Origin of the sequence: Campylobacter sp. MIT 12-8780, assembly GCF_006864535.1 — a bacterium.
Taxonomy (GTDB): Bacteria; Campylobacterota; Campylobacteria; order Campylobacterales; family Campylobacteraceae; genus Campylobacter_D.
Window position 1 is genome coordinate 1 of record NZ_QHLL01000009.1, and the last position, 56,863, is coordinate 56,863.

General features: G+C 35.5%; 55 protein-coding genes (1 of these 55 cut by a window edge). 15 read left to right on the forward strand and 40 right to left on the reverse strand.

The genetic code is table 11. The annotated features are described in order from the left end of the window. Positions 1–129: 129 nt before the first annotated feature. From DMB95_RS07425 to ccoG, 4 genes are all read right to left on the reverse strand, one after another. Positions 130–654, reverse strand: a complete 525-nt coding sequence (locus tag DMB95_RS07425) for a MotE family protein (protein ID WP_142931544.1) — start codon at positions 652–654, stop codon at positions 130–132. Then, on the reverse strand, positions 647–1,072 hold the full coding sequence (locus tag DMB95_RS07430; RefSeq protein WP_142931545.1) for a flagellar export protein FliJ: 426 nt from the start codon (positions 1,070–1,072) through the stop codon (positions 647–649). Before DMB95_RS07430 ends, DMB95_RS07425 begins: the two co-directional genes overlap by 8 nt. Further along, positions 1,069–2,319: an adenylosuccinate synthase gene (locus tag DMB95_RS07435; RefSeq protein WP_137633533.1), complete on the reverse strand. Its 1,251-nt coding sequence runs from the start codon at positions 2,317–2,319 to the stop codon at positions 1,069–1,071. The genes DMB95_RS07430 and DMB95_RS07435 overlap by 4 nt, the downstream gene beginning before the upstream one ends. A gap of 105 nt (positions 2,320–2,424) precedes the next feature. Then, complete coding sequence (gene ccoG, locus DMB95_RS07440) at positions 2,425–3,786, reverse strand: cytochrome c oxidase accessory protein CcoG (RefSeq protein ID WP_142931546.1); 1,362 nt, start codon at positions 3,784–3,786, stop codon at positions 2,425–2,427. 148 nt (positions 3,787–3,934) lie between these two features. On the opposite strand from ccoG, the gene rpsU reads away from it, so the two are divergent. Further along, on the forward strand, positions 3,935–4,147 hold the full coding sequence (gene rpsU, locus DMB95_RS07445) for a 30S ribosomal protein S21 (protein WP_034903277.1): 213 nt from the start codon (positions 3,935–3,937) through the stop codon (positions 4,145–4,147). Between the two features lie 179 nt (positions 4,148–4,326). Here rpsU and DMB95_RS07450 read toward each other — a convergent pair whose 3' ends face one another. The 3 genes from DMB95_RS07450 to DMB95_RS07460 all read right to left on the reverse strand — a co-directional run bounded on the left by DMB95_RS07450 (position 4,327) and on the right by DMB95_RS07460 (position 7,819). Further along, a complete protein-coding gene (locus tag DMB95_RS07450) occupies positions 4,327–5,301 on the reverse strand; it encodes an iron-sulfur cluster assembly scaffold protein (protein ID WP_142931547.1) in 975 nt (324 codons plus the stop codon). A 1-nt stretch (position 5,302) separates the two neighbouring features. Next, positions 5,303–6,493 carry a NifS family cysteine desulfurase gene (locus DMB95_RS07455; protein ID WP_142931548.1) on the reverse strand — a complete coding sequence of 397 codons (1,191 nt, stop codon included), beginning with the start codon at positions 6,491–6,493 and terminating at the stop codon, positions 5,303–5,305. 171 nt (positions 6,494–6,664) lie between these two features. Continuing rightward, positions 6,665–7,819 carry a hypothetical protein gene (locus tag DMB95_RS07460; RefSeq protein WP_142931549.1) on the reverse strand — a complete coding sequence of 385 codons (1,155 nt, stop codon included), beginning with the start codon at positions 7,817–7,819 and terminating at the stop codon, positions 6,665–6,667. A 301-nt stretch (positions 7,820–8,120) separates the two neighbouring features. On the opposite strand from DMB95_RS07460, the gene DMB95_RS07465 reads away from it, so the two are divergent. Both DMB95_RS07465 and DMB95_RS07470 read left to right on the forward strand, forming a co-directional pair. Continuing rightward, positions 8,121–9,416 carry an O-acetylhomoserine aminocarboxypropyltransferase/cysteine synthase family protein gene (locus DMB95_RS07465; RefSeq protein WP_142931550.1) on the forward strand — a complete coding sequence of 432 codons (1,296 nt, stop codon included), beginning with the start codon at positions 8,121–8,123 and terminating at the stop codon, positions 9,414–9,416. A 1-nt stretch (position 9,417) separates the two neighbouring features. Further along, positions 9,418–10,314: a homoserine O-succinyltransferase gene (locus DMB95_RS07470; RefSeq protein WP_142931551.1), complete on the forward strand. Its 897-nt coding sequence runs from the start codon at positions 9,418–9,420 to the stop codon at positions 10,312–10,314. Positions 10,315–10,451: 137 nt separating this feature from the next. On the opposite strand, the gene DMB95_RS07475 is transcribed toward DMB95_RS07470, so the two are convergent. The 7 genes from DMB95_RS07475 to greA are packed head-to-tail and all read right to left on the reverse strand — an operon-like array spanning position 10,452 to position 17,145. Further along, positions 10,452–11,432 (reverse strand): transaldolase, encoded by a 981-nt coding sequence (locus DMB95_RS07475; RefSeq protein ID WP_142931552.1) that lies wholly within the window; start codon positions 11,430–11,432, stop codon positions 10,452–10,454. Positions 11,433–11,443: 11 nt separating this feature from the next. Next, positions 11,444–12,070 (reverse strand): phosphoserine phosphatase SerB, encoded by a 627-nt coding sequence (gene serB, locus DMB95_RS07480; protein WP_142931553.1) that lies wholly within the window; start codon positions 12,068–12,070, stop codon positions 11,444–11,446. Beyond that, positions 12,070–12,588, reverse strand: coding sequence for a chemotaxis protein CheW (locus DMB95_RS07485; protein ID WP_034903305.1), 519 nt, complete (start codon positions 12,586–12,588; stop codon positions 12,070–12,072). Before DMB95_RS07485 ends, serB begins: the two co-directional genes overlap by 1 nt. A 3-nt stretch (positions 12,589–12,591) precedes the next feature. Further along, entirely contained in the window at positions 12,592–14,880 is a 2,289-nt protein-coding gene (locus DMB95_RS07490; protein ID WP_142931554.1) for a hybrid sensor histidine kinase/response regulator, read from the reverse strand. Between the two features lie 3 nt (positions 14,881–14,883). Continuing rightward, positions 14,884–15,840 carry a chemotaxis protein gene (locus DMB95_RS07495; protein ID WP_142931555.1) on the reverse strand — a complete coding sequence of 319 codons (957 nt, stop codon included), beginning with the start codon at positions 15,838–15,840 and terminating at the stop codon, positions 14,884–14,886. 2 nt (positions 15,841–15,842) lie between these two features. Continuing rightward, positions 15,843–16,655 carry a metallophosphoesterase gene (locus tag DMB95_RS07500; protein ID WP_335890352.1) on the reverse strand — a complete coding sequence of 271 codons (813 nt, stop codon included), beginning with the start codon at positions 16,653–16,655 and terminating at the stop codon, positions 15,843–15,845. Between the two features lie 4 nt (positions 16,656–16,659). Further along, positions 16,660–17,145 (reverse strand): transcription elongation factor GreA, encoded by a 486-nt coding sequence (gene greA / locus DMB95_RS07505; protein ID WP_142931556.1) that lies wholly within the window; start codon positions 17,143–17,145, stop codon positions 16,660–16,662. Between the two features lie 334 nt (positions 17,146–17,479). On the opposite strand from greA, the gene DMB95_RS07510 reads away from it, so the two are divergent. After that, on the forward strand, positions 17,480–18,514 hold the full coding sequence (locus DMB95_RS07510) for a hypothetical protein (RefSeq protein ID WP_142931557.1): 1,035 nt from the start codon (positions 17,480–17,482) through the stop codon (positions 18,512–18,514). Between the two features lie 147 nt (positions 18,515–18,661). Here DMB95_RS07510 and lpxB read toward each other — a convergent pair whose 3' ends face one another. Both lpxB and DMB95_RS07520 read right to left on the reverse strand, forming a co-directional pair. Beyond that, positions 18,662–19,771 (reverse strand): lipid-A-disaccharide synthase, encoded by a 1,110-nt coding sequence (gene lpxB / locus DMB95_RS07515; protein WP_142931558.1) that lies wholly within the window; start codon positions 19,769–19,771, stop codon positions 18,662–18,664. A gap of 90 nt (positions 19,772–19,861) precedes the next feature. Continuing rightward, positions 19,862–20,662, reverse strand: coding sequence for a 3'-5' exonuclease (locus DMB95_RS07520; protein WP_142931559.1), 801 nt, complete (start codon positions 20,660–20,662; stop codon positions 19,862–19,864). A 64-nt stretch (positions 20,663–20,726) separates the two neighbouring features. On the opposite strand from DMB95_RS07520, the gene waaC reads away from it, so the two are divergent. Together waaC and DMB95_RS07530 are read left to right on the forward strand one after the other, a co-directional pair. After that, positions 20,727–21,743: a lipopolysaccharide heptosyltransferase I gene (gene waaC, locus DMB95_RS07525; RefSeq protein WP_142931560.1), complete on the forward strand. Its 1,017-nt coding sequence runs from the start codon at positions 20,727–20,729 to the stop codon at positions 21,741–21,743. Next, on the forward strand, positions 21,740–22,621 hold the full coding sequence (locus tag DMB95_RS07530) for a lipid A biosynthesis lauroyl acyltransferase (protein WP_142931561.1): 882 nt from the start codon (positions 21,740–21,742) through the stop codon (positions 22,619–22,621). The genes waaC and DMB95_RS07530 overlap by 4 nt, the downstream gene beginning before the upstream one ends. Here the strand turns inward: DMB95_RS07530 and mscL are convergent. From mscL to DMB95_RS07615, 17 genes are all read right to left on the reverse strand, one after another. Further along, positions 22,618–23,073, reverse strand: a complete 456-nt coding sequence (gene mscL, locus DMB95_RS07535) for a large conductance mechanosensitive channel protein MscL (RefSeq protein ID WP_142931562.1) — start codon at positions 23,071–23,073, stop codon at positions 22,618–22,620. The two genes, DMB95_RS07530 and mscL, sit on opposite strands and share 4 nt — an antisense overlap. Positions 23,074–23,096: 23 nt before the next feature. Further along, positions 23,097–24,131 (reverse strand): aspartate-semialdehyde dehydrogenase, encoded by a 1,035-nt coding sequence (locus DMB95_RS07540; RefSeq protein ID WP_142931563.1) that lies wholly within the window; start codon positions 24,129–24,131, stop codon positions 23,097–23,099. Continuing rightward, a complete protein-coding gene (locus DMB95_RS07545) occupies positions 24,132–25,424 on the reverse strand; it encodes a sigma-54-dependent transcriptional regulator (protein WP_137633504.1) in 1,293 nt (430 codons plus the stop codon). It abuts the gene before it with no gap. 15 nt (positions 25,425–25,439) lie between these two features. Beyond that, positions 25,440–25,883, reverse strand: coding sequence for a hypothetical protein (locus DMB95_RS07550; protein WP_142931564.1), 444 nt, complete (start codon positions 25,881–25,883; stop codon positions 25,440–25,442). A gap of 16 nt (positions 25,884–25,899) precedes the next feature. Next, positions 25,900–29,145, reverse strand: coding sequence for a cytochrome c biogenesis protein (gene ccsA, locus DMB95_RS07555; RefSeq protein WP_142931565.1), 3,246 nt, complete (start codon positions 29,143–29,145; stop codon positions 25,900–25,902). A 35-nt stretch (positions 29,146–29,180) separates the two neighbouring features. Further along, positions 29,181–29,876 carry an ABC transporter ATP-binding protein gene (locus DMB95_RS07560; RefSeq protein WP_137633501.1) on the reverse strand — a complete coding sequence of 232 codons (696 nt, stop codon included), beginning with the start codon at positions 29,874–29,876 and terminating at the stop codon, positions 29,181–29,183. 1 nt (position 29,877) lies between these two features. Beyond that, positions 29,878–30,651, reverse strand: coding sequence for an ABC transporter ATP-binding protein (locus DMB95_RS07565; protein WP_142931566.1), 774 nt, complete (start codon positions 30,649–30,651; stop codon positions 29,878–29,880). Continuing rightward, positions 30,648–31,679 carry a branched-chain amino acid ABC transporter permease gene (locus tag DMB95_RS07570; protein ID WP_142931567.1) on the reverse strand — a complete coding sequence of 344 codons (1,032 nt, stop codon included), beginning with the start codon at positions 31,677–31,679 and terminating at the stop codon, positions 30,648–30,650. Before DMB95_RS07570 ends, DMB95_RS07565 begins: the two co-directional genes overlap by 4 nt. A 3-nt stretch (positions 31,680–31,682) precedes the next feature. Continuing rightward, positions 31,683–32,579 carry a branched-chain amino acid ABC transporter permease gene (locus DMB95_RS07575; RefSeq protein ID WP_137633498.1) on the reverse strand — a complete coding sequence of 299 codons (897 nt, stop codon included), beginning with the start codon at positions 32,577–32,579 and terminating at the stop codon, positions 31,683–31,685. Positions 32,580–32,656: 77 nt separating this feature from the next. Beyond that, entirely contained in the window at positions 32,657–33,766 is a 1,110-nt protein-coding gene (locus DMB95_RS07580; protein WP_137633497.1) for an ABC transporter substrate-binding protein, read from the reverse strand. Positions 33,767–33,781: 15 nt separating this feature from the next. After that, a complete protein-coding gene (locus tag DMB95_RS07585) occupies positions 33,782–34,897 on the reverse strand; it encodes an ABC transporter substrate-binding protein (RefSeq protein WP_142931568.1) in 1,116 nt (371 codons plus the stop codon). Positions 34,898–35,273: 376 nt separating this feature from the next. After that, positions 35,274–35,546, reverse strand: coding sequence for a 30S ribosomal protein S15 (gene rpsO / locus DMB95_RS07590; RefSeq protein ID WP_142931569.1), 273 nt, complete (start codon positions 35,544–35,546; stop codon positions 35,274–35,276). Positions 35,547–35,674: 128 nt separating this feature from the next. Then, on the reverse strand, positions 35,675–36,109 hold the full coding sequence (locus tag DMB95_RS09670) for a hypothetical protein (RefSeq protein WP_221886040.1): 435 nt from the start codon (positions 36,107–36,109) through the stop codon (positions 35,675–35,677). Positions 36,110–36,125: 16 nt separating this feature from the next. After that, positions 36,126–37,724: a tetratricopeptide repeat protein gene (locus DMB95_RS07600; protein WP_142931570.1), complete on the reverse strand. Its 1,599-nt coding sequence runs from the start codon at positions 37,722–37,724 to the stop codon at positions 36,126–36,128. A gap of 19 nt (positions 37,725–37,743) precedes the next feature. Next, positions 37,744–38,280: a tetratricopeptide repeat protein gene (locus DMB95_RS07605; RefSeq protein ID WP_142931571.1), complete on the reverse strand. Its 537-nt coding sequence runs from the start codon at positions 38,278–38,280 to the stop codon at positions 37,744–37,746. 16 nt (positions 38,281–38,296) lie between these two features. Then, positions 38,297–38,824, reverse strand: a complete 528-nt coding sequence (locus DMB95_RS07610) for a tetratricopeptide repeat protein (protein WP_221886041.1) — start codon at positions 38,822–38,824, stop codon at positions 38,297–38,299. Next, positions 38,824–39,417 carry a sel1 repeat family protein gene (locus DMB95_RS07615; RefSeq protein ID WP_142931572.1) on the reverse strand — a complete coding sequence of 198 codons (594 nt, stop codon included), beginning with the start codon at positions 39,415–39,417 and terminating at the stop codon, positions 38,824–38,826. The genes DMB95_RS07610 and DMB95_RS07615 overlap by 1 nt, the downstream gene beginning before the upstream one ends. A gap of 246 nt (positions 39,418–39,663) precedes the next feature. On the opposite strand from DMB95_RS07615, the gene DMB95_RS07620 reads away from it, so the two are divergent. From DMB95_RS07620 to DMB95_RS07635, 4 genes are read left to right on the forward strand one after another with little or no spacing between them, the layout of a single operon-like run. Next, positions 39,664–40,065 carry an Rrf2 family transcriptional regulator gene (locus DMB95_RS07620; protein WP_137633492.1) on the forward strand — a complete coding sequence of 134 codons (402 nt, stop codon included), beginning with the start codon at positions 39,664–39,666 and terminating at the stop codon, positions 40,063–40,065. After that, positions 40,066–42,216: a flagellar biosynthesis protein FlhA gene (flhA, locus tag DMB95_RS07625; RefSeq protein ID WP_142931573.1), complete on the forward strand. Its 2,151-nt coding sequence runs from the start codon at positions 40,066–40,068 to the stop codon at positions 42,214–42,216. It begins immediately after the preceding gene. 8 nt (positions 42,217–42,224) lie between these two features. After that, on the forward strand, positions 42,225–43,256 hold the full coding sequence (locus DMB95_RS07630; protein WP_142931574.1) for a DHH family phosphoesterase: 1,032 nt from the start codon (positions 42,225–42,227) through the stop codon (positions 43,254–43,256). Between the two features lie 9 nt (positions 43,257–43,265). Continuing rightward, positions 43,266–43,487, forward strand: coding sequence for a hypothetical protein (locus tag DMB95_RS07635; RefSeq protein WP_142931575.1), 222 nt, complete (start codon positions 43,266–43,268; stop codon positions 43,485–43,487). Here the strand turns inward: DMB95_RS07635 and DMB95_RS09770 are convergent. Then, positions 43,484–43,615, reverse strand: coding sequence for a hypothetical protein (locus tag DMB95_RS09770; protein ID WP_260604838.1), 132 nt, complete (start codon positions 43,613–43,615; stop codon positions 43,484–43,486). The genes DMB95_RS07635 and DMB95_RS09770 overlap by 4 nt on opposite strands. A 265-nt stretch (positions 43,616–43,880) precedes the next feature. Here DMB95_RS09770 and grpE point away from each other — a divergent pair, with 265 nt between their 5' ends. Genes grpE through DMB95_RS07650 form a run of 3 tightly spaced genes read left to right on the forward strand, consistent with a single transcriptional unit; the run spans position 43,881 to position 46,898 of the window. Then, positions 43,881–44,405 (forward strand): nucleotide exchange factor GrpE, encoded by a 525-nt coding sequence (gene grpE, locus DMB95_RS07640; protein ID WP_142931576.1) that lies wholly within the window; start codon positions 43,881–43,883, stop codon positions 44,403–44,405. A 57-nt stretch (positions 44,406–44,462) separates the two neighbouring features. After that, positions 44,463–46,331: a molecular chaperone DnaK gene (gene dnaK / locus DMB95_RS07645; RefSeq protein WP_137633487.1), complete on the forward strand. Its 1,869-nt coding sequence runs from the start codon at positions 44,463–44,465 to the stop codon at positions 46,329–46,331. 51 nt (positions 46,332–46,382) lie between these two features. Next, positions 46,383–46,898 (forward strand): DNA-deoxyinosine glycosylase, encoded by a 516-nt coding sequence (locus DMB95_RS07650; protein WP_142931577.1) that lies wholly within the window; start codon positions 46,383–46,385, stop codon positions 46,896–46,898. Here the strand turns inward: DMB95_RS07650 and DMB95_RS07655 are convergent. Together DMB95_RS07655 and dsbD are read right to left on the reverse strand one after the other, a co-directional pair. Continuing rightward, positions 46,895–48,277: a sodium-dependent transporter gene (locus DMB95_RS07655; protein WP_137633485.1), complete on the reverse strand. Its 1,383-nt coding sequence runs from the start codon at positions 48,275–48,277 to the stop codon at positions 46,895–46,897. The two genes, DMB95_RS07650 and DMB95_RS07655, sit on opposite strands and share 4 nt — an antisense overlap. Before the next feature lie 130 nt (positions 48,278–48,407). After that, positions 48,408–50,087 carry a protein-disulfide reductase DsbD gene (gene dsbD, locus DMB95_RS07660; RefSeq protein ID WP_142931578.1) on the reverse strand — a complete coding sequence of 560 codons (1,680 nt, stop codon included), beginning with the start codon at positions 50,085–50,087 and terminating at the stop codon, positions 48,408–48,410. Between the two features lie 166 nt (positions 50,088–50,253). On the opposite strand from dsbD, the gene ppk2 reads away from it, so the two are divergent. Both ppk2 and DMB95_RS07670 read left to right on the forward strand, forming a co-directional pair. Continuing rightward, on the forward strand, positions 50,254–51,111 hold the full coding sequence (ppk2, locus tag DMB95_RS07665; RefSeq protein WP_142931602.1) for a polyphosphate kinase 2: 858 nt from the start codon (positions 50,254–50,256) through the stop codon (positions 51,109–51,111). 9 nt (positions 51,112–51,120) lie between these two features. Continuing rightward, entirely contained in the window at positions 51,121–52,311 is a 1,191-nt protein-coding gene (locus DMB95_RS07670; protein WP_142931579.1) for a M20 metallopeptidase family protein, read from the forward strand. Positions 52,312–52,430: 119 nt separating this feature from the next. On the opposite strand, the gene DMB95_RS07675 is transcribed toward DMB95_RS07670, so the two are convergent. The 4 genes from DMB95_RS07675 to DMB95_RS07690 form a co-directional block, all read right to left on the reverse strand. Then, positions 52,431–54,716, reverse strand: a complete 2,286-nt coding sequence (locus DMB95_RS07675; RefSeq protein WP_142931580.1) for an autotransporter outer membrane beta-barrel domain-containing protein — start codon at positions 54,714–54,716, stop codon at positions 52,431–52,433. 241 nt (positions 54,717–54,957) lie between these two features. Continuing rightward, positions 54,958–55,575: a recombination mediator RecR gene (recR, locus tag DMB95_RS07680; RefSeq protein ID WP_137633619.1), complete on the reverse strand. Its 618-nt coding sequence runs from the start codon at positions 55,573–55,575 to the stop codon at positions 54,958–54,960. Continuing rightward, positions 55,517–56,761: an ArsS family sensor histidine kinase gene (locus DMB95_RS07685; RefSeq protein ID WP_142931581.1), complete on the reverse strand. Its 1,245-nt coding sequence runs from the start codon at positions 56,759–56,761 to the stop codon at positions 55,517–55,519. The genes recR and DMB95_RS07685 overlap by 59 nt, the downstream gene beginning before the upstream one ends. Then, a protein-coding gene (locus tag DMB95_RS07690; RefSeq protein WP_137633617.1) for a response regulator transcription factor crosses the window boundary here: on the reverse strand, positions 56,758–56,863 show its end. Its footprint extends 566 nt past the window's final position; only the last 106 of its 672 coding nucleotides appear in the window; its start codon lies beyond the right edge, outside the window; it ends in the stop codon at positions 56,758–56,760. The genes DMB95_RS07685 and DMB95_RS07690 overlap by 4 nt, the downstream gene beginning before the upstream one ends.

Sequence of the window (56,863 nt, forward strand, 5' to 3'; positions counted from 1 at the left end):
TATATTGTTTGTTATTTTCAATTTATTGTTTTTAAAAATGAAAAAGCATTATATCAAAAAAAAAAAAAACGAAAGGGGGAGTTGGGGAGTTTTTGTGAATTAAAAGCAAGTTAAAATTTACAACATAACTCATTCACTACTTGCGTTTAAATCCCCTTGTTTTTTAAGAAGCAGGGTTAATTCGCTTGCTTTGGCTGCTTGCATTTTTGAAAGCACGCCTGAAATTTTTCTTGAGTCTAAAGAAAGCATGATCTTACTTGCCTCCTCAGCGTCCATAGCACTAAGCACATCAGCAATTGCTGTATCTTTCATCTGCGAGTAAATTTCTTTTACTCTATCACTTGTTTTTGAATTAATCGCTTTTAAATTAGCTTCACTTCTTCTTAAAAGTTCTTCATTTTCAGCTTTTGTTTGTTCTATTTTGGCTAAAGTTGCGTTTAATTCGGCTTCTTTCTTGGCTAAGGCTTCAAACCTTTCTTTTTGCAAGGCTTCAAAAGAAGCTCTATAAGCTTCTAAAGCCTGTTTTGCTTCATCAAATTCACGAGTTTGCACTTCAAGTTGCTGTCTTCTTGTCTCTAAATACTGCTCTTCATTTGTCAAGGCATAGATAAAACTACAACTTAAAACTATAAAAAAAATACTTTTTTTACTCATCTTTTGCTCCATAAAAATGTCTGCTTATAGCGATTTCATCGAGGAATTTTTCCTCTTCTTTTTTAAGACGTTTTTGCATAGCTTTGAATTCTTCACTTTGTAAGTATTTGATCTTTTCATAATCCAAAGAAGCCCTTTTATAAAGGGTTTGATAATGCAAAACTTCTTTTTGACTTAGCTCAAGTTTTTCTTTGGCTCTTTCTTTAACATTTCTTGCGATTTCAAGCATTTCAAGACTTTGTTTAAGCATTTGTGTGTTGCCATTTTGTGGCAGGACAAAGTTTGCACATTCTAAGCTTGCATTTTGAAAGGCAAGTTCATTTTGCGCTTGTCTTTGCTTTGCTTGACTTAAATTCTGCTCAGCCTTATCAAGCCCTTGTTTTTTAACCTTTAAAACCGAGCTATATTTGCTTTTCATAAGATTATAGTGTCATCTCTTTCTGGGCTTGTTGAGATATAGCCGATCTTTACTCCGCAAAGTTCTTCTAAACGTTTAAGATAAAGCTTTGCATTTTGTGGCAAAAGATCAAAGTCTTTGATACCAAAAACCTTATCCCAGCCCTCAAGCTCCTCATAAATAGGCTCAGCATTTTCCAAATCATTTGGCATATAATCAATCTCTTCGCCCTTATAACGATAAGCTTTGCAAATTTTTACCTTTTCAAAGCCATCAAGCACATCAAGTTTCATCAAAGCAAGGCTATCAAGCCCATTTAAACGAGCTGCATAACGCACAGCCACAGCATCAAACCAGCCACAACGTCTTTTTCTACCAGTGCTTGTGCCAAATTCTTTGCCAATCTGAGCTATTTTTTCGCCATCTTCGCCCTTATCCTCGCTTGGAAAAGCTCCATTTCCCACTCTTGTAGCATAAGCTTTAACTATGCCTAAAATTTTTCCTACTTCTTTGGGATTAAGTCCAAGTCCTGTTAAAGCGCCTGCTGAAATGGTGTTTGAGCTTGTTACAAAAGGGTAAGTTCCATGATCAATATCAAGCATAGAGCCTTGCGCACCTTCTAAAAGCACTCTTTTATCTTCATCAAGAGCCTTCCAGAGCATTCTTGTTGTATCTGTGATGAAAGGACTTAAAATTTCGCTATAGCGTTTTAAATCTGCTAAAAGCTGCTCTTTTTGTGGGATTTGAATTTCAAGCAAAGAAAAAAGCATTTTGTTGTTTTCAAAGTCTTCAAACAAAGCTTCGCAAAGCCTTTGCGGTTCTAAAAGCTCACTTACTCTGTGTCCTACACGACTAATCTTATCAGCATAGCTTGGTCCTATGCCTTTTCCTGTAGTGCCTATAGCATTTGCACCTTTAAGCTTTTCTTTGGCTATATCCATTAAAGTATGATGAGCTAGATTTAAATGCGCTCTATCGCTGATGAAAAGTCTGCCTTTGAGATTGTCAAACTGAGCCATTTCGCTGATGAGTACTTCTGGAGAAACTACAACCCCATTGCCGATGATATTGATACATTGAGGGTGTAAAATGCCTGAAGGTATGAGATGAAGGGCGTAGCGTTGGTTATTTACCCAGATTGTGTGTCCAGCGTTGTGTCCGCCAGCACTTCTACACACAAAGTCGTAATTTTCACAAAGCTTATCAACGATCTTACCCTTGCCTTCATCGCCCCATTGTATGCCTACAACAATATCTGCTTTACTCATCAAAACTCCATATTCAAGAAAAATTTAAGCTTTCATTGTAACAAAAAAAGCTTAGTTAAAGATTAACTTAAACGCTACGCACTTGTTTTACTTACGCTTTTAACTTTAATCTTTTTGTATATCTTTTGGATACACAAAAATGCTTTCCCTCTCAACCTTGATCTTTTCGCTTTCATCAAGAGCAAAGGCTGTGATTTTAAGTGGTAAAATCGTATCTTGATCTTTGTTTTTGCTAAGATTTTTTTCAGTTTTTAAAACAACGATTTGTTTGCTTTTTGCTCCAGCTTTAAGGGTAAAAGGCTTACTTGGACGCACTATGCTTAAAGCATTTTCATCTCCTTGAATTTCTACTTTAAAATAATACTCATGGGCTTTATTATCAGTGTTATCAAACAAAAATACATAGGCATTGCTTACTTCAGTTTTTCCGTCTTTTTGTTCTATGTGGTAAAGTTCGCTGCTGCGGTTGATATTTAAGAGCATATGTTCTTTTTTGCTTCCCATAAAAATCAAAATTATCACAGCTACGGCTAAAACAATGCAATAGGCTATAGTCCTAAAGCGAAAATACCGCACTTTTTGCCTTTTTTCTACAGCTTCAAAACTCGTCCAGTTGATGAGACTTTCTCGCTTGAACTTATCTTGTATCTTAGAGCAAGCATCAGCACATTCTAAGCAGTTAATACATTCAAGCTGCATACCGCGTCTTATATCAATATGCGTTGGACACACAGCCACACAGGCTTCACAGCCTATACACTCACCTTGCGGAGGTTTTTTATAAAGTTTTGTCGCTCCATCAAAAACCTTGCCACCTCTGTGTTCATCATAAATAACTTGAATGGTATTAGTATCAAACATAACAGATTGTATTCTTGCATAAGGGCATACATAAATACAAAAATTTTCAGCCAAAAAACATACATCAAGAGTGAGAAAAAACGAGGCAACAAACAAAATTCCCATTAAAAGCAAATGCTCGCCCGGATTTTGAATATAAGCAAAAAAGTCCTCAGGTGGCACAAAATACCACAAAAAATTACTCACAGCCACTAAAGAAAGAGCGTAAAAAATCAAAACAGCAAGTATTTTTTTAAGGATTTTTCCTTCATAATTTTTTTGTTTATTGGCTATGGAAGTGCGAATTTTTAAAAGTTTTGTTTGGATTAAATCCCTAAAAATAACGCGAAATATAGTCTGCGGACAAGACCACGCACACCAAATTCGCCCTCCTAAAGTCGTGATGAAAAAGATACCCAAAAATAAACAGATGAGTAAAAATGGCATTAAATAAAGCTCTTGAGTGCTAAAAGAGATGAAAAAAAGATCAAGCTTTTTATGATCAAAGCTGAGTAAAAAAAAGTGGTTGTTGTTTATACGGATAAAGGGTAAGATCAACGCGATACAGGTAATGATAATAAAGCTAGTATATCGTTTGCGTGCATAATGTGTGATGAAATTTTTCATATTTTTTCCTTGTTCTTTATCAATTAGCTTTGATTATAATACAAGAATGCTAAAACAAATTTTAAATTTTTATACTCTTTTTGAAAAAATGGGTGAAAACTATGTTATAATTTGCCTTTCATTTTAAAGTAGAAAGGCGGTGATGTAAATGCCAGGAGTTAAGGTTCATGCTAATGAAAGCTTTGATGAAGCGTATAGAAAATTTAAAAAACAAGTTGATAGAAATCTTGTCGTAACAGAAGTAAGAGCAAGAAGATTTTTTGAGCCTATGACTGAAATTCGCAAAAAACAAAAAATTTCAGCTCGCAAGAAAATGCTTAAAAGACTTTATATGCTTAGAAGATACGAGTCTAAACTTTAATTATTTATGAGATTTGCAAAAGCTTTAAAATCGTGCTTTTGCAAATTTATTTTTCTTTTTAAAAATTCTTATTTTTTATCAGGATTTAAGAACAATACCAAAAAATTCACAAAAAATCAAAAGAAAATAACTAAAAAAGCTCAAAAGCCTCTCATTGTGAAGCTTTTGAGACAATCTTATCATACCGGCATAACGCGGATATTTGGGCTAAGTTCTTCTTGTAAGATATTTTCTATAGCATATAAAGTTGCGCCACTTCCGCTTGCACAGCCGTTGCACGCTCCTAAATAACGTATATAAATATCCACATTTCCTTCATTTGACTTTTGTATATCAATGACTTCTAAATCCCCTCCATCGCTGTGAAGCATAGCTCTAATTTCAGTATCTAAAACGCTTTCAACAGCTTTAAGTTGCTTTACCATAGTCATCTCATCAAAGCTCATATCATCATGTGTTGCAGCCATTTTAAGTCTTTCTCTTTCCATTTCAGCCCTTGTTTCAGCTAAAATATCTACAAGATAATAATCTTTTTTCTCATGCCCACCCGGTTTAACACAGGATTTGCAAAATGCACCTGCTTTGGTGTATTGTGTGATTTCTTCAACTGTGTGTAAGTCATTTAGGCGAATAACTTCTTTAATCGTGCCAAGCGAAACTCTAGCACACTCACACACTATGATTTGATCTTCAAAGCTTTCTGCATCTACACCCATATATTGAGCTGCAGCTTGTTTGATCACATCATAAGCCATTACCGAGCAGTGCATTTTTTGAGGTGGCACAGCTGGGGTGTTTTCATTGTCTCTCATTGCAAATTCAACATCTAAGTTGGTGATTTTTACTGCGTCTTTGACTTGCTTTCCTATGCAAAGATCAACCATAGTATCAGAGCTTGCTATAGCTGTGCCACAGCCAAAGCTTTTAAATTTAGCATCTTTGATAGTATCTGTTTTTTCATCAACAAGCCAGTAAAGTCTTACCGCGTCCCCACAGCTTTCAGCTCCAAAATCAGCTACGATGAGTCTAGCATTAGCTTTTGCAGCGTCTTCTTCTGTAAATTCACCCATGTGGCGAGGATTATTCATTCTGTCTTGGACTTTTTGTGAATACTCGTCCCAAATAGATCCACCGATTAAATTATTTTTTCCCATGTTAATTCCTTTCTTTGTAAGCTTTTGGTATATATGCATAAGTGCTTGAAATTGCCCTTAAACGCTCGGTTGCAAGCTTAATTTGCTCGCTTGCATAATCAATTTCTTCTTCAGTATTAAACCTTGATAAAGAAAGCCTTAGCGCAGTGTGGGCTAGATCATTTTCTGCGCCTATTGCTTCCATGATAGGATTACTTTCTAAGTCCTCGCTCGCACAGGCTGATCCGGTGCTTGCTGCAATGCCATTTTTATTTAAATCCCAAAGCATAGCCTCGCCTTCAACACCTTTAATGCTTGCTAAAATCGTATTTGGCACGCGATTTGTTCTGCTACCAACCACGCTTGTATCAGGTAGAGCTAAGATAGCATCTTCAAGCTTATCTCTTAAGCGTTTGATATGAGAATCCTCATAATCAAGCATTAAATTTGCTATCCTTAAAGCCTCGCCCATAGCCACTATACCAGCCACATTAAGCGTGCCACTTCTGCGTCCGCCCATGTGTTCTCCGCCGTGTAAAAGCGGGCTGAGCTTAATGCCTTTTTTGATATATAAACCACCCACGCCTTTTGGTCCGTGAAATTTATGTGCTGAAAAGCTTGCTAGATCAACCCCAGCAGCATTAAAATCAACTTTGATCTTACCCACAGCTTGAGTGGCATCAGTGTGAAATAAAGCCCCATATTCATGACTTAGCTCGGCAAGCTCTTTGATAGGAAAGATCATGCCTGTTTCGTTGTTTGCCCACATAACATTAACAAGGGCTGTTTTTTCACTGATGACGCTTTTAAGATCATCTACGCTACAAAGTCCCTCGCTATTTACGGGCAGATCAATAACTTTTACCCCAAGACTTTTTAGAAAAAAAGCCGCCATACTTACGGCTGGGTGTTCAACGCCAGAGATGATAACTTCATCGCGTTCCTTGCCTAAGATATAATCAAAATAAATGCTTTTAAGCACCCAATTAATGCTCTCAGTAGCACAGGAAGTAATGATTATATCATCAATATCCCTTGCACCAAGTCCAGCATAAAGCTTATCCATAGCTTCTCTTAAAGGTGCATGTGTGGCTGAACCCCATTGATGAAGCGAATTTGGATTGCCATAATGCTCGGTTAAAAACGGCTGCATAAGCTCATAAGCACTTGGATCAAGTTTTGTTGTTGCGTTATTATCTAAATATACTTTCATTGTGTTTTATCCTTTGATCTGCGAAAAATAAAGCTTTTAAAAACAAACTAATTAAATTGATAGTTATTTTTAATAAGATTTATTTTATCTTGTTAATTTATCTGCAAATAATAACACAAAAAAATAAAAATAAGTTTAAAATTATCCATTAAATTTTAAAATTGTGCGAAATCACGACATAACGCTCATATACGAGCGAACGATTTTGTTAAGATTTGCTTGTTTTTGTCTTTGAGTGTAGAAATTTTCAAGCGAGTTTTGTCTTGTTTGATTGATTTGGTTGAGTTGTTCTTGATCGCTTTGTGTGCTTGCTTCTTGCTTGATTTGTTTAAATTCAGCATTTAAAGCTTGCGTATAAAGTGAATAAATCGAGCTTGAGCGTGTAAATTCTTCGATATTTAAGTCTTTTTGATAGTTAAGATATTGTTGATAGAGTAGGTTTAATTTATCGCTTTGTGTGTTTTGTTTGCTTACTCCATTGACATACAAATACAAATCAAAGCTCATTCTTTCCTTGCTTTGCTCTTGAATATAGTTCTCAAAAGAACCTTCGCCTTGAAGCATTTTGTAAAAATTTTGGTGTGAGTTTAGATTTAAATTCACCGGCTCGATGAAAAAATTTATTTCTTCGTTGGCACTTTTTATATCTTTGTGTATAAAATTCATCAAAAGTCCGCTTTTTGAAACTTCACTTTCTTTGTTTAAATAAGGCTTAATAAGCTCGTTTTGGCTTGTATTATTTATAGCTGAGTCAAAGTGAAAATTGATAATTTTGTTTTCAAGGTTTAAAGGTATAAGGTTTTGATTGTGCGTTAGGGCTGAATTTAGCTCGTTTTCTCCTTTATAAAGACGTGTAATTTCACTTGAAAAATCTCCACTTTTTGTAGAAAAGCCTTGATAAAGTCCAGCAACCTCGCCTCGATTTAAATAAATATTATCATTTTTTGCAAATTCAGGTTCAACAGCTTTTAAAGCTAAGTAATAAGTATTTAAAAGTTGGGGCAAGTCGATTTTGCTAAAGCTTAAATTTTCATCTTGCTTCATAAGCTCTTTGGCTATACTTTGCACGCTTTTTATGTTAATTTCATAACTTAAAGGTAAATTTGCAGCATGGTTTAAATCCTTTTGAAAAATGCCTTTTTCATCAGTTCTAAAGCCAAATTCACTTGCAAAACTTTGAGTTTCAAACTCAACTTTTAAATCAGGATTTTTCACCTCTTGGGTGTGAATTTCTTGAGTATTTTGGATATTTTTTTTCTCATTATTTACATTTAATGCTTGGGTTAAAAGAGTATTAGAACTCGAAAAACTTGTATTAATGTCCATAAAACCTTCTTTTCATCATATTGCGTTTATATAAAAGCAAAAAGTATTCCAATTTTATTTTTTTAAAAAAACTTGACTTTTACAATGAAAAAAGCTACAATGAAAATTTCAAAAAAAACTTAAAAGGAGAAGCCAAATGAATATGTCTGTTTTCATTCAAGCACTTGTCCTTTTTTCTTCTATGGCAAATATGCGTGCTTTTGCGCGCTAAAAACTCTTATTTTATTTATCTTTAACACTTAATTTAAGTTAAAAGCCTTTGTGCTTTTATGATTTAAACCCAATAAAAAAGGAAAACAAAATGCCAAATTTAAAACATGATGATTATGCAAGTGCGACTTTAGCTCTACACGCAGGCTATGAATATGAAGGCAAAAGAACCACAAGCGTGCCACTTTATCAAAGCTCAGCTTATAGTTTTGAAAGCCTAGAACAAGCTGCAAATCGCTTTAGCCTTAAAGAGATAGGCTTTACTTACTCAAGAATGGCAAATCCAACCATAGATGTGCTTGCTAAAAGGCTTGCTGCTATTGAGGGTGGAGCTATGAGTGCTGTGGTGGCTAGTGGGAGTGCGGCGATTTTTTATGCAGTGCTCAATCTTGCTGAGTATGGAGATAATATACTGTATGCAGATAAAATTTATGGAGGAACACAGACTTTGTTTGTGCATACACTTAAAAGGCTTGGTATATCGTGTAAAAGTTTTGATCTTGATGATTTAAGCACGCTTGAAGGGGCGATCGATGAAAGAACTAAGCTTATTTTCTTTGAAAGTCTTTCAAATCCTCAAATTGCAATTGCTGATACAGAAAAAATCACACAAATTGCTAAAAAGCATAATATTATCAGTATTTGTGATAACACTGTTGGGACACCTTTTCTTCACAAGCCCTTTGAATTTGGCGTTGATGTGAGTGTGTATAGTCTGACTAAATATACTAATGGGCAAGGAAGCACTTTAGGCGGGGCAATCATTGAAAGAAAGGGCTTAAATGAAGTGCTTATAAATAATCCTCGCTATACTCAGTTTAACACCCCAGATGAAGCCTATCATGGCTTAATTTATGCGGATTTAAATTTACCGCTTTTTTGTTCTCGTGTATTGCTTGAATGGCTTAGAAATACAGGAGCAAGTTTAAGCCCTTTTAATGCTTGGCAGCTTTTACAAGGACTTGAAACCCTTGATCTTCGCATACAAAAACACAGCCAAAATGCCCTTAAAATAGCCCAGTTTTTAGAGGCTCATCCTTTGGTTGAGGAGGTGAATTACCCAGCTTTAAAAACAAGCCCTTATCATCAACTTTTGCAAAAATATTTTAAAAATAATCAAGCAAGTGGGCTTTTAAGCTTTGAAGCAAAGAGTTTTGAGGCAGCTCAAAGAATTTGTAATGAGCTTAAACTTTTTTCTTTGGTTGTAAATATCGGAGATAGCAAGAGTTTGATTATACATCCTTTTTCAACGACACATTCTCAGCTTAGCAAAGAGGAGTTAAAAGCAGCTGGCATTACGCCAAGCACACTTCGTTTAAGCATAGGACTTGAGGACGCAGATGATCTTATCGCTGATTTAAAGCAAGCCATAGAAAAGGAGGGTTAATATGCCTTTGATTATCCCTAAAGAAATTCCAGCCTTTAATCTTTTGAAAGATTTTACCTTTATTATCGATGAAACAAGGGCAATCACTCAAGATATACGCCCTTTAAAAGTGCTGATTTTTAACCTTATGCCAACAAAGATAGAAACAGAAAATCAGCTCTTATCCTTGCTTGGAAACTCGCCTTTGCAAGTTGAGATTACCTTGCTAAAGACAAAAAGTTATGAGAGCAAAAATACAGATAAAAACCATCTTGATCGCTTTTATGTGAGCCTTGATGAGATTAGGGGGCAGAAATTTGACGGCGCTATCGTTACAGGAGCGCCCATTGAGCATTTGGATTTTGAAGAGGTAGTGTATTGGCAAGAGTTTGCTGCAGTTTTAAGCTATCTTAGAACACACACCACAAGCACATTATATCTGTGCTGGGGTGCAATGGCAGCTTTATATCATTTTCATCAAATTCAAAAGATTTCTTTGAAAAAGAAGCTTTTTGGTGTGTTTGAGCACGAATTTGTGAGTGAGGACTTGCTTTTAAGTGGGCTTGATGAACGCGTGAAAATGCCTCATTCTAGGCATTCTGGTATCAATGAGGCACAAATTAGGGCAAATGAAAGCTTGAAAATTTTGCTTGAGGGCAAACAAAGTGGCATAAGTATGATAAGGGATTTTAAAGATGTGTTTATACTCGCACACCCAGAGTATGCCAAATTTACACTTGATGCTGAATATAAAAGGGATTTAGACAAAGGCGAGAGTATAGAAAAGCCTTTAAACTACTACGATGAAAATGGCAAAGTAAGCTTTTGTTGGCGATCAAATGCGAGTGTGATTTTTCATAATTGGCTTAATTTTGTCTATCAAGTTACACCTTATCAATTATCTTTTGCCTCGGTTTAAGGAGCAAGAGCGGTTAGCTTTAGCAAATTTTAGGGGTTGAAAGAAGAAAATGAGCTTTGTTTGAATACGAAATTAATACGATTGTTTTAAATTCAAACAAGCTTTGTTGCAAATAAAACTTGTTTGAATGGTGTATTTTAGCTTTGAATAGCTTGTAAAATTTCCTCATAAGCTATGCAAAATTGTTTTAAGCCATCATCAAGTAAGTTTTTGCTGGCTTTTTCAAGCTTGTCTTCAGAGATATTTTTATACAATTTTTTTTCAAGCTCACTCTTGCTTTCACACTCAAGCAAAGGCGAGTTTTTATAAGCTTTGATTGCATCAAGTGGAGCTGTGTTTATGCTGTGTTTGAATTTTAAAGCCTTGATATAATAATCCTTGTCTAAATCATCGCCTTTTACGCCTGTGCTTGCAAAAAGGGTGCGTATATTTGGCTCATTTTGCTCTTTTATGTGGGTGTAAGCAAGGCTGGCGTTGAGTATGCCGATTTGATTTTTATCAAGCACTTTGTTGTTTAAAAGCCGATCAAAACGACTTACAAAGACACTGATAACAGCTTGTGGGCTTTGAAGCTGTCCTTTAAGGGCTACATTTTTCTTGCGAAAGGCTTTTAAGCCTTCATTAAGAGCTTCAAAGCATTCTTTTGCTTGATCAAGCGAAAAGATCAAAGTTGCATTAACGCTGATACCCTCGCTCATCAAAACGCTCATCACCTCATAACTTTGCTTAGTAGCTGGCACTTTCATCATGACATTTTGTTTGCCTATGGCTGAGTAAAGCCTTTTTGCCTCTCCTATGCTTAAAGCTGTATTGCTTTGTAAATGTGGATCGATCTCAAGGCTGATAAAACCATCATCTTTTTTTAAAAAGTTTAAAGCAAGCTTATCAGCAGCCTTTGCTATGTCAGCTATGGCTAGGTTTTCATAAATTTCTTTTGCGTTTTTGCCTTTGAGTGTGGTGATTTTTGCTTTATAGCTTGGGTGATTGAGTATAGCGCTTTTAAAAATAGCTGGATTTGAAGTCGCTCCGTTGATTTTGCCACTTTGTAAAAGCTCTACAAATTCAGTATCTAAAAAGCTATCTTCAACAAAATCGCACCATAATGAGAAATTTTTCATTTTTTTCCTTTTTAATTTATATATTGAATGATTTCTTTTAAGTCTTTTTTTTCAACACAAATGTCAGCATGAGCTTTTAAGGCTTCTTTGGCACAAAAAGCGATTTTAAGTCCGCTTTCTTTAAACATAGAAATATCATTTGCCCCGTCCCCTACGCATAGCACTTCATCTTGTTTTATATTTAAAAGCTTTTTAAGTCTTTGAAGCATAAGTCCCTTTGAGTTTGAAAACATCATCTCTCCGCCCACAAGTCCGCTTAAAAGTTCGTTTTTATGGTGCAAGAAATTTGCAAAGGCTATGTCAAATTTGAGTGTTTTTTGAGCTTCATTTAAAGCCTCGTGAAAGCCACCACTAAATACAGCGATTTTGATATTTTTGCCTTTTAGATGAGAGATAAGCTCTAAGCTACCTTTTATCAAAGGTAAATTTGCACAAGTTTTAAGCACAAGCTCATAAGGCATACCCTTAAGCAAAGCTACCCTTGCTTGCAAGCTTTCAAAAAAATCAAGCTCGCCATTCATAGCCTTATGAGTGATCAAAGCGACTTGATCTCCTACTTTATAAGCCTTTGCAAGTTCATCTATAGTCTCGCCGTCCATTAAAGTGGAGTCAAAGTCAAAGACGCAAAGTTTTAACATTAAAATTCGCGTTTGAGTAGAGATTCGACTTTAAGTATAGTAAAGATATTATCATCTCTTTTGCCTATACCATAGATCATACCCTTTTCTTTTAGTAAAGTTTCAGGTGGCGGATCAATGCGGTTGCGATGAATTTTAATAGCCTCTGTAAGTCTATCAATGACAAAGCCAGCACTTCCACCTATACCACTGCTTGCTTCCTCGCCCTTAAGCACGATATAACGTGTTTGTGGTGTCATTTTTGAAACACCTAGATTAAAGCGCTGAGCTAGATCAATAAGAGGCATTACATTGCCCCGCATATTAAATACGCCTAAAACATATTCAGGCACATTAGGCACACGGGTGTATTCTATGGGCTTAATGATCTCTTGGATATTAAGGATAGGTATAGCATACTCCTCATCGCCTACAACAAGCCCTACAAGTTGTATAATTTCATCTTCTTTGTTATTCTCATAGGGCTGAGAAATTTGCACTTGCTGTTTTTGGAAAACTTGATTTAATTTATCACTCATTTTCTATCCTAGTTTTAAATTTTTCTTCACAACATTTTCAAGATATTCTGGAGAATATGGCTTGGTAATGTATTCTGTCATACCTACTTCAACACCTCTTAAACGATCCGTTTTGCTTGTTCTTGAGGTAACAGCAATGAGTGGAAGTTGGCGGTATTTAGAGTATTTTCTAATCTCGCCAGCTAAGGTGTAGCCGTCCATTCTTGGCATTTCTATATCAATAAGCATAGCGTCTATTTCTCTATCGTTTGACTTGACAACTTCAAGAGCTTCAACCCCATTTGTCGCTTCGATAATGCTTACACCAAGTGGTTCAAGAGCTTTTTGCATAAGGGTTCTATCCATTTTGCTATCATCAACGATTAAGACATTATAATCACTTGGCTGTTCTTTAGGCTTTTTGACATTTGACTCAATTTGAGCTTTTATATCGACTTTGATTTCTTTGGCTAAATTCATCATCACGCCAACATCGATGATCAAGGTTACGCGTCCATCGCCTCTTATGGTTGCTCCTGCTATACCTTGTATATTTTGTAAATAATCACCCATAGACTTAATAACAATTTCTTCTTGTCCTACAAGCGTATCTACAATGATACCAAGTTTGCTTTCAGCTACGCCGATAACTACCACATAAGTTTGACTTTCACTTTCTAAGATCTGCTTAACTCCAAACACATCACTTAGACGAACGAGTGAAAGCACTTCATCTCTTAAGCGAAGCACATTTTTGCCTTCTATAGTGTAAATGCTATCTATTGGCACGCGCACGGTTTCAAGCACGCTTGCAAGTGGTATAGCGTAGTATTCTTCTTGTGTGCCTACAAGTAGAGATTGGATAATGGCTAGAGTGAGTGGAATTTTAAGCTTAAACACAGAGCCTTTTCCAAATTCGCTATCGATTTCAATCACGCCATTGAGTTTTTCGATATTAGTTTTCACCACATCCATACCTACGCCGCGTCCTGAGACATTTGTAACCTTAGCTGCTGTTGAAAAGCCCGGTTTAAAAATCAACGCAAAAGCCTCTTTATCTGTCATTTGGCTTGCTTCTTTTTCAGTGATGAGATTTTTCTCAAGGGCTTTTTGCTTAAGCATATTGGCATCAAGCCCCTTTCCATCATCAGTGATTTCTATAACGATGTGATTACCTTCATTGTAAGCTTTAAGTTGCACTATGCCTTTTTCAGGTTTGCCAGCCGCAGCTCTTACTGAAGGCTCTTCTACGCCGTGATCGCAAGAATTGCGTATCATATGCATGATAGGATCGCCGATTTCTTCAACTATTGACTTATCAAGCTCGGTTTCTTCACCTGAAATTTCAAGCTCTATTTGCTTGCCAAGCTCACGGCTTAAGTCTCTTACAACGCGTGGGAATTTATTAAATACCTTTGCGATAGGTTGCATTCTTGTTTTCATCACAGCAAGTTGCACATCTGTTGTGATAACGCTAAGTTGAGAAACAACTTGGTTGAGTTCTTCTAGGAATTTTTCGCCCTCATAACGTTCTTCAACATCATCATAAATTTTAAGCAAGCGATTTTTACCCAAAACAAGTTCGCCTACTAAGTTCATCAAATGATCAAGTCTTTTCACTTCAACGCGTATAGTTTGATCCATAGCCGCACCACTTGATCCGCCTTGAGCTGGCACCTTCTTTGCAGCTGGTGCGTTTGCAGCAGGAGCTGGTTTTGCAGGAGCTGGATTGTTTTTTTGTTTTTCTTGACGACGCGCTTGATCTTCAGCTTTTCTTGCTTTAAGTAAGCGTTCGATTTCAGCTTCTACTTCAGCATCACTTAATTCATTGACATTGACTTCTTTTTCTGGCTCAGGTGCTGGTTCTTCTTTTTTTACTTCGCTTGCACTTTCTTGTTGTGTGGCTTCTGCTGATGTGCCATTACCCTCAGATATGGCTGTGAGTTTAGCACAAATTGGTGCTATATCCATACCTATAGCAGTATCATTGCCATTATCTCGTATGCAGTTAAGCAAGGTTTTCATTTTATCAATTGACTCAAGCACCACATCCATGATATCTGGAGTAATTTTAAGATCGCCGTGTCTTGCTTTGTTAAGCACATCTTCCATGTGGTGTGTAAGCTTGGTTAAAACATCAAAATTTAAAAAGCTTGATGAGCCCTTAACTGTGTGCGCAACACGAAATATGCTATTAAGAAGTTCTAAATCACCCGGATTAGCCTCAAGTTCGACTAAATCATGATCGATTTGATCGACAAGCTCAAAAGCTTCGACTAAAAAGTCTTCAAGTATTTCTTGCATATCGTCCATAATTTACTCCTGATATTGTGCTTCGTGTTCTTTGATAACACGGGTGATTTCTGAGAAGAAGTTGTTGGCGTTAAATTTAACCAAATACCCATCTCCTCCTGATTCTTGTATGCCTTTTTCGCTCATAAATTCATTAGAAAGTGATGAATTAAAGACTATAGGTATAGTTTTAAAACGTTCATCTTCTTTAATGAGTGCAGCAAAGTGAAAGCCGTCCATTTGTGGCATTTCCACATCTGAAACGATGATTTTGAGTTGAGTTTTAATGTCATTTCCATACACTTGATAGAGTTCATTAAGCTTTTGCAAGCCCTCAACTCCATCTTTTGCTTCAACGACTTGAAATCCCATTTTTTGAAGCATATCTTTTACTCTTTTTCGTGCAGTTAAACTATCATCTAAAGTAAGAGCTATACCACTGAATTTTTCTATACTTGAATAATCCACTTCAGTTTTTGGCGTATAAATTCCAAGATCCTCAACCACGCTTTCTAAGTCCAAGATGAGTAAAACTTCATCATTTTCTATACGCGTTACGCCAGTTATCTTACCTTTATCAAGTGCACCTGAACCCGTTGAAAAAGTGGCTGGTTCTATATCTTTCCAGTTAATTCGGCGAATTCTTTTGGCTTCATGCACGATAAAGCCGATAAGTGTATTGCTAAACTCAGTGATAATAACTCTTGGTTTTAGCATAGAGTCTTTTGGCTCGGTGATTTGCATCCATTTTGCAAGATTGACTACCGGAATGACTACACCACGAAGATCAAAAATCCCCTCTATGTAATCAGGCACGCCCGGAAGCTCGGTAAGGGTTGGGATTTTGATGATTTCTCTTACTTTAGAGACATTTACACCATAAATTCCCTCATACACCTTATCTTGACCTTGCTTGAAAATACGAAAATCAACAAGCTCCATTTCGTTTGAACCCGTTTTTACGATATTTTCGTCAAACATTCTTATCCCTTTAATTTCTTTTCTTGAAATTTGACTTTCAAGGAGCATTCTACTACAAAAAAACTTCTCTCATATGCAAAACTCGCTAAATTTATATATTTTATTGTTTTTTCATTTAAGGTAAAGTTTTGATGATAATGCCCTTCTATAATCAAACTCCCATCTTTTGGATAGTTTAAAACTCTTTTTTGAGCTAAATTTTTAAAGTCTTTGATAGCAAAAAAAAGATTTTTTTTATTTTGATTGCTAAGAATTTTTTTATAGATCGCATTGCAAAAGAGTATATTTAAAGCATTTAAAAAGTAAAGTAAAATTTTATTTCTTAGGCTTTTTAGAGCAAAACTAAGCAAGGGCGGTAAAAAAATATCTCCATGGGCAAGATAAACACACTTAACATTATCAAATTCTATAGTTTTAAGGTTTTCAAGTCTTTTGTTAGCTTCTAAAATAGCTTTATTTTCATTAGCTTCAGTTTTTAAGAAAACAGCCTTTAAGGGCTGATCTTGAAGTGTAAAAACCCTTACTTTTTTAAAGAGTTTTTTAAGATTAAAATCATGATTACCCTCTATATAAATGATTTGCATTGTTTCACAAAGTTCTTCAAGTAAGGCTATATAAGGCTTTGCAAAGTTATGCGTGGCTTTTATCTCGCCGATTAAAAGATCAAAAATATCACCCATTAAGATCAGCTGGGGGCTTTGAATTTCACCCTGTTTTAAGGCTTGTAAAAAGTCCCAAAAGCCTTTTCTTTGCTCGTTTTCATGAGCATCAGCTAAAAATATAGCGTGATTTTCAATTGTGATACATTCTTGCATAAGTTTAAAGCTTTAAAGCCTCATAAGCAATGCTTATTATCTCAAATTCGCTCTCGCCCTTTGGGAGCTTTACACGAAAATCATCGCCTTCTTTTTTGCCTAGCATTGCCCTTGCAAGTGGCGAATTTATAGAGATATAGCCCTTGTCAAGATCAGCTTCTGCTATACCTACTATGGTGTATTTGCTCTCTTTTTCTGTGTCCATATCCATGATAACAACACTTGAGCCAAATTTTACGCTTTCATGTTCATAAGAGCTTGGATCGATGATTTGTGCGCGTGAGAGCAAGTCGCTAAGCTCAGCTATCCTACCTTCTATAAAGGCTTGTTTTTCACGAGCAGCGTGATACTCGGCGTTTTCTTTTAAATCTCCATGCGATCGGGCTGTATCGATTTCTATTACAACAGCTGGGCGTTGCTTATTTTTTAAGTCCTCAAGTTCAAGAGCAAGTTTTTCATAGCCTAATTTGCTCATCGGTTCTTTTTGCATACTTATCCTTTTATAAATCTTTCGTGCAAGCGAATTTTAGCTAAATTTCAAAACACAAAGCAAAATTTAGCAATTTTTTTTAAAAAAAGTTATATATCATAAATTATAAGCAATGCATGGGGGGGGGGGGGTAAGATTATTTTGCAATAAGAGACTTTGAGGCAGTATCTAAAGCAAAATTAACTTGTGTAAATTCGTATCAATACAAACAAAAAAAGCTTGCAAGGCTCTTTAAAAAAAGTTATGAAGAATTCTTTTTTATTTGTTTTTGCTTATTTACCTTATATAAACCTTAATAAATCATAGTGTTTCTAAGAATAAAGAAGGAGCTAAGATGAATGATATACCAGAAACTATAGATCAAACTAAGGCTTTTGAAAGTCTTGATAGTCTTATAAATGGCTTAGATTGCACTAAAAGCACTTCAGCTGCTCTTATAACTGAGGGTAATTTTGTCTATGTTAATGATAAAGATATTGTTGAAACGACTGCTTATAATGATGAAACTCGTATAGTTTTTGAAGAAACTATCTTAAGAGGTGGGATTTTAAGAGGGGATAAATATATCAGCGATGATATGAAATTTAGCTTTCATTTTGATGAAAATTTGCGTCTTATCGTGACTTCTGTATGTAAAAATACTAGCATTACTATCAATAATTTCTTTCAAGAGCATGAAAATTTTGGCATAAGACTTCGTAAAAAAGCTGGTAAAGAGCTTGGCTTTATCTACTGCAATAGCTTTGATGTACATGCTTATATAAAGGCTTTTAAAGAGATAGCTCCTTTTATCTCAAAAAGAGTGTTTAAAGACAAAGATACGCTTTCTAAGCTTTTTGTGAATAATTATAAAAGTATGAGAGATGGAGTTTTGGGACCTTTTTATACGCCTGAAGATTTTGTAGAAGCTATAGATAAAATAAGCTTTAATCCTCAAAGCCTATATTTGCTTAATGTAGCCATGATAGAAATTATGAGTCAATTTACCAAGCACAATGGCTTGCTAAAAGAACTTTATGTCATTTCAACCACGCCTTTACTTGATAAATTCCGCTGGCAAAGCATGGTGGAAATGATGAAAAATTTAAATAGAAATATAGTCAAAAACACTCCAGAAAAAAAGGAAAATCAAGTTAAAGTGCATGGCTTTGCTTTGGGAACTGATCTTGATTTTTTAAAATTTATGTGCGAGGATAGTGGTGGGATATATACAAGGGTTGATTCTATACTTGAGTTTAAAAGAAGCATTTTAACAAGGCTAAGTGATGGGGTTTTACCTGATCCAAAAGAGCTTGGTAAAGACGCACAGATTCAAATCATTACGCCAAATAAAATTTATGATCCAGATGATGCGGATAATAAAAACTAAGAATTTCTTAGCACTAATGTATAAATTATAAAAGAATTTGATGGATCGCTTCAGTTTTATAGCTTTGTAATGACAAGGTAGAATTTTTATAATGATAAATTTTCATAGCCAGCTTAGTAAAGTAATCCACAAAATCAATTATATATCTTAAGCTTCATTAAGAATTTTTGCTACATTCAAAGCCGAGCCAAATTGCAAATACGCTCTTACAAAGGCTACTTTGTTAAAAAAATTCCCATAATCAAAGCTTTCATAAGCTTTTAAAAGATTAGACACATTCACTTCATCTTGTAAAAACTCAGGATTTAAGGCACTTTGGCTAGCAAAATCACAGATTAAGTTTGCAAGCCCTATGTATTTGAGCTTCACAAAAAGTTTAGCGATGAAAAAATCAATCCCCTTTGCCTTGTAAGCTAGCACAAAAGGCGTTCCAACAAGAGCAGCTTCCAAAGTAGCTGTGCCAGAGCAAATAAAGGCAAAATCAGCCTTTTTAAGTAAAAAAGGAGTATTACTTTGCACTTCAAAGCCACTTATATCGCCGTAAAGTTCAGGGATTTTATCAAGATTAAAGCTAGGCACGCACAGCACTTTTTTAGCCTCAAATTTACTTGCAAGCTCCTTAAAAATAGGCATTAAACGCTTGATCTCACTCTTTCTTGAACCGGGCAAAAAGGCGATAAGCTTTTCATTTTCTTTTTTGCTAAGTATATCATTTTGCTCCTCTAAACTCTTATACTCCTTGATCTCATCAAGCAAAGGATGCCCCACAAATACACTTTTACTAAAAAACCGATCATCAAAAGGCAAGATTGAAGCTAAAATATCAAAATTTGCCTCTATAATAGGAATTCGCCCCTTCTTCCAAGCCCAAACTTGAGGCAGTATATAATAAATCCGCCTAGTCTTTGAACCAGCCTTTTTTAAAGCCTTAGCAAGAGCGATATTAAAAGCTGGAGAGTCTATGCAAAGCACGCCATTAAGCTTACGCAATTTTTCAAGCTCAAAACTCAAATCCACAAGCTCTTTAATAGCCCTTTTAGCCTTAAAAATAAGAGGCAAAACCTCAACAAAACCCATAGCAGAAAACTCATGCGAGCTATAAAGAGGCTTAGATTTAAGCCCAAACTCCTCACACAAAGCCTCATCAAAGATACCTACAAGCTCAAAATCCCCAAATTCTTGTTTGAAACTTTTTAAAACTTCTTTCAAATGCAAATTAGCCGAAGGCTCAAGCGCTGAGACGAGGAAGGTTTTCATAAATTAACTCCAAAATATATAACTTAAATATAAGCAAGTTCTTAATTATAGCTGAATTTTTTCAATCACACTTTAAATTTATTTTATCTCCTAAGCAAGCTCACGCATCCGCTCCACTTCCTCATCGCAAGATTTAGCAAAAATTTCTACATAGTTTCTATGGGCTTTTTCATTTTGTAAGCATTCTTTCATGGTTAAAAGATAGCTTTTATAGTCTTCATCGCTTAAATTTCCTTTTATAAGTTCGTATTTTAGGAAGAGCATGTAAGTGTTTAAAGTGTCGCTTTCGCAGTATTCGTGGATTTGTTCGAGTTTGTTTTCGTGGTAAAGCTCATAGACTTGATCCCCGCTTACATCGTATTTGCCGGGTAAATTTGCCATTACGCATAATGTGTCAAGCTTTAAGCCTCTTGCGTTAAAGCCGCCTAAGCTTTCAAAAAGATCACAATGCTTGCTTTCGCTGTATCTACTTTTATAATTATCCCATTTGTTGCTAAGTGTGTCAAGGTAGGTGCTGGCTTTGATATTGTATTTTAGAGCACGTAAGACGAGCAAGGGCATGTCAAAGTTCTTGCCATTAAAGCTGACTAAGCGAGGCTCGCATTTGTCGATAAAGCTAAAAAAATTAGCTATCATTTCTTTTTCATTTTCACCTTCGATTTTATTGACTTTTATAAAGCTGCCAAACTCATTAGCAATCACGGCACAAATGCTGACTATCTTATGAAAGGGTAGGGTTAAAAACTCACTTCCACTTGTTTCAAGACTCTTTGCAAGTCCTTGTTTGCACACACTTAAATCATCGCCCTCAAAGCCATAAATTTTACGCAAAAGTTCAGTATCAGGCACACTTTCACAATCAAACACGCAGATATAATTTTGATTTTTCATCGTTTTAAACCCTTTGTAAAAAAAAATTTGTTACAATCTTAGCTAAAAATTCTAAAGAAAAGAAATGAAAATAGCCATAGTTAAACTTTCAGCACTTGGAGATATTATCCATTCAAGCATAGTTTTACAATTTATCAGAAAAATTCGCCCCGATATAGAGCTTGATTGGTTTGTTGATGCGAGGTTTTTTCATATCTTGCAAGATCATCCCTTAATCGATAAAGTCTATGCCCTGCCTTTAAAAGATAGGAAAATTCTTAAGATTCTTAAAATGCTTTTTCGTTTAAGAAAGAAAAAATATGATCTAGTCATCGACTTACAAGGGCTTTTAAAATCAGCCATTTTATCACGCATACTTTCGCCAAATGTCTTTGGTTATGATAAAGACAGCATTAAAGAAAGCATAGCAGCAAATTTTTACAATCAAAAATTTTTCATCTCTTATAATGAAAACATCATCATTCGCAATCTCGCTCTTGTTTCTTTTGTCTTTAATGAAAGCTTTGAGCTTGATGATATCTTGCATAAGAAAGATTGCTTTAGCCCAAAATTAGAGCTAAAAGAAAAGCTTAAAGAGGAGTTTAAGCTTGATGAAAATGAAAAAAATATACTCATTCATGTAGGCTCAAGCATAGAAAATAAAATTTATCCAAAAGAACGTTTTGCTTTGCTTTGCAATATGCTTACTCTACGTTTTGAAAAGGCAAAGATTTTTTTGTGCTGGGGAAATGCCAAAGAAAGAGAATTTGCCCAAGATATCATCGCTCACACAAACTCAGCTCAAGTTAGGCTTTTAAGAAAGCTTCATTTGCAAGAGCTTATCGCTATGACAAAGCTAAGTGATCTCATCATCGGTAATGATAGCGGTCCTACACACCTAGCTTTTGCGATGAATAAGCCTTCTATCACCATCTTTGGAGCAACCCCAAGTCAAAGAAATGCGTATCAAACACCGATAAATAAAGTCATTGATAGTGGTAAAAAAATCACAGATGCAAGGCACATAGATAAGAGTGATTTTTGTATCAAATATATCGATGAAGAAAAGATTTTTGAACTTGCAGTCGAGCTTTTGCAATGAAGATTGATTATGTGTATTTAGCAGCTTTTTATCTTTTGCGTTTTTTGGTGTTTGTGCTACCAAATTTTGCTTTAAATGCCCTTGCAAATGGGGTAGCTAAGATCGTTTTTAAGCTCAATCACAAGCATAGAAAAATTATTGATACAAACTTAAAATTTTGTTTTCCAGAGCTTAATCAAGCTCAAAGAGCTGAGTTAGCTTTGAAAATTTACATAAATTTTGCTCATTTTGGTATAGATTTTTTTAGAAATCAAAATATTAGCCCAAAAGATTTAGAAAAAAAAGTGAGTTTTGAGAATGAAGAAGAGTTTTTGAAATTTGTAAAAAGTGATAGAGCTATCGTTTTTGTAACGGCTCATTTTGGGAATTGGGAGCTTTTGCCTCTAGCTTTTGCGAATAAATACAAAGCCATTTCTATAGTGGGAAGAAGGCTTGATAGCGAGCTTATGGATAAATTTTTAGTAAAAAATAGAACTCAACTTGATGTTGAGCTTATCGATAAAAAAGGCGGACTAAGAAAAATGCTTTTGGCTCTTAGAAATAAAAGGGCTTTAGGAGTTCTAACCGATCAAGATGCAAGTGATAATGAAAGCATGGTGCTTGAGTTTTTTGGAAAAAAAGTCAATTGGCTTGTGGGAGCAAGCGTGATCGCTAAAAAAAGTGAAGCCTTGCTTATACCAGCTTTTATTTACAAAGCTTCAAATGACTCTTATATCATCAAAGCATTTAAATCAATGGACGCTAAAGAGCATTCAAGTGAGGAGCTTACGCGCTATCAAGCGAAGTGTTGTGAAGAGATGATTAGGTTTAAACCAGATGAGTATTTTTTCTTTCACAAACGCTTCAAACGCTTTTATAGCACAGCTTATGAGTCTTAATCAAGAGTTGAGGTGCAGTGCGGACATCGTGTTGCTTCTAAATTTATACTTGAGCAACAATATGGGCATTTTTTGTCTGTAGTGGCTTGTTTTTCTTCTTCTAAATGAGCTAAATGTTTGAGCTTTGAGATGATTTTAAGCAGTAAAAAAATGCTAAAAGCGATGATGATAAAGCTGATGAGCGTATTGATAAAAAAGCCGATATTAATCGTTACAGCTCCAGCTGCTTTAGCCGCTTCAAGCGAGGCATAAGGGGCTTTTGTCGCTCCTTCTTTGAGTATAAAGAAAAGGTTTGAAAAATCTACTCCATTAAGCAAAAGCCCAAGTGGTGGCATAATGATATCTTTTACTAAAGAATCAACAATCTTTCCAAATGCTGCTCCTATAATGATACCAATCGCCATATCAAGAGCATTTCCTCTAGCGATAAAGTTTTTAAATTCTTGAAACATTTTTTCTCCTTATCTTTGTGAAATTAAGATTTGTTATGAAGCTCAAGCCATTTTAAAGCTATACGCACGGCATTTGTAGCTGCTCCAACGCGGATTTGATCGGCTACACACCAAAGGTGCAAGACATTTTCACGACTTAAATCCTTACGAATGCGTCCCACATAGGTTTCATTTGTATCGCTGGTGAAAAGCGGCATAGGGTATTTTTTCTTTTTGATATCATCGATAAGCTTGATACTTGGGGCTTTTTCAAGGATTTTTATCGCCTTTTTGACATCTACAGCCTTTTTAAAGTGCAGTGTTAAAGCCTCACTATGACTTCTAAGCACTGGCACACGCACGCAAGTAGCTGAAAGTTCAAATTTTTTGTGTAAAATCTTTTGGCTTTCATTAATCATCTTAAGTTCTTCTTTGGTATAGCTATTTTCTTCGTTAAACACATCAATTTGTGGGATTAAATTTAAAGCCAAAGTATAAGGAAAAGTTTCAGCCTTAAACTCATCAAGCTTAAACTCAAAAAAGCTTTGCATACCACGCACAAGCTCTTCCATGCCTTCTTTGCCAGCCCCACTTGCAGCTTGATAAGTCGCCACATCAACTCTTTGCAAGTCAAAAGCCTCATCTAAGGGCTTAAGCACATGCATCATTTGTATGGTTGAGCAGTTTGGATTAGCGATAATTCCGGTTTTTTTATATAGCTTTATATCTTCAGGATTTACTTCAGGCACCACCAAAGGCACATCTTCATTCATTCTAAAATGACTTGTATTATCAATGACTACAGCACCAGCTTTTACAGCAAATTGAGCGTATTTTTCACTCACACTTCCTCCAGCACTAAAAAAGGCTATATCTACAGGATTTTGCTCAAAAACTTTTTCATTAAGCTCTAAGACTTTATAACTTTTGCCTTGAAATTCAACTTCACTGCCAGCACTTTTTGCACTAGCTAAAGGTAAAATGCTCTCAACTGGAAAATCAAGCTCATCAAGCACATTTAAAAGCTCTTCGCCAACTGCTCCAGTAGCTCCTACTATAGCTATTTTTGCTTTCATCATCTATCCTTTTAAGTCGTATTTTTTCATCTTTTCTTTGAGGCTTTTTTCACTCATATCAAGGCTTAAGGCAGCCTTACTTATATCAAAATTTTCAGCCAGTAAAACTTCTTTGATGAGTTCTTTTTCTAAATTCTTAAGCTCTTTTTTGCTTCTGCTTTCTAAAAACAAATCCTCAGCTGAAATTTGTTCATTCTCGCTTAAAATGCACGCTCTTTGCACTATGGAGATAAGTTCTCTTATATTGCCCGGAAAATCATATTCTAGCAAGGCATTTTGAGCTTCTTGGCTTAAGCTTTTGCTTTCAAGCTCATATTCGCTGCAAGTATCTTGTATGACTTGTTTGGCTATGCCTAGAATTTCATCTTTTCGCTCTCTTAAAGGCGGTATGTAGATTGGGATAGTGTTTAAGCGGTAGTATAAATCAGCTCTAAATTCGTTATTTTTGATTTTTTCTTCTATGTTTGCATTTGTGGCTGATACTATCCTAACATTGATTTTAAGGCTTTTGGTGCTTCCTAGTCTGGTGATTTCTTTTTCTTGCAAGGCTCTTAAAAGCTTAGCTTGAATTTCAAAAGGCATTTCGCCTATCTCATCTAAAAAAAGCGTGCCTTCATTAGCAAGCTCAAAAAGTCCTATTTTAGTGGCGTTTGCGTCTGTAAAAGCACCTTTTTCAAAGCCAAAAAGCTCACTTTCGATGAGATTACTTGGAATGGCTGCCATGTTAATAGCCACAAAAGGCTTTGAGGCTCGTTTTGAGTTTTGATGAATGAAATTTGCAAACAATTCTTTGCCAACTCCACTTTCACCAGCAAGTAAGACGCTAGCATCTGTTTTAGCAGCTTTCAAGCTTAAATTTAAAGTTTTTTCAAGGGCTTGGGAGCTTGCAAAAAAGCCTTGTTTTTCTTCTTTGTCTTTGCTTTTTTTCTCGTTTGTTTTGGTTTTTTCACGCACGATTTTTGCTCTTTTAATGGCTGTGATGAGAGTGCTTACATCAAAAGGCTTGGTTAAAAAGTCTTTCACACCAAGCCTGACAGCTTCTATAGCCTTGCTTAAGGTTGCATTGCCTGTGATGATGATAAAATCATATTTATTCTCACAAGCCTTGATAAACTCAAGTCCATCAATGCCGGGCATGTTAATATCAGTGATGATTAAGTCTGTGTTTGAGTCAAGTTTTTTAAGGGCTTCTGTGGCTGATTTGTAGGTTTTAATATGAAATTCCTCAAACTCGCCTAAAGCGATTTCAAGGGATTTTCTCATATTTATATCATCTTCAACTATGACTAAGTTCATCTTTTTTCCTTAAAACTAGCCTTTATTTTCACGCATCTTTCTTTTTGCTAGTCCCATTTGTTCATAAGCATCGATTTCTTTTTTATAGCTTGAATAACGTTTTGAAAGCTCTCTGTTTAAAAAAGAAATATTTTTTGCTGTAGAGTTTTCATGAATGGCTATAGCAGTGACAAAATCTAGTTTTTTTTTCGCATCAGAGCTTAAATTTTTACCACTTTTAAAAGGGAGTTTTTGAGTATTGATAAAGATTAAGATTAGTTCGTGAAGTTCGCTAGAGCTTAAATTTGGATTAGAAAGACGCGAAAGCATTTGCTCAAGGCTTAAAGCCTTAGGGCTTGCTTTGCTTGTTGTGGTGCTTGTTTTTGGATTTTTTTTATTCATCATTACAAGCACGACGATTACAAATACTATGATAAGTATAACAAAAACGATGATAAAACCAAGTAGTCCTGAACTCATATTTTTCTTTCTAAATTTATAGTTTTTTTGTCATTTTTCTTTTTGGATAGGCTATTATAGCTAAAATTACCATAAATAAGAAAGAAAAATACACATAATTTGGAATTTTTGCTGCTTCACCTGCTGCATAAGAGTGCAAGCCTACTAAAAAATAATTCACCCCAAAATAAGTCATAATAATGCTCCAATACGCAAACATTGAAGCAAGAGCAAAATTAAACTGATTGCAAAGGCTTGGTATAAGTCTTATATGAAGCACGCTTGCATACACTAAAATACTAATTAAAGCCCAAGTTTCTTTACTATCCCAGCTCCAATACCTGCCCCAGCTTTCATTTGCCCAAATGGCTCCTAGAAAATTCCCAGCTGTTAGCAAACAAAGTCCCAAAATCATCGCCATTTCATTGATACGCGTAGCTTCTGTGATATTTCTTTGTATATTGGCATTATACTTGCCATCTTTTTTTAAGAACAACATTAAAGCGAGCACAAAAATTCCAAGCAAGCAACAAAGCCCTAAAAATCCATAGCTAGCTGTAATCACAGAAACATGTATAGTCAGCCAATAGCTGTCTAAAACAGGGACTAAATTGGTGATTTGTGGATCCATTTCGCTAAGGTGAGCTACCCACAGCACAAGCCCAGCTAAAATAGAAGTTAAAGCAAGAGCAATAGGACTTTTTCTTGAAAAGAAAATTCCACTTAAAGCTAAAGCCCAAGCGATATAAACCATACTTTCATAAGCATTGCTCCAAGGAGCATGATCGGCTAGATACGCTCTTAAGCAAAGCCCTGCGGTGTGGATTAAAAAGGCTATGATATTAAGCGTATATACAAGCTTAAAGATGAGTGAAATTCTAAGGTTTGGCTTTATCATCTTAGCTAAAATCAGCACCAGCAAAAAGATACCAGCAAGTAGATATACAGGTGTAAGCTTGACAAAAATTTGATTTTTATTCATGAAAAGCTCAGCTTTGATCTTGCCCTCACTTGGCATAACTTCGCTAGCGTATTTGTATTGGTAATTTTTAATGCCTTCAAGTGCCTTATCTGCCTCGCTATAATCACCACTTTTCACAGCCTCACCCAAACTTGCAAAATAATAATACAAAGGCACTATACCTTCTTGTCTTTCTTTTTCATCTTGTAAATTTAAAAGCTCAAAGATAGTCAGCCAAGTGTGATTTTCATCATTTTGCTTAGGGATAATCCTAAAAAGCTCGCCGGTAAGGGCTAAAAAGACGATATTTACTCTTTCATCAAGCTTGATAATCTCTTTATCAAAAATCCCTCTTGCGTTAGGATTTTTACGATTTGCATTTTCTACATATTTTGTGAGTATGTATTGTCTTTCTTGATTGAAAAAGTCTTCAAAGGCAAGGTAAGGTTCGCTTTTAACGCCTAAAATTCGAGCGATTTCATCGCGTATAGCTTTGTTTTTTGGCATGATGATGAGTTTTTCTTTGCCCCAAATTTCTTGTTTATCTAAAAACATAGATAAAACCACCGCATCGCTACTTAAGCCTTTATAGCTAGTGTCTTTATATACTTTTTCTAAAATTTCACTTGAAAGTGTGTTTAAAGGCACCATTCTGCCACTAAATTTTTGCACGATTAAAGCACCAAATTTTTGGCTGTGTTCTGGGCTTATCTTGCTTGAATTTCCTAATTCTTCAGCCTTTAAATTTGAGCTTAAAAAGCACAAGCTAAGCAGTAAAATCAAGGTTGAGTTTTTCAAAGCATCTTGATTGATAAGGCGCGCTAGGGTTCTAAAACGTGATTTTGGATTAAAGATATTTAAAAACATACCGATGAAAAGTAGGGTGTAGCCAACATAAGTTGTAAGCTTACCCGGGTCTTGATTGATCGAAAGTATAGTGCCTTTTTCATCTTGATCGTAAGAGCTTTGATAAAAGCGGTAGCCTTTATAGTCTAAAACATTATTCATAAAGATATTAAACTCGAATTTATTGTCCTCATCATCAATCTCAACAAGGCTTTCATAAGATTTTGGCGACATAGAGCCAGCATAGCGATCAAGTTTAAAATCTTTTAGCAAAAGTGAAAAGCCCAAATCCTCAGTATAAGGGCTAAAGCCTATAAAAAAGGCTTTTGAGCCAAGATCAACACGTACAGGCTTGTTATTTTCAAAGACAAAAAAGCTGGTTTTTTCGCCTTTGTATTCAAGCTCAAGTTCAAGGGCATTTACAGCGTTTGCTCCTAGTTCTAAAGGCTGATATTCTTTACTCATCGCAAAGTCCTTAAATGCGAGCAAGCTTGAAGCTTTCCAGTTTTGTGGCTCGCCAAAAAAGCTGATTAAAAGCGTTCGCCCAAATTCAGCCCAAATTCCTTTAAACCACAACCAAAAGCTTTCATCTTGAGCTCTATTTGCTCCAACTATGCTTTGCTTAGCACTTAAAGACACATCTTTAATCACGAAATTAAAGTCTTTTAGATCATATAATCTCTTTTCATTTGAATTTGCCTTTTCATTTGCCTTTAAAACAGCGTTTTCACCGCTACTCATACTTAAGAAATTTAAGTTTTGACTTGAGCTAAGTTCTAGGTTTTTATCCACCTTGATAAAAGGGGCTTTTACTTCATCATTTAAAAACGCAAAGTTAATGCCAGCGATATTTTGCACCTCATTTTCTTGAAGGATAAGTTCTTTTACGCCTTCATCTTTAAGGTTGATGACTAAAGAAAGTAAAGGCTTGCCTTCTTTGTCCTCGATGAATTTTTCTTTCGCATCAAGGAGTAAATTTTTATATCTTAAACTTGCTGTTGAGTCTTCAAGCTTAAGATCAAGCTTGAAATGGTTTGCAAAAGGTAAAATGGCTATATCTTGAGGTATTGCTAAGCCTTTGACTTGTCCATTTTCAAGAGTATAAAATTTGATGAAAGATTTCGAGCTTTCAAAAGTCGAGCTTTTTTCACTTTCTCTGATGTGCATAAGCCCTTCAAAGCCAAAATAACGCGTAAAAATAGAACCAGCAAGGATAAATAAAAAAGAAAGATGAAAGATAAGCACAGGTAGTTTTTTAAGCTCGATCATCTTGTAAGCAAAAATCGCAAAGATTAAATTGATACCAAGCAAGAGCTGGATCAAGCCAAACCAAAGTGTGCCATAGATCATCACCCAAGCCGTTGCAGTGCCATAACTGCTTTCAATAAAAGTTGCCATAGCACAGCTGAATGCAAAAAGCAAAAACAAAATGATGGAGAGTTTTAAATTGCCACAGGCTTTAACTAGATTTTTCATAGTAAGGATTATAGCAATTTGAAGTTAATTTGCATTTATAATCCTAAATATTTTTTACGAACTCTATCATCGCCAATAAGCTCTTTAGCCACACCTTGCATAGAAATTTCGCCATTTTCTAAAACATAAGCATAATCACTGATTTTTAGGGCTGAAAAGGCATTTTGCTCGACTAAAAGTATGGTAATACCTTCTTCTTTAAGCTTGATAATGATCTCAAATACCTCGCTGACTATCTTTGGAGCAAGTCCTAAGCTTGGTTCATCAAGCATTAAAAGCTTGGGCTCACTCATCAAAGCTCTTGAAATAGCTAGCATTTGAGCTTCGCCTCCGCTTAAATTTCCAGCTAGGCTATTTTTTTTGCTTTTTAGTCTTGGAAAAAGCTTATACATTTGCTCTTTTAAATGCTCATAATTTTCATCATTGTTAAAAGCACCGATTTTTAAATTTTCCTCAACACTTAAGTTGATGAAAACACGTCTTCCTTCAGGCACTAAGGCTATACCTTTTTGCACCAAAGTGTGCGGTAAGTGTCTTTTGGTATCATAGCCTAGAAAATTAATCTCGCCTTTTCTTTTGACAAGATTAAGCATAGCGTTTAAAGTTGAGGTTTTACCAGCTCCGTTTGAGCCAATTAAACTGATGATTTGTCCGGTTTTTACCTCAAAGCTGATATTTTTTACAGCTTGAATTAAACCATAATACACGCTTAAATTCTTTACACTTAACACTTCAAGCCTCCAAAACTTCTATATCGCCAAGATAAGCAGCTATGACTTCTTTATTTAAAACAGCTTCTTTGATATCGCCTTCAAAGATAGTTTTACCATAATCAAGCACCAAAACCCTATCACAAAGCTTATTGACAAATTTCATATCATGTTCTATGAGTAAAATGCTAAGTTTATAAGTATCTCTTAGATGAAAGATAAGCTCTGCAAGCTCTTCGCCTTCAGCTGAGTTCATACCAGCAGCTGGCTCATCAAGTAAAAGCAGGCTTGGATTTGTCGCCATAGCTCTAGCAATTTCTACCTTTCTTTGCTGTCCATAGCTTAGACTTGTCGCTTTTTCATGGGCAAAATGTTCTAAATTCAGCTCTCTTAAAAGCGCAAAGGCTTTTTCTTTACTTTCTTTTTCAGCTTTTTTAAAACGTCCAAGGTGCAAAAAAGCTTCAAAAACACTATATCTTATGCTTTTATCAAAACCTATAAGCACATTTTCAAGCACATTCATTGAAGAAAAAAGCCTGATATTTTGAAAGGTTCTTGCTATGCCAAGATGCACGATTTGGTGCGGTTTTAAAGGATTTAAAAGCTGATTTTTAAAAAACACTTGTCCTTTGCTTGGCTTATAATTTCCGGTGATGATATTAAAAAGCGTAGTTTTTCCAGCTCCATTTGGACCAATTAGGGCAAAAATTTCGCCCTTTTTAATGCTAAAATTCACATCTTTAATCGCCTCAACGCCACCAAAACTTTTTGAAATTCCTTTAAGTTCAAGTATCATTTGCTTTTCCTTTTGAATTTAAAAAGTTCAAGTAGCTCTTTATCGCCCATTATGCCTTTTCTTGCAAAAAGCATGATAAGTATAAGTATGAGTGAATACACAAGCATTCTAAGCCCAGGTAAAGCCTCAGTTTCATAACCAAAGAAATTCATAGGCTCATCTAAAAATCTCAACCACTCAGCCCCACCGATAACCAAAATCGCTCCTATAATCGCTCCTGTAGTTGATCCAAGTCCGCCTAAAACGATGATAATAAGAAGCTGAAAAGTCAGCAAAAAGTCAAATTGTTCAGGAGAAACTGAAGCATAAAAACACGCTAATAAAGCCCCACCTACGCCTTCGCAAAATGCAGAAGTGCCAAAAGCAAGGCTTTTAATCCAAAAAGTATTAATCCCCATAGCACTTGCTGCGTCCTCATCATCTCTTACAGCTTTCATCGCGCGTCCGTATTTTGAATACACTAAATTCAAAATCAAAAGCACAACGACAATCGCCACGCCTCCACTCCACCATAAATTCGTATATCGTGGCAAGTCATTTAAGCCCAAAGAGCCATTGGTAATAGAAGGAAAATTAATCGCTAAAAGTTTAATGATAATGCCAAAGCCCAAAGTTACGATAGCAAGATAATCCCCCCTTACCCTAAACACCGCAAAAGAAAGGATAAAAGAAAGTATCAAAGCACAAAGCCCACCCATAAACAAAGCAAAGATAAAACTTGTTGAATGAAAAGCTAAAATAAAAGAGCTTGGATCTTCTAAGGAAAACTGATCAACTTTTGCTTCAGGACTTAAAAGAATCAAAGCTGCAACATAAGCACCTATAGCAACAAAGCCATTTGGCTCAAGTGAAAACTGCCCGGTAACGCCATTGATGAGATTGTAACTTACCGCAAGGATAATGAAAATGGCGATTTGATTGATGATATCCATACCATAATCACTAAAATAATACGGCGCTATAGCGATAAAGGCAAGGCTAAGAATGATAAAACTAAGATGTGAAAAAGTATTTGCTTGAACTCTCATCGCTTAAAACCTACTTCTTTCATAGTTTATGCCTAAAATTCCACTTGGCTTAAAAAGCAAGACAAAAACCAAAAAGATAAAAGCAAAAGCGTCTTTAAAACCGCCTAACTCTGGGAAAAAAGCAACAGCAACTACTTCGCTAAAACCTATGATAAGCCCACCTAAAACCGCACCAACCACGCTTCCTATACCGCCTAAAACCGCTGCTGCAAAGGCTTTTAAGCCTATTAAAACGCCCATATAAGGATCAACTGAAGGGTAATTTAAAGCCCAAAATACCCCACCAATAGCTGCTAGGGCTGAACCAAGAGCAAAGACTATAGAGATGATTTTATTTGCATCTATACCCATTAAATTTACCGTGCTTACATCAAAAGCTAAAGCGCGTATAGCAATGCCGTATTTGCTTTTATACAGCACATAAAGCACAAAAAGCAAGATGAAAAAAGTCAGCACAGGCACAAAAATACTCACTATGCTAATGCTTAAATCCCCAAAAATAAAGACTTGTTGCAAATACTGAGGTGCTTCAAATAAACGAGGTCTTGCTCCAAAAAGTATATTAAAAAGATTTTGTATAAAATAACTCATACCTATAGCAGTGATAAGAAGTGAAATTTTAGGCGCTTTTCGTAAAGGCTTATAAGCGATTTTATCCATAGCTATACCTATACAAGCTGCAAAGATCATCGCTAAAGCTAGGGCTGCTAAAAAAGGTAAATTTAAAGCTGTGATACAAAAAAGAGCCGTATAAGCACCTATCATCATAATCTCACCATGAGCAAAGTTAATCAAACGCAAAACTCCATACACCATAGTATAACCAATGGCAATGAGTGCATACATACTGCCTAAGCTAAGTCCATTAATGAGCTGTTGCAAAAAAAAGCTTGTTTGCATTGCTTTATTCCTATTTGTTTTTATTTGATTTTGAAAAGCTGTAAAATTTTTGATCTTACAGCTTGGTATTTTTACAATCAAGGATTGATCAAGTCCTTATAGACTTGTTTTTGATTTTTAATCTCTTTAAGCACTAAAGAGCGTTTAGCATTTCCACTTTTATCTATGCTAATGACGCCTGAAACGCCTTGAAAATCATTTGTTGTATGAATTTTTTCATTGATACATTCACTTGTTAAATTTGGCACGCATTGTTGCATAGCTTCAAACATCACAAGATACGCATCAGCTCCCATAGCTGTGAAGTTTGGCACTTCTTTGCTTGAGTGTTTGCTTTCATACAGCTTGATAAAATCTTTGCTTACTTGAGTTGGAGGGTTGGCTGCATCAAAGCTATCTGTGAAAAGATGCCCCTCGCTTGCTTCTCCTGCAAGTTGGATAAAAGTCTCATCAGCCACACCATCAGCTGAAGCAAAAGGCACTTTAAGCCCAGCTGCAGCAGCTTGACGCACAAAAAGCGAGGCTTCGCTGTAATACAAAGGCAGATACACAAAATCCGGTTTTAGGTTTTGAATTTGAGCGATAAGAGCTTTAAAGTCCTTTTCTTTCGAGCTTATTCGAAGCTTTGCTAGGATTTTACCGCCTTTAGCTTGAAATTCTTTTTCAAAAGCCTTGCTTAAGCCCAAAGAATAATCCGTGCTTTGATCACTTACTATCACAGCATTTTTGTAGTTTAGCTTTGTATAAGCATAACTTGCTAAAGCTGAGCCTTGAAAACTATCCATAAAACATACTCTACTTGCGTAGTGTTTGTTGTTTAAAAGCTTATCAGCTGTTGCAGCTGGTGCGATGAGAGGCACTTTTTTGTTTTCTGCTACTGATATGGCTTGCAAGGTGTTTGCTGTTACCATTTCGCCGATAAGTCCTAAAGCTTTGTCTTTTGAGATAAGGCGATTTGCAGCATTTGCGCTTTCTAGCTTGTCGCCTTTAGTATCAACGACTACAAGCTTGATCTCATCGCCATTGCTAAGCTTGTTTTTCATTGAATTTGCAAGTTTAATGCCTTCTAAAGCACTTTGTCCATAGGCTGCAGTAGCTCCGCTTAAAGGCATAATCACGCCTATATTAAGCTCTTTTGCACAAAGAGCAAGGCTAGAAAGGAGCAAGAAGTTTAACACTTTTTTCATATTTTTCCCTTTCAATTAAGGCATAATAGTGCTTTTAAACACTTGTTTGCCATTAACTATCTCTTTAATCACCACAGAACGAGACGCATTACCGCTTGAATCTATGTTAATCACACCGCCTACGCTTTGAAAGTCTTTGGTTGAATGAATTTCTTTATTTACACATTCGCTGTTAAGATTGCTTGAGCAAGCATTTAAGGCTCTTAACATCACAAGATACGCATCAGCTCCCATAGCGCTAAAGGCTGGCACTTCTTTACTGCCTTTTTCTTTTTCATAAGCAGCAACAAATTCCTTGCCTGTTTGTGTGCTTGGATTGTGTGCGTCAAAGCTATCTGTAAAGATTACGCCATTTACAGCTGAACCTCCAAGCTCGATGAAGGTTTGATTATTCACCCCATCGCCTGCACTCATAAGCTTATCAAAGCCTATGCTTCTTGCTTGTTTAGCGATTAACGCAGCTTCTGGATGATAAATAGGCATATACACAAAATCAGCATTTAAGCTTTTAAGCTGAGAAGCTATGGCTTTAAAGTCCTTATCTCCGCTTGAAATGGTAAGCTTTTTAACGATTTTACCGCCATTTTGAGTAAATTTGCCCTCGAAAACCTTTGCTAAGCCCAAAGAATACACATTAGCTTGATCAACGATTAAAACTGCTGTTTTTAAGCCAAGCTCTTTGCTTGCATAATCTGCGAATTTTTCGCCTTGAAAGCTATCCATAAAACATACTCTGCTTGAGTAGGATTTTTTGTTTAAAAGTTTATCTCCAGAAGCAACCGGTGCGATCATTGGCACTTTTTTGCTTTCAGCTACTGAGATCACTTGCATAGTATTTGTGGTGATAGCTTCGCCTATGAGTGCGATGACTTTATCTTGAGAAACTAGCCTTGTTGCAGCGTTTGAGCTTTCGATCTTATCGCCTTTGCTATCAATGATGACAAGTTTTACCTCATCGTTATTTTGCATTTTTGGATAGAGTTTATTTGCTAGTGAAATACCAGCAAGCACATCTTGTCCATAGGCTGAAAGTGAGCCTGTAAGTGGTAAGACAACGCCGATTTGAACCTCTTTAGCAAAAAGCGAGCTAGCTAAAGCCAAAGCACCTAAAATAAAATGAATTTTTTTCATAAGCAATCCTCCTTTAAGAATGAGCTTTTGTGTCAATGAATTTAAAGTTTTTTAGAAAAATAACGATTAGCGAAGCAGGGTGCTACTTAAGACTTTTTATCATAAAATATGATTTATGAAAAGCTCGCACAATGCAAGCCCCTTAAATTCTATAAAAACGAAAGCACATTATAGCATAAATTCAAAGAAAATAAATCAAAAAAGCTTTAAAATCATCTTTGCTTGCTTAAAAAGAGCAAAAGGCTATGTGTGTTTTTGGTGTTTTTAGGTAAAGTGTTATCAAACATAAATTCCAAGCAAAAATAAAGCTGGTTTTAAATGTTTTAGCTTGAGTTTGCAAGAGTTTAAAAGCTCATCAAGTCGATGAGCTTGAAATTTATTTATCTCTTAAGTTAAGCTCAGCGATAAGCTTGCTGTAGCTTTGATAGTCTTTTCTTTTAAGATAAGCTAAAAGTCTTTTTCTTTGTCCTACAAGTTTTAAAAGTCCTAATCTTGAAGAAAAGTCTTTTTTAAAAACTTTAAGGTGTTCTGTAAGTTGAGTAATCCTCGCACTTAAAAGCGCAACTTGAACTTCAGTGGAGCCTGTATCTCCTTCTTTTCTAGCGAATTTCGCAACAATTTGAGCTTTTTGAGCCGAATCCAAAGCCATTTTGACCTCCTGATTGGTATTTTAAAAAAGTGTAATTATAGCCTAAAAAACCTAAAAAAAGCTGAAATTTTAAAATTTCAAAGCCTAAGTTTTATAAAAAAACAGAGCGTATAAAACGCTTTGTGATTTTATATTGAATTCAGTATTTTGTAAGCATCACATCCTGCTTGTTCGCCTAAATCACAAGCTTTGCCATAATATTCTTTCGCTTTTGCCTTGTTTTGTTTAACACCACCACCTCCAATTGCAAAAACAGACCCTAGAATGCCACAACCGACAGCGTCATTCAAATCACATCCTTTTTGAGAAAAAGAAGCTGCCTTGCGATATTCTTTATTACTAGAGTATGCCGCCCCCACAACCGAGCAAGCGTAGCCTCTAACCTCTTTACTTAAACTCTTATCATTGCACCTTGGTTCAAAAAATGATATGAGCCTTTTGCAAGCTTGTTTATCTTTATTTTCACAAGCATTGAGATCTTGTATGAATTCATCCTCACTATCATAAGCCCAAAGTAAATTTACCCCACAAAGTAAAAATAAAATAAACACAAATTTTTTCATTATTTTTCTCCTTTTTTTAATTTAGTCTTTTATACTCATCGCACCCTTGCTGAAGTCCTAAATCACAAGCCTTACCATAATACTCTTTAGCTGTGGCTTTATTTTGTCTTACACCTTTTCCATTGTAATGAGAATTTCCAAAATTATAACAACCCCATCCATCACCCAAATCACAAACTTTTTTAAATAATGAATTGGCTTTTTGATAATCTTGTCTTACACCTTTTCCATTGTAGTATAAAATTCCCAAATTATTACAAGCATCTTTACGATCTACATTACAAGCTTTTTGCCAAAATGAGCCTGCTTTTTGATAATCTCTCTTTACGCCTTGTCCATTGTAATACAAATATCCTAAATTATTACAAGCGTAGTATTCATTACCCAAATCACAAGCTTTTTGATAGAATGAAGCTGCTTTTTGATAACTCTGTCTTACACCTTCTCCCTTGGCATATGAAACACCCAAATTATTGCAGGCTCCTTTACTGCCTAAATCACAAGCTTTTTGGTAAAATGAATTAGCCTTTCGGTAGTCTTGTTTCACGCCTTTTCCACTGGCATATGAAGATCCTAAATCAAAACAAGCTTCCCCATGATCTAAATCACAAGCTTTTTGATAGTCTCGCTCTACACCTTGTCCTTTGTAATACAAAATTCCCAAATTCTCACAAGCTTCTTTAATACCAGAGTCACAAGCTTTTTGCCATGATGAAGCTGCTTTTTGGTAGTCATATGATACACCATTTCCATAATAATACGAATTTCCCAAATAAAAACAAGCTTCTTTAACATCCAAATCACAAGCTTTTTGAAAAAGCGAAACTGCTTTTTGGTAATTTTTCTCTATACCCAATTCCCCGTTATTGTATGCAAGTCCCAAATTAAAACAAGCTTCTTTAACATCCAAATCACAAGCTTTTTGCCAAAATAAAACTGCTTTTTGATAATCCTGCCTTACACCTTCTCCATCGAAGTATGAATATCCCAAACTAAAACAAGCATCTCCAATATCTAAATCACAAGCTTTTTGCCATAATGAAGCTGCTTTTTGATAGTCTTGCTCTACGCCTTGTCCATTGTAGTATGATTTCCCCACTTGATAACAAGAAAACCCTTCACCTAAATCACAAGCCTTGCTAAAATATTCCATGGCTTTAGATTCATCGTTGTTGAAAATAGCAAACATTCCCAAACCAAAACAAGCTTCTTTAACATCCAAATCACAAGCTTTTTGAAAAAGCGAAACTGCTTTTTGCGGATCTTTTTCTACACCATCTCCGCTAAGATATAAATTTGCTAAACGATCACAACCCTCGCCATGTTCTAATTCGCAAGCCTTTTGATACAAAGAATGAGCTTTTTGGTAATCTTCTTCAACTTCTTCATATACTCTACCTACCAAAGAGCAATTAGCGCCCCTTTTTGCTTTATCCAAGCTTTCATCATCGCATGATGGCTCAAACTCAGTCTTTACTTTTTCGCAAGCTTGTTTGTCTTTATTATCAAGACAAAGATTAACATTTTGTTCAGGTTTATCCATAGCTAATTTTACTCCAAAAAATAAAATCACTACAATCAATACAAATCCTATAACAAATATAACTTTTTTCATCTTTGCCCCTACTTATCTTTTATTGGCTCATTTCTTTATAATTATTGCACCCTTGCTGAAGTCTTAAATCACAAGCCTTACCATAATACTCTTTAGCCTTAGCCTTGTTTTTCTTTACACCTCTTCCATTATAGTAAAAAATTCCCAAATTAAAACAACCTATACCCTCACCCAAATCACAAGCTTTTTGAAAAAATGAAGCTGACTTCTCAAAACTTTGCCTTACACCTTCTCCAGTCTCATATAATGTTCCTAGTACAGCACAACCACCTCCATTTCCCAAATCGCATGCTTTTTGCGAAAAAGAAGCTGCCTTGTGATATTCATTATTACTACCAAATGCAGCTGCCACAACCCAGCAAGCGAAGCCTCTATGCTCTTTGCTTAAACTCTCACCATTGCAACTTGGTTCAAAAACTGATATGAGCTTTTTGCAAGCTTGCTCATCTTTATTTTTGCAAGCATTGTAATCTTGCATGAATTCATCCCTACTATCATTTGCCCAAAGCAAATTTACCCCACAAAGTAAAAATAAAATAAACACAAATTTTTTCATTACAAACCTTTCTTAATTATCTTGAATTCAGCCTTTTGTAACTATCACATCCTAGTTGTTCGCCCAAATCACAAGCTTTGCCATAATACTCTTTTGCTTTTGCCTTGTTTTGTTTGACACCATCTCCATTTTCATAAAGAGCCCCTAGGATGACACAACCGACAGCGTCATTCAAATCACATCCTTTTTGAGCAAAAGCAAATGATTTTTTAAAGTCCTGTTTTACACCTTCCCCTAAACCATACAATCTTGCAATTTTTCCACAACCAAAACCATGTCCCAAATCACATCCTTTTTGAAAAAAAGAAGCTGCCTCGCGATATTCGTTATTGTTAGAGTATGCCGCCCCCACAACCGAGCAAGCGTAGCCTCTAACCTCTTTACTTAAACTCTTATCATTGCACCTTGGTTCAAAATGTGATATGAGCCTTTTGCAAGCTTGTTTATCTTTATTTTCACATTGCATGAATTCATCCTTACTATCATAAGCCCAAAGCAAATTTATCCCACAAAGTAAAAATAAAATAAATACAAATTTTTTCATCATTCCTCCTCCTCATCTTGCCAATTTTTTTTGCCTAAGATTCGGGCTATTTTTTGGCGGCACGCTTTTGCTTTTTCTTCATTTGAATTTATGCCTTGTGTTGCATAAAAAATACCTTTTTTATAGATAGTCATTAATTGTTTTAAAGCTAGGATATGATCTTGTTCTCCTGCCTTTTCAAAATACTTCACAGCCAAAGGATAATTTTGCTCTATGCCATAAAAATACCAGCCATCATAGTTATTAAAATAAACCTTTCCCAAAAAATACCAAGCCTCGCCATAATTGTTAAGATTAGCAACCTTTTCCATCAATTCTAAAGCCTGCTTAAAATCTGCCTCCTTGCCGTTATCTTGTTTTTCTTGTTCTTGCTTAAACTTTTCTTTAGCTTCCAAATAAAGCTCGTGTGCTTTTTTAAGCTCCTTGGCTCGTTGAGCATATTTTTGTGCTTCTTTTTGATTGGCGGCAATTGTATAGTTATCATAATATATACCCTTGCTGTAGATGATAACTAAGGCTTCGCACATAACAATGCTACCTTGTTTTGCTTCTTGCTTGAGAAAATCAAGCAATGTATTGTTGATATGATCCATTCTTGCTCCTTAATTTGTATAAAATTCAAATATTCGCAAAATTGTAGCCCCCCCCCCCCTTAAGAAATGCTTAAATTTTTTATCTTTTTTGAAATTCATTTTAAAAATAAAATAAAGGCAAATTTTTCACTACTTTATATTTGCGCTTTAATAATCCCACGCAGGATTAAATTTTGTCAAAAAGGGCGAAAATTAAGAAAAAATTGCTATAATAGAGCCATTTTATTTTATTTTTAAAGGAAACTTATGCTTTTTACTAGGGCTAGTGAGTATGCTTTACTTGCTTTGATTTATATCTGTGATAAAGATAAACCCCAAGATGTTGAGACTATGGCTTTTGAGCTTGATATTTCAAGAAGCTTTTTGGCTAAGATTTTACAAGGACTTGCAAAAGACGGCTTGCTTCACTCTTATAAGGGCGCAAAGGGCGGTTTTACTTTGGTAAAAAAGCCTGAGGAATACACGCTTAAAGAGATAGTTGATAGCGCAGAGAAAAAACAAGTCAGCGTTTTTGAATGCTCTCAAGGCGTATGCCCTACCCAAAAAGGCGATAAATGCTATATGCTTCCGGTTTTAAAAGACTTGCAAGAGAAGATGAATGAGCATTTAAATTCAGTAAGCCTAGCTGATATCATCAAAAAGTCATAAATGGCAAAAAGAAAAATCATCGATCTTGTTGTCCCTTACTTAGGACCTTTAATAGCACCTGTTGTCAAAGCAAAGTCTTTGACGATAGTTGGTTTTATCGTTTGTATATTAGCCATTATCATTGTGCCTTTGCCAGCTCCTGTGCTGGATTTTTTTTTGGCGCTTAGCATTGCTATTTCAGTTTTAATCATACTCATTTCTATCTATATAGCAAAGCCCACTGATTTAACGACTTTTCCAACGCTTATCCTTATCATCACACTTTTTCGTTTGGCTTTAAATATCGCCACAACGCGTATGATTTTAAGTGAGGGACAAAATGGGCCAGCCCAAGTAAGTGAGATTATCGCGTCTTTTGGCGAATTCGTGGTTGGGGGAAATTATGTTATCGGTATTATCGTTTTTACTATCTTAGTTTTGATTAATTTTATGGTTGTTACTAAGGGTAGCACGAGAGTTTCTGAGGTGCAAGCGCGTTTTACGCTTGATGCGATGCCCGGAAAGCAAATGGCAATTGATGCGGATTTAAATGCAGGACTCATTGATGAGCAAACCGCAAGAACAAGAAGACAAGAGATCATTTCAGAAGCGAATTTTTACGGAGCTATGGATGGTTCGAGCAAATTCATCAAAGGCGATGCAGTTGCTGGGATCATCATCACTATAGTCAATCTCATAGGTGGCTTTTTAATCGGCTATTTTCAACACGATATGCCTTTGGCTGATTGTGCGGCGACTTATACTATACTTACTATAGGTGATGGGCTAGTCTCTCAAATTCCTGGACTCATCACTTCAACAGCTACAGCTATCATCATCACACGCGCAAGTAAAGATGAAGATAATTTTGCAGAGGGCTCTTTAAATCAGCTCTTAAGCGAATACAGAACGCTTTTGATAGTAGGCTTTATCCTTTTTATCTTTGCTTTGGTGCCGGGTTTGCCAACTTTATCTTTGGGCTTTATGGCTTTGGTATTTTTAGCGCTTGGCTATTTGACAAAGCAAGTCAAAGAAGGAAAAATTCAAGTCGTAGATACGAAAAAAGTTAAAGCTGAAGAGAAAGCAAAAGCTGCTGCTCCTGTGAAAAAAAGCGAGGAAGAGATCGTCAAAGAAGAAGAACACCGCATAGGCGATATACTCAAGCTTGAAATTTTAGAGCTTGAGCTTGGATATGGGCTTATCCGCCTTGCAGAAAGCGAGCTTACTGAACGAATTCGTTCTATGCGTCGCTCAATCGCTCAAACTTTGGGCTTTTTAATGCCAAAAATTCGCATTCGTGATAATCTTGCTTTAAAGCCAAATGAATATAATTTTAAGCTTAAAGGTGTGGTGATTGCTAGTGCTGAAGTGTATCCTGATAAATACTTAGCTATGGATAGTGGCTTTATCACTGAAGAGGTTGAAGGAATTGCGACTAAAGAGCCAGCTTTTAACTCGGATGCGCTTTGGATAGATGCGAGCTTAAAAGATGAAGCAACGCTAAATGGTTACATCGTCATCGATCCAGCAAGCGTGATTTCAACGCATATGAGTGAGCTTATTAAAGCACATGCGAGCGAACTGCTTACGCGTCAAGAAGTGCAAGGACTTATTGATAAAATGCAAAAAGATTATCCTGTCATCGTTGAGGATTGTTTGAAAGTCGCAAGCGTGGGTATGATACAAAAAGTGCTTAAAGACTTGTTGCGTTATCAAATTCCTATCAAAGACTTGCTGACTATTTTCGAGGCTTTAACTGATATTGCTGAGGTAAGCAAAAGCTTTGATCTTATCATCGAGCATGTGCGCGCTTCTTTAGCAAGGGTAATTACAAATATGTATTTAGATGAAAAAGGCGTTTTAAGCATTTATATGCTTGATTCTGCAAGTTCAGCAAAGCTTATAGAAAGCTTGCAGTTTAAAGATGGTACTTATCATTTGATGATTAATGTTGCCCAAACTGGAGCATTAATCGACGCGTTAAGAAAAGAAGTCGAGCAAAGTGCAAAAACAAGAGTTAAGCCTTTTGTGCTTTGTGTTGAGCCTCAACTAAGAAAAGATATAGCTAAGCTTTGTAAGGATATGAATATCAATGTCGTTGTCTTAAGCTTTGGTGAAATTGCTGAAAATACAAATTTTGAAACCGAAGGCGTTATCAAGGTAGAATTATAGGAGAAATAATGAGATTATACCATCTTTCACATACGGATTTAGACGGCTATGCATGCCAGTTTGTTACTCATTTTTATTTTAAGGATTGTGTGTTTTATAATTCAAATTATGGCAAGGAGATCAGTGATAATTTTTATGCGATTTTAAGTGAGATTAATGCAAGCTTAGAGCAAGATAGCAACGCAAAAAGTATGGTTTTAATCAGTGATTTGAATTTAACTCTAGCACAATGTGAAGAATTTCAAGACGCCTTGAAAGACAAAAATGCAAAGCTTATTTTGCTTGATCATCATCAAAGTGGACTTGAGTGTATGAAAGAATTTGCTTGGTATGTGATGGATGAAAAGAGAAGTGCAAGTCAGATTGTGTATGATTTTTTTACCCGAATTTGCATGCCAAATGAGTCTTTAAAACGTTTTGTGAGCGTGGTTAATGCCATAGATATTTGGCTTAAAGATGAAAAAGACTTTGAGCTTGGCAAGGTGTTTTTAAGTATGATTGCTACAGCTAAGGAGCTAAACCGCGTTATGTTTAGGGAGCAAAACACCGAATATATGTTTTTTTTGCTGAGTAAAGCCAAAACTTTTATCGATAAAGATCAAGCTCATATCGCCCTTGAAGACGCTCTTCACTTTCTTAAAAAGGAGTATTTTAGAAAAGATAAAAATGATACTTTAATCAATCTTATTTGTGCTTTTGTTGTCGAACTTTTAAGCAAGAAAAAGGAAGAATTTTGCATTTATTATGAAAATCACAAGGGCATACTTACTTCAAATATAGGCAATACCTCAGTTATAGGCAATGATTTTTTGGTAAAAAATCCAGATTTTGACTTTTTTATCGATGTAAGTTCTAAAAAAACTTTGAGTTTTAGGGCAAATGGCAAGGTTGATGTAAGCATAATGGCAAAAAAACTTGTTGGCGGAGGAGGGCATAAAAACGCAAGTGGAGGGCTTTTTGCAGCTTTTAAAGAGAGTGTAAATTATGCGTTGATTAAGGCTCAAATTCAAGATTTAATCATCTCAAAAACTCAAATTTAAGGAAAAATAATGAAACAAGAAGAAATTGAAGCGTTGCAATATGAGCTTAATGTAGTCTTAGAAGCTTTGCTTATAACAGCTGGAGTAAAAAGAAGTAAGCTTGATGAAGCTGTGCAAAATTACATAGAATGCATTGACAAAATCGAAGAAGATGATGATAAAGAAGGGGTTGATGAAGTTTTAGAAGCGATAGAATACCTCAAAACTCATCACCAAGAGCTTTTTAACTAAGATTTTTTAAAGAAAAATTTTTTTATTTTAAGCCAAAGCTCTGTCAAACTTAGCTTTTTTACCTGTCCCAAAGAGCTAAAAACACAAGAGTCAAGGTCTTTTTTTTCTTGAACACTTAAATTTTTCATATCCAAACCTTTTCAAAATATATTGCATAGGCAAAATTATATCATAAAACTTTTTATTTGTATCCAAAAATAATGATAAATCTTACTTTCTATTATATATTAGTCTATATTGCTAATATATATTTAGTTATATAGACTAAAGTTTATTAAATAATTTTTTTTAATTTTTTGTAAAAAATACTTGACATTAATACACTCAATGTTGTATAATACCTTTAAATTTAAAACTAAATATCGCCTAAACAAGCGGTAAAAAGGAGGCGTAGTGAAAGAACAAGAACACTTAGATCAAGAACAAAATCTTGAAACTTCAAACGAGGCTGAGAATTTAGCTAGCGATGAGCAAAACGAACTTGAAAGCTTAAAGGCTGAAAATGCTGAGTTAAAAGATAGGTATTTAAGAGCTAATGCTGAATTTGAAAATATCAAAAAAAGAATGGAAAAAGAAAAAGCTTCAGCTCTAGCTTATGCAAATGAAGGCTTTGCAAAGGATTTACTTGATGTGATCGATGCCTTAGAAGCAGCAAGTAGCGTTGAGGCCAAAGATGAAGTGAGTGAGAAAATCAAAGAAGGAGTGAAAAATACTTTAGATTTATTTCTTAAAAAGCTTGAAAAGCACGGTATCAAGCAAATTGAAGCTCTAAGTGAGTTTGATCCAAATTTACATGAGGCTATGTTTCATCAAGAAAGTAGCGATCATAAAAGTGGAGCCATCATACAAGTGCTTCAAAAAGGCTATCAAATAGGCGATAGAATTGTCCGCCCAGCTAAAGTAAGTGTGGCAAAATAAGGTGTATCTGTAAAGATACGAGTTATGGATTTTAAAAATTTAAAAAAAGGATAAACAATGGCAAAAGTTATAGGAATAGACTTAGGAACAACAAATTCTTGTGTAGCTGTCTTTGAAAGAGGCGAAAGCAAGGTGATCCCAAACAAAGAAGGTAAAAACACAACCCCTTCAGTAGTAGCTTTTACTGATAAGGGCGAGGTTTTAGTAGGTGATAGTGCAAAGCGTCAAGCTGTAACAAACCCTGAAAAAACCATTTATTCTATAAAAAGGATTATGGGGCTTATGTTTAATGAGGATAAGGCTAAGGAAGCTGAAAAACGCCTACCTTATCACATAGTCGATAGGAACGGAGCTTGTGCAGTTGAAATCGCTGGCAAGGTTTATACTCCTCAAGAAATTTCAGCTAAGGTTTTAATGAAGCTTAAAGAAGACGCTGAAGCTTTTTTGGGCGAACAAGTTGTTGATGCGGTAATCACCGTGCCAGCGTATTTTAACGACGCTCAAAGAAAGGCGACAAAAGAAGCTGGAACCATAGCCGGACTTAATGTCTTAAGAATCATCAACGAGCCAACTTCGGCTGCGCTTGCGTATGGGCTTGATAAAAAAGAAAGCGAAAAGATAGTTGTCTATGATCTAGGTGGGGGAACCTTTGATGTTACCGTGCTTGAAACAGGTGATAATGTCGTAGAAGTACTTTCAACCGGAGGGGACGCTTTCTTAGGAGGCGATGATTTTGATAATAAGCTTATAGATTTTTTAGCAAGTGAGTTTAAAAACGAACAAGGTATAGACTTAAAAAATGATGTTATGGCTTTACAAAGACTTAAAGAAGCCGCTGAAACAGCCAAAAAAGAACTCAGCTCAGCCACTGAAACAGAGGTAAATTTACCTTTCATCACAGCTGATGCAAGCGGTCCAAAACACCTTGTGAAAAAAATCACTCGTGCTAAATTTGAAAGCATGATAGAAAGCCTTGTGGGCGAGACTATCTCAAAGATTAACGAAGTCGTAAAAGATGCTGGCTTAAACAAAGATGAAGTCAAAGAAATCGTTATGGTAGGTGGTTCAACTCGTGTGCCTTTGGTGCAAGAAGAAGTGAAAAAAGCCTTTAATAAAGAGCTTAATAAAAGCGTAAATCCTGATGAGGTTGTAGCTATTGGTGCAGCTATTCAAGGTGCTGTGATAAAAGGTGATGTTAAAGATGTGCTTTTACTTGATGTAACTCCGCTATCTTTGGGTATTGAAACCTTAGGTGGAGTGATGACTAAGATCATAGAAAAAGGCACAACCATACCAACTAAAAAAGAACAAACCTTCTCAACAGCTGAAGACAATCAAAGTGCGGTTACTATCAATGTCTTACAAGGCGAGAGAGAATTTAGCCGCGATAATAAATCCTTAGGAAATTTCAACCTTGAAGGCATTCCACCAGCTCCAAGAGGTATGCCACAAATTGAAGTAAGCTTTGATATAGACGCTAATGGTATTTTAACTGTTTCAGCAAAAGACAAGGCTACAGGCAAGGCTCAAGAGATCAAAATCACAGGCTCAAGTGGTTTAAGTGAAGAAGAGATCGAAAAAATGGTAAAAGACGCCGAGCTTCACAAAGAAGAGGATAAAAAACGCAAAGAAGCTGTAGAAGCTAGAAATCAAGCCGAAGCTTTAGTGCATCAAGTCGAAAAATCTCTAAGCGAACTTGGCGAAAAGATAAGTGAAGAGGATAAAACAAATATCACTAAGGCTTTGGATGAGCTTAAAGAACTGCTTAAAAATGAAAATGCAAGCAAAGAAGAAATAGAAGAAAAGGTTAAAAACCTAAGCGCTGTTTCTCACAAACTTGCTGAAAGTATGTATAAAAAAGATGATACTGCAGGCAATGACAAAAAGAAAAAAGATGATGATGTTATTGATGCTGAAGTAGAATGATTTTAAAGAGTGAGGCTTTAAGCCTTGCTCTTTAATTGCAAGAAAAATAAAATGCTTTTATACCACCCCTTTGAGCCATTTTTTGATGAAAACTCAAGGATTTTAATACTTGGCAGTTTTCCTTCACTTAAATCAAGAGAATTAGGCTTTTACTATCAAAATAAAAACAATCGCTTTTATCAAATTTTAGAGCTTCTTTTTAACTTAGCTCCTAAAAGCTTAACTAAGCAAGAAAGTCAAAAAGCTTTTTTAAAAGCTTATAAAATAGCTCTTTGGGATATTTTTAAAAGCTGTGATATAACAAAGTCAAAAGATGAGAGTATAAATTTAAAAGATATAAATACCAAAGCAAACGATTTAAGCTTTGTGCTTGAAAAAGCCCCTATAAAAGCAGTTTTTACTACAGGCAAAATCGCTCACAAAGGCTTTTGTCATTTTTATGCAAATTTCAAGCAAAATTATCCTAGCGTGTTTTATCATACTTTGCCTTCAAGCTCAAGTGCAAATGCTCGTTTTAGCTTAGAAAAACTCGTTGATGAGTATAAACTCATCAAAGCCTATCTTTAGCCTACTATACCAAAATAAAAAATCAAAGCGATGATACAAGGGACGATGAATTTGACATAATAATACCAAATTCTAATAAAAGTCTTTGCCCTTGAACCACTTTGAAGCTCCTTAATCGCCTCATCTTTCATCACCCAGCCCACATAGATACAACATAAAAAAGCCGTTAAAACAAATAAGATATTGCCACTTACAAAATCAAAGCTATCAAAGATATTTTTGCCCTTTATCAGCACTACATCGCGCCAAGGTCCATAAGTCAGTATGCAAGGGATATTTCCAAGCACGAAAATTCCACCCAAAGTAAGATTAATGGCTGTTTTTTTACTGAACTTAAATTTTTCCTCTAAAACACTAATGATAACTTGATATATAGGCAAAGAAGTCGTGAGTGCAGCGATTAAAAGCAGGATAAAAAATAAAGCACATATAAAGGTGCCAAATTTTACATAAGAAAAGGCTATGGGAAGAGTTTCAAACACAAGTGAAGGACCTTTATCTGGGCTAAGCCCTACGCTAAAGAGCACCGGAAAGATCATAAAGCCAGCTAAAACAGCAATAAGCGTGTTTAAAATACCGGTGTAAGTGGCTGTTTTGATGAGATTTTCATCTTTTTTAAGATGAGATGAAAGCGTGATCATTACGCCAAAACCAAGAGAAAGCGCAAAAAATACTTGTCCTAAAACATCGATGAAAAGTTTTGCTGAAGCCTTATCAAAGGCTAAAATTTTACTAAAGTCAGGCTTTAAATAATACTCAACGCCCTTAAATGCGCCATCTAAGCTTAAATTTCTAATGATAACAACAAGCAAGCAGATGAAAAGTAAAGGCATAAGAAGCTTGACTGATTTTTCTATGCCATCGATAATACCTTTGCGTAAAATGAAAAAATTTATCAAAACAAAAATGCTCGTAAAAATGCCGATAAAAAGCGGATTATACTCTATATTTTGTTCATAAAATGAAGCGGCGTATTCTTTGGTGATAGGGCTTGAAAGATCAAAATTCCCAAATAAAAGATGGAAAATATACACCAGCACAAAGCCCCCAAGCACCATATAATACGCCATGATCCCAAAGCTTCCCAAAAGCCCCATATACCCAACGCCCTGCCAAGTCTTACTCACACTTTTATCTTTTGTGATTTTACCACCAAAAGCATCAACGCTGTTCGTATGGGCTTTTCGTCCTATAACATTTTCAACTAAGATCACAGGAATGCCTATAAAAATCATTGCAAGGCAAAAAACCAGCACAAAAGCCGCTCCGCCATTTTCACCCACAAGATAAGGAAAACGCCAAGTTGCCCCAAAGCCAATCGTCGCTCCAGCAACGGTAAGTATATAAGTAAGCGTGTTGCTCCAAGTTTGTCTTTGCATAATTCATCCTTAAAAACGAAGCTTGCGTAAATTTTGAAAAAATATCATTATAGCAGTATTTTGCTTGAAAATAAAAGAAAATTTGCAATTTCTTTTATTTTCACGCTTTTTGATAGGCTCAGTTTAAATTTCAAAGCGAATTTAAAAACTCATCAGCTCCCACAAAGCCGATGATTTGCTCTTTTTTTACACCATCTTTAAAGATAAACATAACAGGTGGGGCAAAAACTTCAAATTTTTTCATTATTTTAAGTTCTTCATCATCACCCTTGCTAATGTCGATTTTAAGCAAGCTGTAGTTTTGTAAAAGCTCTTGCACTTTTTTATCTGAAAAAGTAAAAGCATCTAAAAGCTTGCAGTTTTCACACCAAGAAGCTGTAAAATACAGCAAAATCGGCTTTTTACTTTGCTGTAGTTTTGCTTCAAGCTCCTTAAGAGTGCTAATATTTTCAAACTCAAGTGAGTTTAAATTTTGTGAATTTGAGGCATTTGAGTTGAGATGAAAAGGATTTAAAAGGCTTTTTCCGCCAAATAATCCTCCTAAAAATAAGCTCAAACTATAGGCTAAAACAAGTATTAAAAGAGCCTTTTTAGCCTTTGCGTAGTTTGAATTAAGCCCATCAAAAATTCCCATAAAACTTACAAAAAACACCCCAAGCACCCCAAAAGCAATGAGTATATAAGGCATAGCTAAAAAGCGAGAGCAGATCCAAATCGCCATAGCAAGCATTAAAAAACCAAAAAAGATATTTACCCTTTGCATCCATGCCCCAGCCTTTAAAAACCCAAGTCCAAGCCCTACAAATAAAAGCGGAACGCCCATACCAAAACTCAAAACAAAAAGAGAAGCCCCGCCAAGCACTATATCAGCACTTTTTGCGATATAAAGCAAAGCAGCAGCCAAAGGTGCAGCCACGCAAGGTCCTATGATAAGAGCTGATAAAAAGCCCATACTTGCAAGGCTAAGCACACCTTTTGTTTTTGAGCTTTGTTTTTTGATGATGAAATTTTGTATCTTGCTTGGCATTTGAAGATGAAATACCCCAAAACAAGCAAGAGCTAAAAGCACAAAAATAAAGGCAAAAAAGCTAAGCACTAAAGGATGTTGTAAAAAGCCTTGCACGCTTGCACCAACTAAAGCCGTAACAATGCCAGCTAAAGCATAAGCTAAAGACATAAAAAACACAAAGATAAAAGAAAGCCAAAAGGCTCGTTTTTTACTTGGTGTTTGCGTGCTTTTTGCAAGTATGAGCGATGAAAGTATGGGGATCATCGGCAGGGTGCAAGGAGTAAGAGAAAGTAAAAGTCCATATCCAAAAAAGCTTAACAAGGTAAGAAAAAAGCCATCTTTGTTGAATTCATTTCGCTTTTTCATCTTTTTTGTATCTGCAAGTTCGCTAAGCTTATAACTGCCTTGATCTTGCTTTAGTGTAAAACTTTTTTTCAAAGGGCGATAGCAAAACCCAGCTTCAGCACAGCCTTGATATGAAAGTTCTAGCAAAGCCTCGTTTTTGTTAGCAAGCTCTTTTTTGAGTAAAATTTGTGGGATAAAAAGCTCTACATTCGCATAATATCTTTGTTCGTTGTTTTTTTCAATACTTGCAGGCAGGTTAAGCAAAGCAGTGATGTCTTTATCATCAAGTTTGATTTTCAGTTCTTTTTGATACAAATAAATCGTATCAGCGATATCAAAATCAAAATAAACCCCTACTTCATCAGCATAAGAACGGAGTTTAAATGCTTCATTTGGTTGTAAAAATTCAGCCCAGCTTAGATTTAAAAAAAGGAAAAATATCAGAAAAATACGCATTAAGTTCTCATTTATATCTTGTTTTATTTTTAATTATAGTTTGTTATGGTAAATTTAAAAGAATATTTTTCAAGGAGATTTGCCTATGACATCACCAAAACCCCAGTCAAAAAATGCTAAACACTTGGCACAAAAAGATGAGTTAAAATCCCCAAAAAAACTTGATATGCCAAAAGATCAAAAAGTTCAAGATGATACAAAAGATGAGTATGTAAGTATAAAGGTTAAAAAAAGCACCCTTAAATACGAAAAGGAGCTTAAAGCCTTGCAAATTGAGCTTTTGAAATTTCAAAATTTCGTTAAAGATAAAGGCTTAAAGGTTTTAATCCTCACAGAAGGACGCGACGCAGCAGGTAAGGGAGGCTCGATCAAGCGTCTTACAGAGCATTTAAATCCAAGAGGTTGTAGAGTCGTTGCTCTTGAAAAGCCAAGTGATGTAGAAAGGACGCAGTGGTATTTTCAACGTTATGTTTCACATTTGCCAGCAGCTGGAGAGATCGTGATTTTTGATAGAAGCTGGTATAATAGAGCTGGAGTTGAGCCGGTAATGGGTTTTTGCACCCCAGCTGAGCATAAGCATTTTTTAAGAGAAGTGCCTTTGTTTGAGGAAATGCTTGTTAATAGTGGTATTATTTTGTTTAAATTTTATTTTTCAGTGTCTAAAGAAGAGCAAAAAAAACGTTTTGATAGTCGCAGAAAAGACCCTTTAAAGCAGTATAAACTCTCTTCAGTAGATGAAAAATCCCAGCAACTTTGGGATAAATACACCGTCGCAAAATACTCAATGCTTCTTGCTTCAAACACACCAAAAAGCCCTTGGACTATCATAGGTTCAGACAATAAGAAAAAAGCAAGATTAAATGTCTTTAGAACCATACTCAATAAAGTTGATTATACCGGCAAAAGCAAGGATATAAAGCCTGTAGATCAAGACTTAGTGCGAAGCGGAGAAGATGAAATTCGCAAAATGGAAGCTAATCTCAACAGAAGCGATGAAAAATTTGAAAAACTTGATCAAAAATAAGGAAAATATATGTTTTTAAAAGTGCAAAAACTCAGCGAAAAATACTACCCACAAATCGCAAATTTAAGAGAACATTTTCATCAATTCCCAGAGCTTAGCTTTGAGGAGTTTCAAACCTCGCAAAAAGTCTGTGAAGTGCTTGAAAATGCGGGCATATCATATAAAAAAGGCATAGCAAAAACCGGAGTTTTGGCTGAAATTTATGGCACAAAAAAAAGTGATGAAAAACCAAAATGCGTGCTTTTAAGAGGTGATATGGACGCTTTGCCAGTGCATGAAGAAAGTGGGGTAAGCTTTGCTTCAAAGATAGCTGGTAAGATGCACGCTTGCGGACATGACGGGCATACTGCTGGACTTTTAGGCACAGCACTTATCTTAAATGAGCTTAAAGATGAATTTAGCGGTTGTGTGAAATTTATGTTTCAGCCAGCTGAGGAAAATTATGGTGGTGCAAAGCCTATGATAGAAGAGGGCGTGCTTGAAAATCCATATGTTGATGCTGTGTTTGGTTGTCATTTGTGGGGTTTAATGCAAGAAAACACAGCCCAAATCATCACTGGGGCGATGATGGCTGGGGTAGATAGCTTTGATCTTAAATTTATAGGCAGAGGCGGGCATGGAGCTCATCCGCATACAACTATAGACGCGGTTTTAATGGCGGCTCGTTTTGTTACTAATATTCAAAGCATTGTTTCAAGACGTTTAAAGCCGGTAAGCGCTGGAGTGATTAGCATTGGAAGCGTGCAAGCTGGAAGTTCTTATAATATCATCGCTCAAGAAGCCTTTTTAAAAGGCACGGTGCGTTTTTTAGATGATGAAAGCCAAGCGATCTTGCAAAAGGGTATTGAAGATGTGGCTAAGGCTGTGGCTTTAGAATTTGGCGGAGAGTATGAGCTTGATTATCACAGAGAATATCCGCCTTTGATTAATGATGAATTTGGTGCAAAAATCGCTCAAAAAGCTTTCTTGCAAGTCTTAGGCGAAAAAAATATCATCACAAAGGCTGAAGCTGATATGGGAGCTGAGGACTTTGCTTTTTTAACGCGTGCTAGAAAAGGGGCTTATGTTTTTGTAGGCATAGCTAAGGATAAAAACAAACCTGTATTGCACCACAGCCCAAATTTTGCTTGGGAAAATGAAAATTTAAAGGTGCTTATGCAAGGTGAGGCGATGATGGCTTTGGAGTTTTTAAATTCATAAAATCAAGCCCCATCATCATAAACGATCAAACAAGGCTTGCGTGAAAGAGTAAAAGTTAAGTCAAATAAAGCTTAAAACACAAAGCTTAAACAAGGTAAGGACAAGCCTTACCTTAATCTTTAAAACCTATATCTAAGTTCTAAATTCCCACTCATATAAGTTTCATTCTTTTTATCAACCTTACCAGCTACAATTTGTTTTCCAGCAAAAGAAGCTGTAGCAGCAAAATTATCAGTGAAATTCATACTAGCGCCTAAGATAAGCTGAGCATAAGTTTTAAGCTTATCATCACTTTGTATGTTAAAGCCTGTATTTGAACCTATAAAGCTAGCACTAAAATCATCACTTTGATTATATACAAATTGTTCTATCTTTGGTGTAGTATAAAAATAAGCAAATTCATTAAAATACTTTCTAAATTCAGCACCAAGTTCAAGGCTTATAGAGTTATTGTTTGCACTTTTTACATTTTTAGCTAAACCACCTTGTTCGGTATATTCTGGAGTATGAGTAAGATAATAATTTGTGCCTACAAAAGGTTTGATAAAAAGTGTATCTTCACTTAAAGCAAAGTTTTTACCAAGATTAGCATTTATCCCTGCACTTAAACGAGCATACTCACTCGTTGAGTTTGAAATTCCTGCTAGGCTATAAAAGCTTTCTTGCTCTGTTGGTGCAACACCAAGATAAGCTTTTAAACCAAGTTCAAGATCATTACTAAAAGCTATTGATGAGTAGGTTCCTACTTGAAAATTGCTTGATTTTTGTTCTAAGCTTTTATCTTTTAAAGTCGCTTTTGCAAAACTTGCATAAAAACCAAGTATGGCATTATCTTTGATCTTTTTATCTACCCCTAAAGATAAACCATACACTCCACCACTTTTAGAATCTATGATATTTACCCCACCAAATACATTTGCCCAACGACTTTGAGTCAAGTCATTTAAACCATAATCAAGTCTTACATCGCTACTTCCACTAGCAAAATAAGCCTTACTTAGTTTTTTAGCATAGGCTAAATTTGCAAAAGGATTATTAAGACTTGCTAGTCTTGAACCTATAGCCATATCATTGCTTAGATTCATTGTAGAGCTTACTGATGATGAGGCTGAATTTGCATTGGCTTGGGAGGTGGCGTTTGAGTTGAGATCATTAACAACTCGTTTTAAAGTCGCTCCATTATCAGCTATACTTGCTAAGATGACTTTAGAAACGATATCATTGCTTAAAGCTGAACTGCCTAGACTATCAAAGAGCGTGTTTGCTAAGGCTCTTTCATCTTGAGAGATGTTTGCCATTGTTTCAATTAAAACAGAACTTGAATTTGCATTGTTTGGATTTTGAGTTGTATCGACTTTATTTTTTAATTCTTCTGCTTGTTGTTTGGCTTGGGTAATTTTGCTTTTTAGTGCTGTGTCGCTTGTGTTGTTGTTAAGCTTATCTAGTTTGTCAATGATACTTTGATACATTTCTTTTTTAAGCCCAAACAAGGCATTTAAGTCTTTAACCTTATCAGTTGCTCCACCATTAGCAAGTAAGGATTTGCCATCATTTGATAAAGAAAGGGTATATTGTGTAAAACCTGAGCTATTTAAATTTATTTCCCCTACAGCTTCATATTCTAAGTCTGGATCAACTTGTCCAGTAGCCAAGCTAGGAAAAGCTAAAAGAATACCTCTTACTTGGTTGCTTGTTGTTATATCGTTATTGAATTTAGTATCAGTTCGTATAAGTTCATAGTTGTTTGCTGTGAAGTTATTTACATCCTGATAGCTTAAGTCAAAAAATGAATTTTTAATATTTACATCACCATTTACCTTTATCAAACCACCTTGAAGTTCTCTATCAGCATACCAAATTCCAGCATTATTTATAGTTAGCTTGCCTGTTATATTTAACCTTCCAGCTCCTCCATCATAACCATTTACCATAAAAATCGAGCCATTTTTTCGCCAATCATCAGTTGGATTTAAAGTAGAGCCACTATTAATCACAACATCGCCTCTTAAATTTGAGTTTCTCTTGACTTGAAGTTCTGCGTATTGTTTTATGTTAATAGTAGTTGCGCTTAAATCATAATCCTCAACATTTTCACACCCTAAACAAAAATTTGCGTAATCATCAGTTGGAGGAGTCGTATTTCCTAAATTTATACTCGTAACTTTTTTATCAGCTGGAACAATGATTTTATTTGCACCTTCAAAACTACTATCAGACGCAAAGTCTATAGTTGTATCAGTGCCAGTGTAGCTGTATTCACCTGTTCCTGTTTGTGTTTGTGTAAAATTTGAACTAAAATCACTAGCATTGTTTATACTTACCGCACCTAAATTTGAACTTCCTAAAACAGCCAAAGCTGCTATACTTAAACAAAGTTTCTTACTCTGCACCTTTTTTAACTTCATAGTGTCTCCTTAAAGAAAAATTAAAATATCCATAAAATACTACCCCCCCCCCCCCTGAAAAAATGCTTAAATTTAATGTTTTTTTAAGAAAAACTTGAATTTGAGGAGGAAATTTTAAGTGATGATGGAAATTTTTAGATTAAAAATGAAGTTGGGTTTTTATAAATTTTTGTAGATTATTTGGCTTTTTTGGGTTTGTTTTTAAAAATAGTAAAACTTGCCTTTGCTTAATTTTTGCTTATCACTCTTTGATCTTAGTTCGAAATGCCATAGCCTTATGCAAAGAGATAAAATCCACATTTTCAAGGCTCACGCCGCTTGGTATGCCTTGGGCAATTTTTGAGAAATGAAGATGAAAGTCTTTGAGTTTTTCCTCGATAAAAAAGATCAAAGCGTCTGAATTTATAGTGTGTGTGAGAGCAAAAATCAGTTCTTTGCAAGCATTTTCACTGATGAAATTTCTAAGCTTTAGCACAAGTTCATCACTGATCTCATCAAAGATAAAATAAAGCCCATCAAAACTTCCGCTTTCTTCAAGTATAAGTATATCTTTAGCACTTTGCACCACACAAAGTAAGTTTTTATCGCGGTTTTCATCACTGCAAATTTCGCAAAGCTCATTTTCACTGAGGTTGCCACATTTTTGGCAGGGTTTGATAAAGCGGACTGCATTTTCTATATTGTGGGCAAGTTTTAGAGCAAGAGTGTGATTTTCAAGGAGCGTATAAGCAAGTCTTAGGGCTGTTTTTTTGCCTATACTTGGGAGGTTTGCAAAACTTTGCACGAGTTCGTTGAATTTTTCACTGCTGTTGTGTGGCACTATTTTTTTCCTGATTGATTTGAAATTGATGAAAGCCATTTATGTATGCGTAACCAAGACTAAAATTATGCATCATACAAATTCTTTCGATGATATACAGCCCAAGCCCCATACCCTCGCTTTTGTTATCCTTATCTCTTGTAAAGGCTTTGAAGTATTCTTGAATACTTTGTTTTAAAGGGGCTGCTTTGTTTTTAATCACGAAATGATCTTTATAGCATTCTACTATACAACTTTCATCATCTGAATGCTTCATCGCATTATCAATAAGGTTTTTAATCACCAAAGGAAAAATTTCAATATCGGCTTTAAAAATAGCGTCTTCAAAAAGCTTTACTTGCACTCTTTGTTCAAAGTCATCTCGCATAAGAAAAATTTTTGCTTCTTTTAAAAGCTCTGAAAAATGGTAGTTTTTAAATTGTAAATTATAATTTTTTGAAAGCAGGCTTTCTACTTTTGCAAATTCATTAATGAGTGAATTTAAGCGTTCAAAAATCGCTATTAAACGTCCTTTTTGCTTGTTTTCTTCTATCATTTCAGCGATAATTCTTCCCTTGCCTATGGGTGTTTTTATCTCGTGCATTATAGTGCGTAAGAAAAGCTGTCTTGACTCTATGAGTTGGTGATTTTTATTCATAGTGTTGTAAAACTCAGTAGCGATTTTGCCTATCTCATTGTTTTGATAACCTTGAGGCGAAAAGCTCTTACCACTTGCCGTTTGGGCAACTTCAAGGCGAAGTTTTGTAAGGGGTTTTAAAGAGTTAATGATAGAAATATATAAAAAAGTCGTTAAAGCCAAAGAAAGCAAAAAGCCCAAAAAGATAAATTTAAAAGAGGTATTTTCTTTGTTTGATTCTAGGATTAAATCGTGATCTTCATTTTGCACCTGTAAAAAAAGCTGATTGTTGTAAGAAATGGAAGTAAAAACCCCAAAATTTGTAGCAACTTTAAAAATTTCACTGCCTTTACTTTTGATCTTATTTGAGAGTCTTTCGCCTTTAACGATACTAAAACTATTGCTTAGCAGGTAGTTTAGCAAATCTATATTTGAGTTTGCGTTGTAATTGCTTGTGAGCGATTTGATAACATTTTGTTGTCTTAGGCTTTGATTTTCATGGTGTATATCCATCTCAAGAATGATAGAAAGGGCAAATAAAGCACAAACGAGCAAAAAAACAACGATAAATAAAACACTAACTTTAGTGCGAATAGAATACGATCTCATCCTATGAGTTTATACCCTATGCCCCTTACCGAAAAAATATGCTTTGGTGTCTTTGAGCTATCATTAATCTTTGTTCTTAAACGTCCGATGATGACATCAAGA

What these genes read in the sequence shown, in the direction of transcription:
- DMB95_RS07455 (WP_142931548.1), bottom strand. Translation starts at nt 6,493, where the DNA reads ATGAAAGTATATTTAGATAATAACGCAACAACAAAACTTGATCCAAGT.
- DMB95_RS07425 (WP_142931544.1), bottom strand. Translation starts at nt 654, where the DNA reads ATGAGTAAAAAAAGTATTTTTTTTATAGTTTTAAGTTGTAGTTTTATC.
- DMB95_RS07570 (WP_142931567.1), bottom strand. Translation starts at nt 31,679, where the DNA reads ATGAGAGTTCAAGCAAATACTTTTTCACATCTTAGTTTTATCATTCTT.
- ccsA (WP_142931565.1), bottom strand. Translation starts at nt 29,145, where the DNA reads ATGAAAAATCTAGTTAAAGCCTGTGGCAATTTAAAACTCTCCATCATT.
- DMB95_RS07605 (WP_142931571.1), bottom strand. Translation starts at nt 38,280, where the DNA reads ATGAAAAAATTTGTGTTTATTTTATTTTTACTTTGTGGGGTAAATTTG.
- DMB95_RS07470 (WP_142931551.1), top strand. Translation starts at nt 9,418, where the DNA reads ATGCCTTTGATTATCCCTAAAGAAATTCCAGCCTTTAATCTTTTGAAA.
- DMB95_RS07545 (WP_137633504.1), bottom strand. Translation starts at nt 25,424, where the DNA reads ATGAACTTAGTCATAGTTGAAGATGATATAAATATGAGAAAATCCCTT.
- DMB95_RS07650 (WP_142931577.1), top strand. Translation starts at nt 46,383, where the DNA reads ATGCTTTTATACCACCCCTTTGAGCCATTTTTTGATGAAAACTCAAGG.
- lpxB (WP_142931558.1), bottom strand. Translation starts at nt 19,771, where the DNA reads ATGAAAACCTTCCTCGTCTCAGCGCTTGAGCCTTCGGCTAATTTGCAT.
- DMB95_RS07490 (WP_142931554.1), bottom strand. Translation starts at nt 14,880, where the DNA reads ATGGACGATATGCAAGAAATACTTGAAGACTTTTTAGTCGAAGCTTTT.
- DMB95_RS07655 (WP_137633485.1), bottom strand. Translation starts at nt 48,277, where the DNA reads ATGCAAAGACAAACTTGGAGCAACACGCTTACTTATATACTTACCGTT.
- DMB95_RS07485 (WP_034903305.1), bottom strand. Translation starts at nt 12,588, where the DNA reads ATGAGTGATAAATTAAATCAAGTTTTCCAAAAACAGCAAGTGCAAATT.
- flhA (WP_142931573.1), top strand. Translation starts at nt 40,066, where the DNA reads ATGGCAAAAAGAAAAATCATCGATCTTGTTGTCCCTTACTTAGGACCT.
- ccoG (WP_142931546.1), bottom strand. Translation starts at nt 3,786, where the DNA reads ATGAAAAATTTCATCACACATTATGCACGCAAACGATATACTAGCTTT.
- DMB95_RS07460 (WP_142931549.1), bottom strand. Translation starts at nt 7,819, where the DNA reads ATGGACATTAATACAAGTTTTTCGAGTTCTAATACTCTTTTAACCCAA.
- DMB95_RS07530 (WP_142931561.1), top strand. Translation starts at nt 21,740, where the DNA reads ATGAAGATTGATTATGTGTATTTAGCAGCTTTTTATCTTTTGCGTTTT.
- DMB95_RS07520 (WP_142931559.1), bottom strand. Translation starts at nt 20,662, where the DNA reads ATGAAAAATCAAAATTATATCTGCGTGTTTGATTGTGAAAGTGTGCCT.
- DMB95_RS07550 (WP_142931564.1), bottom strand. Translation starts at nt 25,883, where the DNA reads ATGAGTTCAGGACTACTTGGTTTTATCATCGTTTTTGTTATACTTATC.
- DMB95_RS07670 (WP_142931579.1), top strand. Translation starts at nt 51,121, where the DNA reads ATGTTTTTAAAAGTGCAAAAACTCAGCGAAAAATACTACCCACAAATC.
- DMB95_RS07630 (WP_142931574.1), top strand. Translation starts at nt 42,225, where the DNA reads ATGAGATTATACCATCTTTCACATACGGATTTAGACGGCTATGCATGC.
- recR (WP_137633619.1), bottom strand. Translation starts at nt 55,575, where the DNA reads ATGGCTTTCATCAATTTCAAATCAATCAGGAAAAAAATAGTGCCACAC.
- DMB95_RS07620 (WP_137633492.1), top strand. Translation starts at nt 39,664, where the DNA reads ATGCTTTTTACTAGGGCTAGTGAGTATGCTTTACTTGCTTTGATTTAT.
- dsbD (WP_142931578.1), bottom strand. Translation starts at nt 50,087, where the DNA reads ATGCGTATTTTTCTGATATTTTTCCTTTTTTTAAATCTAAGCTGGGCT.
- DMB95_RS07475 (WP_142931552.1), bottom strand. Translation starts at nt 11,432, where the DNA reads ATGAAAAATTTCTCATTATGGTGCGATTTTGTTGAAGATAGCTTTTTA.
- serB (WP_142931553.1), bottom strand. Translation starts at nt 12,070, where the DNA reads ATGTTAAAACTTTGCGTCTTTGACTTTGACTCCACTTTAATGGACGGC.
- DMB95_RS07565 (WP_142931566.1), bottom strand. Translation starts at nt 30,651, where the DNA reads ATGATACTTGAACTTAAAGGAATTTCAAAAAGTTTTGGTGGCGTTGAG.
- DMB95_RS07585 (WP_142931568.1), bottom strand. Translation starts at nt 34,897, where the DNA reads ATGAAAAAAATTCATTTTATTTTAGGTGCTTTGGCTTTAGCTAGCTCG.
- mscL (WP_142931562.1), bottom strand. Translation starts at nt 23,073, where the DNA reads ATGTTTCAAGAATTTAAAAACTTTATCGCTAGAGGAAATGCTCTTGAT.
- rpsU (WP_034903277.1), top strand. Translation starts at nt 3,935, where the DNA reads ATGCCAGGAGTTAAGGTTCATGCTAATGAAAGCTTTGATGAAGCGTAT.
- DMB95_RS07465 (WP_142931550.1), top strand. Translation starts at nt 8,121, where the DNA reads ATGCCAAATTTAAAACATGATGATTATGCAAGTGCGACTTTAGCTCTA.
- DMB95_RS07600 (WP_142931570.1), bottom strand. Translation starts at nt 37,724, where the DNA reads ATGAAAAAAGTTATATTTGTTATAGGATTTGTATTGATTGTAGTGATT.
- DMB95_RS07540 (WP_142931563.1), bottom strand. Translation starts at nt 24,131, where the DNA reads ATGATGAAAGCAAAAATAGCTATAGTAGGAGCTACTGGAGCAGTTGGC.
- DMB95_RS07450 (WP_142931547.1), bottom strand. Translation starts at nt 5,301, where the DNA reads ATGGGAAAAAATAATTTAATCGGTGGATCTATTTGGGACGAGTATTCA.
- greA (WP_142931556.1), bottom strand. Translation starts at nt 17,145, where the DNA reads ATGCAAAAAGAACCGATGAGCAAATTAGGCTATGAAAAACTTGCTCTT.
- waaC (WP_142931560.1), top strand. Translation starts at nt 20,727, where the DNA reads ATGAAAATAGCCATAGTTAAACTTTCAGCACTTGGAGATATTATCCAT.
- DMB95_RS07610 (WP_221886041.1), bottom strand. Translation starts at nt 38,824, where the DNA reads ATGAAAAAATTTGTATTTATTTTATTTTTACTTTGTGGGATAAATTTG.
- DMB95_RS09670 (WP_221886040.1), bottom strand. Translation starts at nt 36,109, where the DNA reads ATGAAAAAATTTGTGTTTATTTTATTTTTACTTTGTGGGGTAAATTTA.
- DMB95_RS07580 (WP_137633497.1), bottom strand. Translation starts at nt 33,766, where the DNA reads ATGAAAAAAGTGTTAAACTTCTTGCTCCTTTCTAGCCTTGCTCTTTGT.
- ppk2 (WP_142931602.1), top strand. Translation starts at nt 50,254, where the DNA reads ATGCCAAAAGATCAAAAAGTTCAAGATGATACAAAAGATGAGTATGTA.
- DMB95_RS07615 (WP_142931572.1), bottom strand. Translation starts at nt 39,417, where the DNA reads ATGGATCATATCAACAATACATTGCTTGATTTTCTCAAGCAAGAAGCA.
- DMB95_RS07575 (WP_137633498.1), bottom strand. Translation starts at nt 32,579, where the DNA reads ATGCAAACAAGCTTTTTTTTGCAACAGCTCATTAATGGACTTAGCTTA.
- DMB95_RS07635 (WP_142931575.1), top strand. Translation starts at nt 43,266, where the DNA reads ATGAAACAAGAAGAAATTGAAGCGTTGCAATATGAGCTTAATGTAGTC.
- DMB95_RS07500 (WP_335890352.1), bottom strand. Translation starts at nt 16,655, where the DNA reads ATGCAAGAATGTATCACAATTGAAAATCACGCTATATTTTTAGCTGAT.
- dnaK (WP_137633487.1), top strand. Translation starts at nt 44,463, where the DNA reads ATGGCAAAAGTTATAGGAATAGACTTAGGAACAACAAATTCTTGTGTA.
- rpsO (WP_142931569.1), bottom strand. Translation starts at nt 35,546, where the DNA reads ATGGCTTTGGATTCGGCTCAAAAAGCTCAAATTGTTGCGAAATTCGCT.
- DMB95_RS07435 (WP_137633533.1), bottom strand. Translation starts at nt 2,319, where the DNA reads ATGAGTAAAGCAGATATTGTTGTAGGCATACAATGGGGCGATGAAGGC.
- DMB95_RS07510 (WP_142931557.1), top strand. Translation starts at nt 17,480, where the DNA reads ATGAATGATATACCAGAAACTATAGATCAAACTAAGGCTTTTGAAAGT.
- DMB95_RS07495 (WP_142931555.1), bottom strand. Translation starts at nt 15,840, where the DNA reads ATGTTTGACGAAAATATCGTAAAAACGGGTTCAAACGAAATGGAGCTT.
- DMB95_RS07675 (WP_142931580.1), bottom strand. Translation starts at nt 54,716, where the DNA reads ATGAAGTTAAAAAAGGTGCAGAGTAAGAAACTTTGTTTAAGTATAGCA.
- DMB95_RS07430 (WP_142931545.1), bottom strand. Translation starts at nt 1,072, where the DNA reads ATGAAAAGCAAATATAGCTCGGTTTTAAAGGTTAAAAAACAAGGGCTT.
- DMB95_RS07685 (WP_142931581.1), bottom strand. Translation starts at nt 56,761, where the DNA reads ATGAGATCGTATTCTATTCGCACTAAAGTTAGTGTTTTATTTATCGTT.
- DMB95_RS09770 (WP_260604838.1), bottom strand. Translation starts at nt 43,615, where the DNA reads ATGAAAAATTTAAGTGTTCAAGAAAAAAAAGACCTTGACTCTTGTGTT.